Raw genomic sequence first — 57,671 nt, 5'->3', positions numbered from 1 at the left:
AACTCGCTCAAGCAGTTGATGGCTCAGAACTCATCTTTGCACAAGCGGCAGGACATACCGCAATGGAACCTGCCACGATGGAAGCATTAGTTGGTTTTAGTGAGAAATGCAAAATTTATTTTAAATAAAAAGAAAGGCTCGTAAAATGGATCTACGGGCCTATTTTTGTGTTTAGATTTTTTCAAGAAGCATTGTAGCAATTCGCTCTACGTCTCGGTTACTTCCGCGTAATTCAAATTCATCTAGCACTGGGAATCCAAAGCGTTCTGAATATTGACGGGCAGTGAGGCAGAATTGCTTGTTGAAGTTACGATTTCCGCTACCAATTACGCCAAAGCAATGTGCGTAATTATGTTCATAGGCTAAGAAATCACCGAGTGGATTCGTTAAGACTTCAACGTCTCCATTATTCACGCCATTTCCACCTTCTAAATAAGTCGGTAGAAAAGCAACGAAGGGTTTTCCTACTTTGAAGTAATCTTCTTGGCCTTTAACAAGGTCTTTGACATTGGTTAATGTCACGTTTAAAGATGGCTCCAAGAAGCGGAGTTGATCTTTTAGACGCGTTACAAAGTTATGTGTATTTCCGGTTAAACTAATATAAATAATCGGTAATTCTTTCGACATTGAGAAACCTCCTGAAAGATTTTTGCTGTCTTTAAGTATACCGCACTTTGCCTAATCCTTCTAGAGGGTGTTTTTAAACTTTTAAAAATTGTGAAAATCAGCTATAATACTTGAGAATAAACACGAAGGAGAGACTCATGTCACATTTAAAAGAAGAAGTACAATCTCGCAAGACTTTTGCGATTATTTCCCACCCAGATGCTGGGAAAACAACGATTACAGAACAATTACTCTTATACGGGGGTGCGATTCGTCAAGCTGGTACCGTAAAAGGGAAAAAGACAGGGAAGTTTGCTAAATCTGACTGGATGGAAATCGAAAAACAACGTGGGATTTCTGTTACAAGTTCAGTGATGCAAGTGGAATACGATGGCAACCATATTAATATCGTGGACACACCAGGGCACGAGGACTTCTCAGAAGATACGTATCGTACATTAATGGCCGTGGATAGTGCCGTGATGGTTATCGACAGCGCTAAAGGGATTGAGCCGCAAACGAAGAAATTATTCGAAGTTTGTAGTATGCGTGGAATTCCAATTTTCACATTCATCAACAAATTAGACCGTGATGGACGTGAACCACTTGAATTAATCGCGGAATTAGAAGAAGTATTAGGCATTGACGCGTATCCAATGAACTGGCCAATGGGGATGGGGAAAACATTCCTTGGCTTATATGACATTTACAATAAACGTGTAGAATTGATGCATCCAGAAGAAAACGAAGATAATGACTTCCTACCATTAAACGAAGATGGGGAAGTGGACGGCGATTATGCGTTCAAACAATCAACGCTATATAACCAAGCAATCGAAGACGCACAACTTTTACTAGAAGCAGGGAATGCGTTTGATGAAGAGAAGATTGCGGCTGGTAAATTAACGCCTGTATTCTTCGGTTCAGCCTTAACAGGATTTGGGGTTCAAACATTCTTAGATGCATTTGTTGACTTCGCACCAAGCCCATCTGCGAAGAAGACAGAATCAGGGGAATTGGTAGATCCGTTACAAGAACAATTCACAGGATTCATTTTCAAGATTCAAGCAAACATGAACCCAGCCCACCGCGACCGTATTGCGTTTGTGCGTATCTGTTCAGGAGAATTCACTCCAGGGATGGACATTACAGTGAACCGTTCGCAAAAGAAAATGAAATTATCTCATACAACGCAATTCATGGCCGATAGCCGTGAAACAGTTAAAGCAGCCGTTGCAGGGGATATTATCGGACTTTACGATACAGGGAACTTCCAAATCGGAGATACGATTTATTCAGGAAAAACGCCAGTTCAGTTTGAACCACTCCCACAATTCACGCCAGAGCTCTTTAATAAAGTTTCTGCCAAAAACGTGATGAAGCAAAAATCATTCCATAAAGGAATCGAGCAGTTAGTACAAGAAGGGGCCATCCAATTGTACAAGACATACCATACAGGAGAATATATCCTTGGTGCCGTTGGTCAACTACAATTCGAAGTGTTCCAATACCGCTTATTAAATGAATACAATGCCGAAGTAGTCATGACACCAATCGGAAGTAAGATTGCTCGTTGGATTGATGAAGAACAACTGGATCCAAATATGTCATCAAGCCGTAACTTATTATGTCGCGACCGATTTGACCAACCAGTCTTCTTATTCGAAAACCAATTCGCCCTAAATTGGTTTAAAGATAAACATCCTGATGTAGAATTAAAAGCATTATTCTAATAAAAATAAGAGACTCGCTAATCACTTGATTAGAGAGTCTTTTCGCGTTTTTGATTAAGCCTCGTATCCCATTAGGATTCCGCCTTGTTCTGCATAATAGCTGCAGACCCCGCTTGTGTGGATACTAGAAACATCCGCATCTGGGAACTCGCTATGAACGGCTGCTTGAATTAAGCCACAGATTTCCGGGTTACTACAGTGGCTGATAACCACACGACCACCCTTGTAGCCATTTTTTTTCATTTCAGACCAAACTGCTTGAACAGCTTTCTTTTGACCTTTTGCTTTGTGAAGTAAGTTTAGTGTTCCTTCTGGTGAAGCGTCACCGACTAAGCGGATATTGAGCATTCCGATAACGGCGCCGACTAATTTATTTAATCGACCGTTTTTTACTAGGTTATCGACACGAGCAAGAGCAAATAATAGTTTAGTGCTCGCTAAATATTCTTTTAATGCTGCAACCACTTCTTCAAAAGAAAGTCCTTGAGCAATCAGTTCATTTGCCTTTTGGACAAATAGAACCATTTCACCACTTGCTGAAAGGCTATCGAAGACTTCAATATTTGTTTCAGGGGCTTCTTCTAATAACATTTTTTTGGCTAATTGAGCACTATTTTGGCTTCCTGATAGACCACCAGTAATTGTAATGGCAATAACATTTTCAGCACCTCTATAGGCCTCTAAAAAAGCATCTGGACTTGGACAAGCAGAAGCAGTTTTTTCCTTGGATTCATACATTTCAATCATCATAGCATCAATATCTAATGTTGCATCGTCTTTATAATGTTTCTCGCCCACTTGGACAGTTAATGGTACATTAATATATTCAGTATTTGGTGCTAGATTCTCGATTTCGCGTAAATCGCAACCAGAATCCGCAATTATTTTCCATTTCATAAGAGAATTCTCCTTTGGTAGTATAGTTCATACAAGAGTAATATACTTTGAACTTCAAAACAAGTCAACTAATCTAATTAAAACTTAACATTTTAGTGGAATTTTAGCGCTTTCTGTACTATTGTTAAGGAGTAGAAATAAATCTGAAGGAGGTGTATTATGACTCAAACAATTTCTTTTGGGTATGGATCAAAGCCAGCTCAATTATTATCGAATAAATTAAATCGACATGGAGTAATTGCTGGAGCCACAGGTACAGGGAAAACTGTTACTCTAAAAGTTCTTGCTGAACAATTAAGTGAAGCTGGTGTACCTGTATTACTTTCTGATATTAAAGGAGATTTAGCTAGCCTTGCCGAAAAAGGTGAAGTAACTGAAAAGATTGCTGAACGATTAAAAAAAGTACACGTAGAAGATTTTGAACCAAGTTCTTATCCTGTAGCGTTTTGGGATATTTTTGGAGAAAACGGAATTAATATTCGTACAACCATTTCAGAAATGGGACCTATTTTATTATCTCAGCTGTTAGGATTAAATGAAACGCAAGAAGGCATTTTAAACATTGCGTTTAAAGTTGCTGATGAACAAGGTTTATTATTAATTGATATTAAAGATTTACGTGCAATGTTAAATTATGTTGGAGCTCATGCTTCTGAATTACGTAATTTATATGGAAATATTGCGCAACAATCTATTGGTACTATTTTACGCAGCTTATTAGTTCTAGAACAACAAGGTGGAAATCAGTTCTTTGGAGAACCAGCTTTTGAAATTGGAGATTTATTTAAAACAGATGCAAGTGGACGTGGAACCATAAATGTATTATCTTCTGAAAAGTTGTTCCAAACACCTAAATTATATGCAACTTTCTTATTATGGTTCTTATCAGAGTTATATGAAAACTTACCTGAAGTAGGAGATTTAGATAAACCAAAACTAGTATTCTTCTTTGACGAAGCACATGTATTATTCAATCAAAGCAACCCAGCTGTACAAGCAAAAATTGAATTAATTGTTCGTTTAATTCGTTCGAAAGGAATTAGTATTTTCTTCGTAACACAAAATCCAACGGATATTCCTAATGCGGTAGCCAGTCAGTTAGGAAATCGAATCCAACATGGCTAACGTGCGTTTACCCCAGCTGAGCAAAAAAATGTCAAATCAGTAGCTGAAACTTTCCGTCAAGAAGAAGGAAAAGATTTAGTTTCAGTGATTACGAATCTAAAAGTAGGGGATGCGGTAGTTTCTACTTTACAGGAAGATGGATCTCCAAGTTTTGCAGAAGTGGTTTCTATTTACCCACCAAAGAGTAAATTAGATGCGGTTGATGCTTTTGTTCGTCAACAGCTAGTAAATCAATCTCCATTCTATGATAAATATGCTGAAATGTTTGACCGTGAGTCTGCTCATGAGCAATTATTAGCATTAGAACAACAATTTCAACAAGAACAAGAAGAAGCTTTAGCTCAAAGAGAAGCTGAAAAACAAGCAGAAGCAGAACGTAAAGAAGCTGAAAAACAAGAAGCTCTTGCACAAAAAGAGGCTGAAAAACAGGCTAAATTAGAAGAAAAAGAACGTGAACGTCAAGAAAGAGAACTAGAACGTCAAGCACGACAAGCAGCAACTAAGAAAGGTGATTCTGCGATGGATCGCTTTACCAAAAATATTATGTCTAGCGTTGGACGTGAAGTAGGCCGAGTGATTACTCGCGGAGTAATGGGCTTGTTCAAAAAATAAGAGGAGGCTGTCCTATGGCAAATGTCGTTGTATTCTTAGCGGAAGGATTTGAAGAGATTGAAGGCCTTGCTACAGTTGATATTTTGAGAAGAGCAGGTCATATTGTTCATACAGTTGGCATTGGTGGACAAGTTATTACGGGTTCTCATAAAATTTCAGTGAAGACAGATGATGAATTAGAAACCTTTTATTGGGCTCAAATTGATGCATTAGTGCTTCCAGGTGGAATTCCAGGAGCTCATCATTTAAGAGAGAATGATTTCCTAATTCAAAAACTGAAAGAATATTCGAAAAAAGGGAAAATTATTGCAGCAATTTGTGCGGCACCAATTATTCTACATAGGGCAGGATTGCTGAAAAAGAAAAAGTTTACTTGTTATCCCGGTTTTGAAGATGAAATTAATGACGGAATTTATACAGGAACGTTAGTTGAGAAAGATGGAAAAATCATCACGGGTTGTGGTGCAGCTGCAAGTTTCGAATTTGCTTATACAATAGCAGAAGCATTAGGAACAGATACCTCCGCACTTCGAGAAGGGATGCAGTACAATAAGCTTTTTAAAAAATAATAGTAGAAAGATTTGCCCTATTATTGGGGCAAATCTTTTTTGTTACAAAAACATTACAATGTTACAAAAATATTAAATGAATAACTTGATTTTTCCTTGGAAATTTGAGAGAATAAAGTATCAAAATCGACGTAATCTGTATTAGAAATTAGGGAAATATATGAGAAAAGAAGAAATTAATCAAGTAGTGAAGAAATTACGTAGTAAAGGAGTTCGTATTACCCCTCAAAGAGTGGCAATGCTAGAATTTTTAGCTAGCGTGGATACTCATCCAACTGCGGAAGAGATTTATACTGAATTAACAAGAGAATATCCTCAAGTCAGTGTGGCGACAGTATATAACAATTTAAACCTGTTTATTAAAGAGGGTGTTGTTAAGGAATTAATGTATGGAGATAGTGCCAGTCGATACGATTTTGATTTAGGACAGCACTATCATGCTGTTTGCGATGTTTGTGGGAAAGTAGTGGATTTATATTATCCAGTTTTAGATGATGTTGAAAAAGCAGCAGAACAATTAACAGGGTTTAAAGTTAGAGGACATCGAATGGAAGTTTATGGGGTTTGTCCGGACTGTCAGAAAAAAGAAAAATAGTATTTAATAAGGGGTCGTGGAGAATGGAGAAGGTCATTCAACGAAGAGCCAATAATGGCAAAGAAAAACATTCAAAAAAAGAAAATAAATATACAAAAAATCCTGAAGAAATGCTAGAGACTGATTTGAAGGAAGAGGCAGTTCAAGAGGAGAATCAAGAGAACCAACGATTCGGTGGGAAGGATTCTAAAAAGAAAAGACCGAAAAAGAAAATTCCTAAAACTATTTTTTGGGTAATTGGAGTTTTAACTCTAGCTATTTTAGTATTTGAATTATTAACGATTCATCGTATTATGGCAGATCAATTTAATGAAGAAGAATTAAAACGTATTATTCAAGTTGAACAAGACGACACAAAAAAATATAACGAAAATTTTACGGTTAAAGATGAAACGAATGGCAACATTGAAATTCAGGAATTAATCCCTACAGATAGTTCTGGAAATGAAGTTGCTTCTATTGCTGAGCAGATTTCGACTTTAAAACAAACGGTAATAGAAAAATACGCGGGAGCCTCTAAGAAAACTTTGATTTTCTTGAAAGCTTATCAAACAAAGGTTGTTTCAAACGTGAATGATATTCATTACTATGTATCTGTATATCAACAAAAGGATCGTGGTTTTGAACAGCTAGAATTTTCGGAGTTAACACATCAACTTGTTTTCGCAGATACTTTACAACCATTTGAAATTTCAAAACTCTTTAATAATGATTTAGCAGTATCTAACTTCTTTGTAAAGAAAGCATTAGATGAATCTAAAGTAGATGGATTATCTGATAATCTAACAGAAAAAATTACTTCTCAATTTAAAGATAATAATTGGAAGAAACTAGATACATCAATCATTCAAAATGGAATTCGCATAAAATACAAAGATGCAAACGATTCAGATGCAGAATGGACAATTCCTTTTACCGAGCTTTTTGCATATATGAATGAAAATATGATTCCGGAAACAGAGAAAGAGAACTATACAAAATATCTTGCAACTGTTAAAGAAAAACTAGGTAAGAAGAGAATTGCTTTGTCGTTTGATGACGGCCCCCGACCTGAAACAACGCCAAGAGTACTAGAAATTCTAAAAAAATATAACGCGCATGCAACATTTTATATCGTAGGAAGTCATGTAGAAGGTAATGAGTCTATTATTAAGCAAATTGTGGCTGAAGGGCACGAACTTGGAAACCATAGTTATAGTCATCCTTTATTACCAAAGAAATCAGCAGACGAAGTGTATAAAGAGGTTCATAACACTTCAGACCTCATTGCCAAAGCTTCAGGTGGTTTAAGACCAATGAGTTTGCGTCCGCCATATGGTGGTTTTGATAAAATGGTAGCGGAGCAAGCAGGCATTGCTATAGTGAACTGGTCAATTGACTCGCTAGACTGGAAATATAGAGATGCAGCCAAGACAATTGAGCATATTAAGGAAAATGCTCATAATGGCGGAATCTTATTGATGCATGATATTCATGAAGAATCAGTAGAGGCATTACCAACAATTATTGAATATTTACAAGCAGAAGGTTACGAATTGGTGACTGTAGATGAATTGATGGCAGGACAACCATTAAAACCAAATCATGCATATTTTAACCGTGTTGATATTCAAAAAATAGATTAAGAAGCTTGCAATTTTACTGAAAATAAGGTACATTGAATAAGTGCTTAATGCACAGACCTTTTACAGAGTTTTGCGAATCACCAACGTTTTACTCAGTACAAGGCATAAATTAAAAGAAAGAGGTGTTTAGAAATGGCAATTTCTAAAGAAAAGAAAAACGAAATCATCAAAGAGTATGCATTACACGAAGGAGACACTGGTTCACCAGAAGTACAAATCGCTGTATTAACTTACGAAATCAACCACTTAAATGACCACATCCGTGTTCATAAAAAAGACTTCCACTCAAACCGTGGATTAATGAAAAAAGTTGGTCACCGTCGTAACTTATTAGCATACTTACGTAACAAAGATGTTCAACGTTACCGTGAATTAATCAACCGTTTAGGCTTACGTCGTTAATCTTAAACAAATGGAAGAACTCCCATGCATTCGTGCTTGGGAGTTTTTTTGATGGATATTTATTATAGAATAAAAAAGAAAGATCAATCGCACTTATAATGTATAAGTTATATTGCAAAATACAAATGATTAGAAAAAGGCACAAGTCCCAATTATTTGGAACTTGTGCCTTACTATTTTACATTTCTTTTATAGAGTGATCAATGATTTGTCTGTAACACATCATATTTTTATTATTGTAGGATTTAATCACATTTCGTAATAATTTAAACGAAGAACGTCCTAACTCTAATGTATGAATATCAACATAAGCATCAATTCGAACAGAAGGTTGTACCGAGTCAAAAGTGATAATAGGCAAATGAATTTGTTTTTCATTTAAATATCGAACAGCTCCTTCTGTAAAGAGAGAGTCTGCTGTTACTAGACCATCAATATTTCCTTCTTTAAGAAGTTCTTTTAAAGTATGGTATCCTTGTTCTCTCGTAAATTCAGATACTTGAGCAATAAGGCTATCATTTATTGGGATATCATATTTTTTTAGAGCTTTTTCATATCCTTTTAATCGGTCTCGGGATACAAATAATTGGTCGCGACCACCGATGAATGCAATAGATTTTGCTCCTTTTTGAATAATATATTCTGTTGCATCAAATCCTGCTTTTTCATTATTATTATCAACAAATGAAATAAGAGGGGATAATGTTTTTCCGATTACAACAGCCGGAAATTCTTGATCAATCGCAAATTCAACAAGGGGGTCCTCAATTTCTCCGTACAGGAAGATGAGTCCATCTACACGTTTTCCAAGAATCGTATCTTTTAGAATGGCTAAACGTTGATTCGTATCTTTTCCAGTACATAATTGTATCGAATATTGATGGTCCGCTGCTGTTTGCGAAATTCCTCGAATTACCGCAGGGAAAAATGAATTTTGATAAAAGATATCTGAGTCTTTGGGAAGAACAACGCCGATGACATTTGTTTTATTACTTGCTAAGCTTCTTGCATTAACATTGGGATGATAATTCAGTGAAGTCATGGCCTCACGTACTTTTTTCTTCGTCGCTTCACTTATACTAGATTTGTCTTGAAGTACTCTTGTAACAGTAGAAGGGGAGACTCCAGAAAGCTTTGCAACATCCTTAATAGTGGATGCCATCTTATATTCCTCCTTTCCTAGTAGAGTGATTATTGAAATAAAAAATCTGGGCATGAAAACTGTTATTTTCACGCCCAGAGCATTTAAGGAACTATGATTTAATTGCTCCGTCAACCATACCTTTCATGATATGTTTTTGAGCGAATAGGAATAAGATGATTACTGGTAACATAATCAGTAATGTAGATGTTAGAATCATATCCCATTGTTTTGTAAATGATCCGGCAAAGTTTGATACCGCGATTGGTAATGTTTGAATCGCATTTCCTTTACCAAGTAATAGAAGTGGTAATAGGAAGTCGTTCCAAATCCAGATACCGTTCAAGATTAAGATTGTAACGTAGATGGGTTTTAAGATTGGAAGTACTACGTAGAAGAATGTTTGCATTTTGTTACATCCATCTAATTCCGCAGCTTCTTCGATTTCTAAAGGCACCCCTTTAATGAATCCGTGGAACATGAATACTGATAGTGACATACCGAAACCAGTATACGCTAAGATAATCCCTGGATAAGAACGTAATAAGCTAAATCCAAATAATGGGGTAGTAATCGCATCACTTAAAACTTTAAACCAAGTAACAAGTGGATACATTACGACTTGGAAAGGAATAACCATTGAAGCTACGAAAATGAAGAAAATCACTGTCGAAGCTTTTGAACGGAAACGAACAAGTCCCCATGCAGCAAGAGCCGAAAATAGAGTGATCGTGAAAAGAGAAATCACAGTAATAATCGTTGATGATAAAAATGATGATGGGTAATTGATGGAAGGGTTATTCCAAATTGTAACGATATTAGTCCATAGTTGACCAAAACTTGCAGGTAAAGCTAACGGATCTGAAAGAATGTCAGCAGAGCTTTTAGCTGAGTTAATCACTAAAAGAACGATTGGACTCAAGAATAGTAAGAAAAGGATGACTCCTAAAATTTCTAGAAGTAAGATTCCCAATTTTTGTTTTTTCATTATAAGTCAATCTCCTTCCGTTTAGTGATTGAAGTTTGAATCAAGCTGATAACTACCAAGATAAAGAATAAGATAACTGCACGAGCTTGACCTAAAGCCATTAAGTTATCACCTGAAGCAGTATTATAAATGTTCATTGTAATAAACTCAGTACTTTGAATGGCTTTGTCATGCCATAGTAGTGAAGGACCACCACCTGTTAATGAGAAGTTCACATCGAAGATCTTGAATGAGTTAGTAATAGTCAAGAAGAGCGATACAGTGAACGCTGGCATTACCATTGGAATGATAATGTGACGTAGACGTTGCCATGCATTTGCACCGTCAAGTGAAGCAGATTCTACTAAACTTGAAGGTACATTTTGTAAAGCTGCAAAGTAAATCATCATAATATAACCAGCATATTGCCATGTGTTTGTAATGATTAATGCAGTCACAGCTAATTTCACATCTCCAAGGAACAAGTTATCGATTAAGAATTGGCTACCGATTAATTGTCCTAAAGCAGGGAATACTGAGTTATAGATGAATTGCCAAATATAACCAAGAACAAGTCCCCCGATTAAGTTTGGAATAAAGAATCCTGCGCGGAATATATCTTTTAATTTAATCTTGCTGGATACAAGTAAGGCAAGACTAAATGACACAATGTTTACCACGACAACGTTGAATAACGCAAAAATCACAGTAATCATTAAAGAATATTGGAAGCGAGTGTCAGCCAAACTTTCTGTAAAGTTTTTTAGACCTACAAATTGTAGGTTGGTTTGTGTAACGCTCTTCCAGTCGGTTAATGAATAGTAGAACCCTAAGAAGAAAGGCACAATAATAACGAGTGCAAAAATGATAAATGCTGGTAAAACTAATCTATAAAAATTGCGTTTTGCACGATCATCTCTGCTTAAGGCTTTCTTGTTTTTAGACATGAGAGAGTTCCTCCTTTATGAGAATTTCCAGGTGGGGTAGCACCTGTATGTATACCTATTGTAGCACATAACCCACAGCCACTAAAAGGCAGCTGTGGGTTTGTTTACTACAATATTGTTAATTATTTTTTAATCAAGCTTGGTACTTCTTTAATTTGGTTGATAATTAATTCTTGGAATTTAGCTTTATCAATTGAACCTTGAGCATATTGACCGTAAATTGGTCCTAATTTGTTCATTAAGAAGTTGTCAGGCATGAAGTATGGGTTGTCAAATGAGTAAACAGGTTTTTTAGCGCTAACCCATTCTGCTAAGAAACGAGATAATGGAGCAGATGGTTTCTCAGTAGTGTTAGCAAATGGAGAAATCATGTTCGCTTTGTTTACGATGTAGTCTTGACCTTCTTTAGTATCAGCTAAATCGTTGAAGAATTTATTGATAGATTCTAAAGCTTTAGTGTCTTTGTTAACTACGTAGTAAGATGGAGCACCGATGAATAATCCGTCAGCGTTTTTATCTTTACCTAATGTTTGATAAGGAATGAATCCCATTTCGAAGTTAGCATTTAATTGTTTTAAGTTAGGATCTTTCCAGTTACCTTGGTGAAGGAATGCAGCTTTACCAGAAGCAAATGCTGAGTCCATATCTTCTTGAGTACCAACTGTTAAGAGTTTCTTATCAGTATGTTTGAATAGTAATTCAACCCAGTTAGTGTAGTTTTCTAAACGAGTTTTGTCCATTTCACCTTTTAGTACTTGGTTTGTTACTGAACGGTCACCGTTTGGAAGACCACTACTTAAGTAAGCACCAAAGTCATGGATACCCATGATCCAAGTTTCACCTTCTTTAGTTGCTGTAGCAACAACAGTAGATAATCCTAATTCATCTTTTTTACTTTCTAAAGTAGCCATTGCTTTCTCAACTGCTTCAAAAGAAGTTAGAGTAGCAGGATCAATTCCAGCTTTAGTTAAGATTTCTTTGTTGTAAGCTAATCCGTATCCTTCTACAGATACCGGGAATCCGTATACGTCGTTACCTTGTTTAAATTCAAACTCAGTTTTATCAATCCAGTCACCTTTTAATGGTTGTAGGTTGTCTTTCCACAAATCATATCCAGCTTGACCTTCAATTACGAATACGTCTGGTGCAGTACCTGCAGTAAATTCAGTTTTTAGTTGGTCAGAAATCTTACATGAACCAGAACAAGTTTTAATATTAACTTTAACTCCGTTTTTGTCTCCCCATTCTTTAGCATATGCTGTTAGGGCTTCTTGGATTTCGCTCTTATTACTATATAAAGTAAATTCTTTTTTGCTTTCAGAGCCTCCATTAGAAGAGTTTGATTGGTTACCTCCGCTTGCACAGCCTGCTAAAGCTAAACCAGCTAAGCCAACCATTAAAGATTTTTTAAACCATTTGTTTGCCATAATATTTTTCCTCCTTAAAATTCGTTGTAGATTACGCAAACGATTTCTTAACTGGTTTTAGTATACCGCTTCCATAAACCGTTTGCAAGTATTTTGTTAAAAAAAATTAAAGGAATAAAAAATACTGAATATAAGTGGTTTTTGGTTGAATTAAATAGAAATTAAGTTTATTTTATCCTTGTATATTCAAGATGTATTAAAAACTTATAAAATAATACTTGTTTTATTAAAAAAAATACTCTAATATTAAAGCAAACGGTTGCGCGAATTATTGCGCTTACATGGATAAATATACTGATTAAGGAGAGAGGTATCAAATATATGAGCAATAGAGAATCAGGTGTGTTAATGCATATTTCATCATTACCTGGTCAATATGGAATCGGAACTTTCGGTAAATCTGCATTTGATTTTGTAGATTTTCTAGTTCGTACGAAACAGACTTATTGGCAAATTTTACCATTAGGAACAACTAGCTATGGAGATTCTCCATATCAATCTTTTTCGGCTTTTGCTGGAAATACAAACTTTATCGATTTCGATCTTTTAATAGAAGAAGGACTTCTAAGTAAAGAAGATGTTGAGATGAATTGGGGCGCTGAAGAAACAACGGTTGACTACGCATTATTATATGAAAAACGTCGACCTGTTTTAGAAAAAGCAGTGGCTGCTTTTCTATCTAAAGGAAAAACTCCTGCATACGAAAAATTTGTTGCAGAAAAAGCAGAATGGTTAGAGCCATTTGCTGAGTACATGGCGATTAAAGAATTCTTTGATATGAAACCGTGGACAGCTTGGAGCGACGAAGCGATTAAACGTCGTCAAAAAGATGCATTAGCAGAATATCGCTTACGTCTTGCAGAAAAATTAGAGTATCACCGTGTGACACAATTCTTATTTGATGAACAGTGGCATGCTTTGAAAAAATACGCGAATGACAACTTTATTCAAATTATTGGCGATATGCCAATTTATGTAGCTGCGGACAGTGTGGAAATGTGGGCAACACCACATTACTTCAAAACTGATGCAGAAGGAAATCCACTTTGTGTTGCTGGATGTCCTGCAGATGATTTTTCTCCGCTAGGTCAATTATGGGGGAATCCAATTTATAATTGGGAAGCAATGAAAGAAGATGGGTTCACTTGGTGGAGCAAACGACTAAAAGCGAGCTTTGAATTGTTTGATGTGGTTCGTATTGACCACTTTAGAGGTTTCTCAGCTTATTGGGAAATTCCAGCAGAGGCTGAAAATGCAACAATTGGGAAATGGGTGAAGGGCCCAGGATATGATTTGTTTAAAGCAGTAAAGGAACAAATTGGAGATCTGCCGATTATTGCTGAAGATTTAGGATTTATGGATGAAGATGTCATCAATCTTCGTGAAGCTACTGGTTTCCCAGGAATGAAAATTCTGGAATTTGGATTTATGGGTGAAAATCCTAAGAGTGGAGATTTACCTCATCATTATCCAGTCAATGCGGTTGCCTATACAGGAACACATGATAATGATACAGTATTAGGATGGTATAAGTCGGTTCCAACAGAAACAAGAGAATTTTGTAATCGTTACTTAAATCGACGTGATGAGGAACCAATTAGCTATGCTTTACTACGTGGGTTATATGGTTCGGTTAGTCGAATGACAGTTGCAACAATGCAAGATCTACTACAATTAGATGAGACGGCTCGTATGAACATTCCAAGTACGCTCGGAGGAAACTGGGTATGGAGAATGACCACAGAGCAGTTAACAGAGGCTGTAGAAGAATTCTTACTTGGGATTACTGAATTGTATGATCGTGCGAACCCACATCATGATGAAGTGGAAATTGAAGAGGAGTTAGTAGAGGAAGAAAAGTAACCTCACGCAAACCAAAAAGGAGAGAACAATGAAAAATTTTAAACAATATGTAGAAGGAAACTTAGAAAAGTCTTTAAAAGACTGCACAAAAGAAGAAGTTTACTTAGCATTATTACAATTTACGAAAGAAAAAAGTGCAGCCTTACCACAAAACAATGGTAAGAAAAAAGTGTATTACATTTCTGCTGAGTTCTTAATCGGTAAATTATTATCAAACAATCTAATTAACTTAGGGCTTTACGATGAAGTGAAAGAAGTGCTATCAGAAGCTGGACATTCATTAGCTGAAATCGAAGAAATCGAATTAGAACCATCTTTAGGGAATGGTGGTCTAGGACGTCTAGCTGCGTGTTTCCTTGATTCCATCGCAACGCTTGGATTAACGGGAGACGGTGTTGGATTAAACTACCACTATGGCTTATTCGAACAAAAATTCAAAGATAACCAACAAGATGCAGTTCCGAACGTTTGGTTAACACCTGAAAGCTGGTTAGTTCCAACAGAAACTTCTTATAAAGTACCGTTTGCTGACTTTACATTGACTTCAAAAATGTTTGATATCGATGTTTTAGGATATGAACAATCAACTAAAAATAAATTACACTTATTCGATGTGGATTCAATTGACGAGTCTTTAGTTTCAAGTGATTCAATTGAGTTTGATAAAACTCAAATCGCTAAAAACTTAACATTATTCTTATATCCAGATGATAGTGATGAAGCAGGACACTTACTACGTATTTATCAACAATACTTCATGGTAAGTAATGGGGCTCAATTATTAATCGACGAAGCACTTGCTAAGGGAAGTAACTTACACGACTTAGCGGAATACGCAACAGTTCAAATTAACGATACGCACCCATCAATGGTGATTCCTGAATTAATTCGTTTACTTGGGGAACGTGGAATTGAATTTGATGAAGCAGTGGAAATCGTATCCGCAATGACAGCTTATACAAACCACACAATCTTATCAGAAGCGTTAGAAAAATGGCCTTTAGCATACTTAGAAAAAGTAGTGCCACATTTAGTGCCAATTATTAAAGAATTAGACGCTCGCGTAAAAGCAAAATATGAAGATCCATCAGTAGCCATCATCGACGAACAGGACCGTGTTCACATGGCGCATATGGATATTCACTACGGATATAGCGTAAACGGTGTTGCGGCACTGCATACAGATATCTTAAAAGAAAGTGAATTAAAGAATTTCTACGAAATCTATCCTGAGAAATTTAACAATAAAACAAATGGGATTACATTCCGTCGTTGGTTAATGCATGCCAACCCAGAACTAGCTAAATTATTAGATGAAACAATTGGAACAGAGTGGCGTAAGGATGCTTCTAAATTAGAAGCGTTGAAAGCTTTCCGTCATGATGCGATTGTTCGCGAAAAATTAGACAAGATTAAACGTGATAACAAGAAACGTTTAAGTGTTTACTTGCAAGAAAAGCAAGGCATCACAGTGAATGAAAATTCTATTTTTGATATCCAAATCAAACGTATGCACGAATATAAACGTCAACAAATGAACGCTTTATATGTGATTCATAAATATTTAGATATCAAGAGCGGAAACATTCCAGCTAGACCAATCACAATTATCTTTGGTGGTAAAGCTGCACCTGCTTACGTGATTGCGCAAGACGTCATTCATTTAATTCTTTCATTATCTGAATTAATCGCAAATGACCCAGAAGTAAGCCCACACTTACAAGTCGTAATGGTTGAAAACTACAACGTAACAGCAGCAACACACTTAATTCCAGCATGTAATATTTCTGAACAAATTTCACTTGCTTCAAAAGAAGCTAGTGGAACAGGGAATATGAAATTCATGCTAAACGGGGCATTAACTCTTGGTACTGAAGACGGTGCGAATGTGGAAATCCACGAACTTGTTGGTGACGACAATATCTATATCTTCGGTGAAAAGAGTAATGAAGTCATTGCGCACTATGAAAAAGGCGATTACAACGCTGGCGAGTTTGCTAAGAGAGATGCAATCCGTCCATTAGTAGAATTCGTGAAGAGTGACGCTTTACTTGAAGTAGGAAATAAAGAACGTCTAGAACGTCTATACAACGAGTTAACTACAAAAGACTGGTTCATGACCTTATTAGACTTAGAAGATTACATTGAAACAAAAGAACGTATGTATCGCGATTTCGAAAACAGAGACGAATGGAATGCTAAAGTGGTGACAAACATCGCAATGGCCGGCTTCTTCTCAAGTGACCGTACAATCGAAGACTACAACCGTGACATTTGGAAATTAAACTAAATCGATTGAATGAAGGGACACGGTGAATTCCATGCAAATTAAAAACGAAGCAATGCTGATCACTTACTCAGACAGCATGGGAAGCAATATGAAGGACTTAAAAGGCGTTTTGGATAAATATTTCCAAGGCGCCATTGGTGGGGTCCATTTATTACCATTTTTCCCATCAACAGGGGATAGAGGATTCGCTCCAAGCGACTACACTCGTGTAGATCCAACACTTGGAACATGGGAAGATGTGGATGCTCTAGGGGAACAATATTATTTAATGTTTGACTTCATGATTAACCATATTTCTCGTGAGTCTAAGTTTTTCCAAGATTTTGTAAAAAATCACGAAAATTCACCTTACAAAGATATGTTTATTCGTATCCATGAGTTCTTCCCAGAAGGACGTCCAAACCAAGCGGATATCGACTTGATTTATAAACGTAAAGATAAAGCGCCATTCCAAACTGTTCATTTTGCGGATGGAACGACTGAAGAAGTATGGAACACATTCGGGGAAGAGCAAATCGACCTTGATGTTCGTAAAGAAATCGTGAAAGAGTTTATTCGTGAAACGATTAAAGATATGGCAAGTCACGGATGCTCATTAATTCGTTTAGACGCATTTGCTTATGCAGTAAAGAAACTCGATACAAACGACTTCTTCGTAGAACCAGATATTTGGGATTTATTAAATGAAGTTCGTGATGAAGCAGCGAAATACCAAGTAGAATTGCTTCCTGAAATTCATGAGCATTATTCAATTCAAATGAAGATTGCAGACCATGATTACTTCGTTTATGACTTTGCATTACCAATGGTAGTGTTATATTCACTATATTCAGGGAAATCAAATCGATTAGCCAACTGGTTACAAATGAGTCCGATGAAGCAATTTACAACATTGGATACGCATGACGGAATCGGTGTCGTGGATGCTAGAGACTTATTAACAGATGAAGAGTTAGATTACACTTCAAACAAATTATACGATGTAGGCGCCAACGTAAAACGAATCTACTCAAGTGAAAAGTACAATAACTTAGATATCTATCAAATTAACAGCACATACTACAGTGCTTTAGGAAATGATGATGCAAGTTACTTATTATCACGTGTGTTGCAATGTTTTGCGCCTGGTATTCCACAAATTTACTACGTGGGATTACTTGCTGGAGAAAATGACATCGAGTTATTAGAATCTTCAAAAGAAGGTCGTAACATCAACCGTCATTATTACACTTTAGAAGAAATCGACCGTGAAGTAGAACGTCCAGTCGTGAAAAAACTAATCAACTTATTACGCTTTAGAAATACATCAAAAGCGTTTGATTTAGAAGGTTCTTTTGAAGTAGAAACTCCAACTGAGAACACAATAGTGATTTCACGTAAAGATGCTTCTGGTGCTGCCGAAGCACGTCTTGAAGCAAACCTAGAAACAAAAGAGTTCACTATTTTCGAACAAGGAAATGTAGTCACTCTTTAATTTCTTCATTCGTAAATAACGATAGTAAGATGAGTGAGTTTATTCTCTAGAAAAGAGAATAACTCACTCGTTTTTTTTACAAAAAAATAGTACTTAATGGGCAGTTATGGTAAAATGACTCTGTATGACAAACTTTGTATCTTCTGGAGTCACCTTACTTTAGAAATAAAAGCGCTCGAACGCGTCGAACGTTTTCATTTCTAAAAGTAGGTCTGGAGGATACGTAAATAAGAGAAAAGGAGATTAGTTATGTCAGAAAAGAAAGTTTTTAGCTATAACTGGGGCGGACGTCAATTACAAGTTGAAATCGGTCAATTAGCAAAGCAAGCCAATGGTGCAGTGTTAGTACGTTACGGTGATACTGTTGTTTTAACAGCGGCTGTTGGTACAAAACAAGCAAAAGATACAGATTTCTTCCCGTTAACAGTAAACTATGAAGAAAAAATGTATGCTGCTGGTAAAATTCCTGGAGGTTTTATCAAACGTGAAGGTCGCCCAAGCGAACATGCTACTCTTACAGCGCGTCTTATTGACCGTCCAATTCGTCCAATGTTTGCGGAAGGTTTCCGTAACGAAGTACAAATCACAAATACGGTAATGTCAGTAGATCCTAACTGCCCACCAGAAATGGCTGCAATGTTTGGTTCTTCATTAGCATTATGTATTTCAGATATTCCATTTGATGGACCAATTGCTGGGGTAGACGTAGGTCGTGTAAACGGTGAATACGTGATTAACCCAACTACTGAACAAAAAGAAAACTCAGATATCGAATTATCTGTAGCCGGTACTGCAACTGCTATCAACATGGTAGAAAGTTCAGCTAAAGAAGTGAACGAAGAAGATATGCTTGGAGCATTATTATTTGGTCACGAAGAAATCAAAAAATTAGTGGCTTTCCAAGAAGAAATCGTTCGCGAAGTTGGTAAAGAAAAAATGGAAGTGACTTTACTTTCATTCGATCCAGCTATCGAAGCACAAGTAAAAGATTTATTCAGCCAAGCCATGGTTCACGCGATTCAAACAGAAGAAAAATTAGCGCGCGAAGCAAACATTGAAAAAGTAAAAGAAACAGCTATCGAGCACTTCGAAGCCGTATTAGAAGAAAATGAAGAAAAAGTTGGACTTCTAAAACAAGTTTCTCAATTAGTCGATAATTTAGAAAAAGACGAAGTACGTCGTTTAATCACTGAAGAAAAAGTACGTCCTGATGGTCGTAAGATTGACGAAATTCGTCCGTTATCTTCAGAAATCGACTTATTACCTCGTGTTCACGGTTCAGGTTTATTCACTCGTGGACAAACGCAAGCATTAACTTCAGCAACACTTGCACCTCTTGGAGAATACCAAGTGATTGATGGATTAGGAATCGAAGAAGGTAAACGATTCATTCACCACTACAACTTCCCACAATTCTCTGTAGGTTCAGTTGGTCGTGCTGGTAGCCCAGGTCGTCGTGAAATTGGTCACGGTGCGCTAGGGGAACGTGCATTGAAACAAGTGATTCCAAGTCCAGAAGACTTCCCTTACACAATCCGTCTTGTATCAGAAGTTTTAGAATCAAACGGTTCTTCTTCTCAAGCAAGTATTTGTGCGGGAACATTAGCATTGATGGCAGCCGGTGTGCCAATTAAAGCGCCAGTAGCAGGTATCGCGATGGGTCTTATTTCTGACGGTACAAACTATACAGTCTTAACAGATATCCAAGGGTTAGAAGACCACTTAGGAGACATGGACTTTAAAGTGGCCGGAACTAAAGACGGTATTACAGCTCTTCAAATGGATATTAAGATTCAAGGGATTACAGAACAAATCTTACGTGAAGCCCTAACACAAGCGAAGAAAGCACGCTTTGAAATCCTTGAAGAATTAACATCAACAATTGCTGAACCTCGTAAAGAGTTAAGCCCATATGCACCTAAGATTGAAATGATTTCTATCCACCCTGATAAGATTAAAGTCGTTATCGGACGTGGCGGTGAAACAATTAACTCTATCATCGACGAAACAGGTGTTAAAATTGATATCGACCAAGAAGGTCACGTATCAATCGCTTCTACAGATGCTGCTATGATTCAACGTGCTAAAGAAATCATCGAAGATTTAACACGTGAAATCGAAGTTGGACAAGTATACGAAGGAACAGTGCGCCGTATCGAAAAATTCGGTGCATTCGTTGAAATTGCTAAAGGAAAAGATGGATTAGTTCATATTTCTGAATTAGCGCACGAACGCGTTGGTAAAGTAGAAGATGTACTAGCTCTAGGCGATAAAGTAACGGTTAAAGTTATCGAAATCGACGGGCAAGGACGTATTAACTTATCACGTAAAGTATTACTACCAAAAGAAGATAAAGAGTAAGTATTACGGATTCTTTAATAAATGAAATTTTAAAACACTTCCTACACCAGTGTGATTGTCATACTAGTGCAGGAAGTGTTTTTTCTAAAAAAAACGATCTTATTCCAAGTGCTTTGGAGTAAGATCGTTACTATTTGGTATTTAATTTTAGTGAAGGACTTTATTTAAGAAGTTTTGAGTACGTTCGTTTTGTGGGTTACCAAATACTTCCGCAGGAGTTCCTTCTTCGATGATATAACCGCCATCCATAAAGATAACGCGATCGCTAACCTCACGCGCAAATCCCATCTCGTGTGTTACCACGACCATTGTCATTCCTTCTTTAGCTAGGTTTTGCATTACTTCTAATACATCCCCAACCATCTCAGGGTCGAGTGCTGAAGTTGGTTCATCGAATAATAACATTTTTGGTTTCATTGCAAGCGCACGGGCAATAGCCACACGTTGTTTTTGACCACCTGAAAGAGATTTAGGAGAGACATCTGCTTTGTCTGCAAGGCCAACCATGCCGAGGAGTTCCATGGCATGTTCTGTTGCAGCTTCTTTTGTCTCACGACCTAATTCCACTGGGGCAAGAATGATATTTTCTAGAACGCTTAGGTGAGGGAAGAGGTTAAAGTGTTGGAACACCATTCCGATTTCCTCACGAACTTTATTTAAGTTAGTTTTCTTATCTGTTAAATCATGACCGTCAATGATGATATGACCGCTATTAATTTTTTCAAGACGGTTTAAACAACGAAGAAAAGTTGATTTACCAGAACCAGAAGGTCCGATAATACAAACGACTTCACCTTCCTCAATAGAAAGGTCGATGGATTTTAATACTTCTAAGTTGCCATATTTCTTTTGTAGTTTTTGAACTTCGATAATAGCCATTATTTTAAATTCCTTTCTAAGTGAGCTGAAAGTTTCGTTAATAGAACAATTACGATTAAGTACATCACGCCGACGATTAACCACATTTGACTTGATTGTAAGTTACGAGCGATGATGACTTTACCTGTTTGTGTTAATTCGGCGATACCGATAATTGAAAGGATAGAAGTGTCCTTCAATGTGATAACGAATTGGTTGATGAATGAAGGAACCATAATTCGAATCGCTTGCGGCAAGATAACTTTTTGCATGCTTTTTGAATATGGTAGACCTAAACTCATGCAAGCTTCGTATTGGCCTTTATCAACTGCTTGGATACCCCCACGGATAATTTCTGCGATATAAGCGGAAGCATTCAAACTTAAGGTGATAACACCTGCTACGAATGGTTGCATCGTAATATCGAAGGCTTGTGGAATTCCAAAGTAAATGAAGAACGTTAATACAATTAATGGAACGCCGCGGATGATATCAATGTAAAATCCTGCGATTGCTTGAACGATATTGTTTTGGCTTGTTTTCATTAAACCGAAGATAATACCGATTAAACTTGCAAAGATTAAAGCAACAACCGTTAATACAATCGTATTCCATAAACCAGTTGCAAGAGTTTTCCAGTTTGTTTTAATTAAACCTAGAATGCTTGTTGCTTCTGTGTTTTCATTAGCATTCGTAGTGTATTTGTTGATGATTTCATCATACTTACCACTTTCTTTTAGTTTTTTCAAACCATTGTTGAAAGCAGTGATCAATTCAGCATTTTCACCTTTATTCACAGCAACACCATATTCTGTTTTGTTTTCGTTATGGTCTGTCATTTTTAAAGGTAAGTTGTTTGATGTGATTGAGTAGGCAAGTACTGGATAGTCTTCAAATAAAGCGTCGCTGTTTCCTACTATTACATCTTGGTACATACTTGATGAATCTTCAAAAGTTGTGATTGTAAAGCCATATTTACTCTTGATAGATTCAGCATAAGTGGCACCTTGTGTTCCTAATTTAACAGCAACTTTTTTTCCTTTTAAATCAGAAAGGCTTGTGATGTCAGAGTTTTTTGAAACTCCCATTCCGATTCCGCTGTCATAGTAACTATCTGTGAAGTTGAATTTTTGTTTACGTTCATCAGTTATTCCCATTCCAGCCATAACAGCGTCTACTTGTCCAGCTTCTAGGGCTTGGACAGCTGCATTAAAGCCAAGAGCCTTAAATTCTACTGCGAAGCCTTCAGCCTCTGCGATACTCTTCATTAATTCAATATCAATTCCGACGTATTCACCATTTGTATCTTGGTATTCAAATGGTGCGAATGTAATATCTGTTGCGATTACATATTTTTTAGTTTCTGCTTTTACAGAATTTGTCGGAGAAACGAGGGATAGAAGAGTCATCAATAGAGTGACTAGAACAGCTCCCAAGCTAAATTTCTTTATGTTCATACATATTCCTCCAAATCTACCTTATTTAAAAGGTTTTTCCATTATATGGAAGATTTTCTGAAAATGCAAAAATCAACTCTCATCTCATGTTACATTATATAACATAGCAGTCGTTGAATAAAAAATCTCTTCTCTAATAAAAGAGAAGAGAATCATCATTATTTTTCTTCTTCAAGGACACGCCAAATCGCTTTTGCCACACCGCCGTTAACATTGGTGTCTGTCACAAAATCAGCAACAGCTTTAACTGCCTCTGGAGCATTTCCCATTGCAACACCGATTCCAGCATCATGAATCATCGAAACATCATTAAAATTATCGCCGATAGCAAAAGTTTGCTTCATGGATAATCCAAGTGTTTCGGCGTAGTGGGCAACGGCAATGCCTTTTTGAGCATCTTTGTGGTTGATTTCCAAATCGGTATAAAATGCGGAAGTGACCACGAGGTTTGGATGCACTTGATCAATATGGTCACGAATAGGTTTGAAATAAGTAGGTCCATCATCGTGTGATACGATAATCTTGAACACTTTAATATTTGGAATCGATAGCACTTCTTCAGCAGTAGTAACATCGGTTGCTTCTAAAAGAATTTTTAGCTGCTTAATTTCTTCCTTTAGTTGCTCAGGTGTTAAATTGTTTCTTTCCACCTTTTTTCGTTCAATTACCTTGTTGATAAAGAGAGCGTAGTTCTTTCTAAAGTTTCCTTCAGAAGTTACAAGTTGCCAATCCAAGTCAATCGAATCGAAGTAGTCCAATAGGGTATAGACGGTGTCATGGGGAATGGTTACTTCCCAAATAATGTCATGTTTTTTATCGAAAATCTGAGCGCCATTCATCGCAATTACAGGAAGATGTAGATTTGCCTGCTCGAGTGCAAAATTGGCTTGAAGATAATCACGTCCGGTACAAACGATGAAGTGTTTTCCTAATTTTTGCAATTTGCGAATAGCTTTGACGTTGTTTTTATGAATCTCTACATGATTTGTGAGGAGAGTACCGTCCATATCCGATGCAAATAATTTTATCATAAGAGTAGACCTTCTATTTCATTTCGTTTAGATGTGTTTGTAACGTTTGAATTTTATCTTGAATACGTCTGAAGCGCGGTTTATTTTCCAATTGGAATTTGGTTACTTCTTCTTGAATAGAGTTCACAACTGCCATTGTTTGTGGAACAATCACTTCTTGGATTTCTTTAATGCCTCTTTCAAGGGTTGCTTTTCCGTTATGAATAACGGAGACTTCTTGACTAACTTCCTGAATCTGTTTGGATAAGATTTCGCGGTTCTCTTTTCCACTTCTTGGGTTGTTTAATAAGGCAACGACACCACCGATGACACTACCAAAAATAAAACCTTTTAGAAATTTACTCATTGATTATGCCTCCATTTGTTCGCGGATTGATTGCGCAATTTTTGCTAATACTTCTGAATTTGGATTTGTTGGGTGCCATTTTAATCCAAAACCATCTTCTTTTGTATAGCGTGGGATTAAGTGGATATGAGAGTGGAAGACGCTTTGGTATGCCAATTCACCATTATTACTTAAAATATTTAATCCTTTAATATCTGGGTTTGATGCTTGAACGGCACGTGCAATTTTAGGAATACGTGCAAAAACTGCGCTTGCTAAGTCTTCATCATATTCGAAGATATTGGCAACATGTTTTTTAGGAACAACCAGTGTGTGTCCTGGTGTCACTTGAGAAATGTCAAGGAACGCGAGTACTACGTCATCTTCATACACGATATGTGCTGGAATTTCTTTATTAATAATTTTATCAAAAATACAATCTGTCATGGTATTTCCTCCTTGAGTTTGTACCTCTATCGTATCAAAAAAAGCCTTGAAATGAAAGGATTGCAGAACGGAGATTTGTTATTTTGTCCCTAGAACGAATTCACTCGATTATAGTTTACTGAATTTGAGAAAGTGCATTTATATAGCGTTCTTTCACACTTTTTTGGCTTTATGGTATAATGAAGAGAATAGTTAGATAGGAGAAATTATATGTCACTACAATTAAACAATGTAACTGCAGGATATACAAAAGTTCCTGTCATTACAGACATCACTTTTGATGTAAATCCTGGTGAAATTTGTGGGCTTATCGGGCTCAATGGTGCCGGGAAGAGTACGACGATTAAAACGATTATTGGGCAACTTACCCCTTTTAGCGGAAGAGTGGAAGTGGAGAAGCTTAGTATCCTCGAAAACCAACGAGGCTACCGTCAGTCGATTGCGGTCATTCCAGAAAGTCCAGTTCTTTATGAAGAATTGACGTTTAGAGAGCATATTGAATTTGTGGCTCGTTCATATAACCAAATGAACGAAGAAACAATGGCCCATGCAATGGAACTCGTGGAAGCATTTCGTTTAACGAAGCAATTGGATTGGTTCCCAGCGTATTTTTCAAAAGGGATGAAGCAAAAAGTACTCATCGTCTGTGCATTAATGCTAGACGTGCCTGTTTATGTGGTTGATGAGCCATTTTTAGGACTTGATCCACTTGGGATTCGTACCTTACTTCAAGTCTTAAAAGAGAAAAAGGAAAAAGGCGCAGCGATTTTAATGTCGACGCACGTATTAGATACGGCAGAGAAGTATTGTGATCGTTTCATCGTATTACATGAAGGGAAAGTAATTGCGCAAGGCGATATCGAAGGCTTACGCGCAACTTCGAATATTGAAGAAAATTCTCTAGAGGAAATTTACTTTGCATTAACGACAGGGGATGATGCCCATGAATAGTGCAACAATTTTTGAGGCCAGGGTAAGAAAATATCAAAAGAAAAGCATGAAGTATATTCGCTATATGCTTAATGATCATTTCTTGATTGTTTTATTTTTCTTATTTGGCTTTATCATGGTGCAATACTCGAATTGGATTCAAACGATTCGTGTATTGGAATGGCCTTTACTAGGGTTACTTGCAGTTCTACTAGCGAGTGTTCCATTCTTTGGCGGTGTAGCAACGTTGCTCGAACCAGCCGATGGAATCTTTTTATCGGTAGTGGGGCAAGACTTTAAGGCGTACTTACAAAAAGCGATTCGTCGTAGTTGGGCGCTTCCGCTACTTGTGATGCTGGCTTCCTCTGGAATTGTCTTTCCAATCGTAGCACAAGCCTTTGGAACGAATATGAGTATGTTCACAAAGATATTCCTCTTACAAGTGCTCTTTAAAGATTTATTATTCCGTTGTACGAAATACGCTTATCGTGGAGTGCTTCATTTTACATGGATAGAAAAACTCGGTATTTACTTAATTGCAGTAGCGAACTTCTTCGGAATGTTTTTATGGATTTCTGAAGCGTGGTCATTTGTATTTTTAGTGATTCCAATCCTTCTAAGTATTTTTATCGAGTACTATTATGGGAAAGCGGCTTTTGTATACCGCTTCGATTCTATGATTGAATTGGAATTAGAAAGACAGCAACGAATTTATCGTTTATATGCGTTGTTTGTAGATGTGCCAATGGTTCATAAACCTCAAGCCCAACGTCGTTCTTATTTAGATGCTGTTTTGAAGATACTTGTTGGAAAGAATCCAAGTGGTCACCGCTATTTAGTGAGTCGTACGGTCGTTCGTACGAGTCAATATATGAGTTTATTATTACAACTGTCGGTTGTTAGTTTTGTAGTCGCATTATTTTCTCAAGAGTATTATTGGAATTTTATCATCAATGCGTTACTTGTGATGCTATTAGGATTCCAACTCGTTGGTGTTATCCAAAGTGCCAACACGCAAAATAGTCATTTTTCTTCTCTTGCAGATAACAACGTACGTCTTCAGGATAATTTATCAGTCCTAATGTGGACGATGGTCGCATCTGGTATTGTACTTGGAATTTCTTCAGTAATGGGAATGCGTGAAGTAATTGGTTTAGTAGGGATTATTTTTTATCCGGTTTTCGGAATTTTATTCACTCAATTTTATTTACGTTATCGATTATTAAAGAAAAGAAGAAAAATATAGAATATATATATCAAAGTAGGTCAAGAGCTTGACTGTATGGGGATAAAACCATAAAATAAAAGAATAGATTTATTATAGAAATCAATAGAATTTGTCGTTAGGGATGGAATAAATGGAATATAACATGGACTCAGGATGGGATCTTCATCCAATTGGTGGAGACACCGGTCAAGCATATATGGGAGTAAAAGACCATGAACGCGTGTTTCTAAAAAGGAACGCCTCACCATTTTTAGCGGTGTTATCGGGTGAAGGTATCACTCCTAAGTTAATATGGACCAAACGTGCGGGTAATGGGGATGTCATTACGGCTCAAGAATGGTTAACTGGTAGATCCCTTACTAAGGAAGAAATGGGGTCCATCGAAGTCATCGAGCTGTTACAACAAATCCATCAGTCCCCAAATCTTTTACAAATGTTACAGCAAATTCAAGGTGAAGAATATAGCACACAGAAATTTATTGATGAATATTTGAATAATTTACAATCGGGATTACAAACACATCGTTTTTTAAACGAAGTATTGAATTATTTGATTGAAACTATTCCACTGGTAAGTGAAGTTGGGAAGACAGTTTGCCATGGAGATCTTGATCGTCGTAATTTCATGTTATCTGAAGACGAGAAGCTCTATCTTGTAGACTGGGAAATGGTGCGGCTTGCTGATCCAGTTTCTGATTTGACAATGATACTAACGCAATATATCCCTGTGCATCAATGGGGAGAATGGCTCGATATGTATGGATTACAGCTTTCTACAAATATTTATCAGCGAATTGAATGGTATGCTTTAATGAATTGCTTGAATTATATTAAGAAAACACACTTTGAGGGACGATACCTTGAAATGAATGAGAAAATTCTTTTGGTGAAGTCGATTTACAATAATCGTATCGGAAAACCAAGAGAATCTTAGACAGGAGTTAGACTGTGAGATTAAGAAATAAACCTTGGGCAAAAGATGCTTTAGCGGCTCACCCAGAAATGGTCATCCAAGATCCAGCGCAATGGAAGGGAAGATGGCATGAGCGTTTTGGCAATAACAACCCAATCCATATTGAGATTGGTTCTGGGAAAGGCCAATTCGTGAGCGGAATGGCTCGTCAAAACCCAAACATTAACTATATTGGAATCGAAATTCAAGAAAGCGTCCTAGTAGTCGCACTTGAAAAAGCTCTTGCAGCAGATGTTCCAAACTTACAATTATTACATGTGAACGGTGGACAAGTAACAGACTACTTCGAAGACGGAGAAGTAGACCAAATTTACTTGAACTTTTCAGATCCTTGGCCAAAGAAGCGACATGCGAAACGTCGCTTGACTCATGAAAGTTTCTTAGGCGGATATGAAAAAGTATTACCACCATTTGGAGAATTACACTTTAAGACAGATAACCGCGGATTGTTTGAATACAGCTTAGCGTCATTCTCACAATTTGGACTTGTGTTAAAACAAGTATGGTTAGACCTACATCAAGTGGAATTTCCAGGAAATGTGATGACAGAATACGAAGAGAAATTTTCAGCAAAAGGTCATCCAATTTATCGTGTGGAAGTGATTTTCCCACAAGAGAGAATAGTTTTTAAACAACCTAAATAACATATAAAGGAGCCTGATTCGTATGGGGTCAAAAAATAGTTTCAAAGGTGCAAGTTTTTTACTAGCAGCGGGGGCCGTTATCGGTGCATGGGCCACTTCCAAATGGTTTGAACGTAGAAATGTCAATGGAGATGTTATTGTTCAAAATGTACGCAAATTATTTCAAGTAGTAGGTACTATCGAAGGCTCTTGGATTGAGATGGAACCTGTATTCGTGGATAGTCCAGAATTTTATGGGGAAGTTTATTATGGCGGAGTTACTCGTAAGGAAGATGATGAACTTGTCCAATACGAATTTTATGCAGATGCAAAAACAGGAGCCGTTATTGATTTATACAAAATTGGATAATCAAAGAAAGCTGGAGGACCTCCAGCTTTTGGCGCGTTTATAAGATATTTTATAGAGGTAGGAAAGAAGAGGATACAATGGAAGCCAAAACAGAACAATTAATCAAAACGTTAACACAAATGAAAGGAACTAGTGGACACGAAGGCCGTATTCGCGAATTCATGAGAAATGAATTAACACCTTTAGTAGACCGCATTGAACAAGATGGTCTAGGCGGTATTTTTGGGGTTCGTGATAGCAAGGAAGAAGATGCACCACGCATTATGATTGCTGCACACATGGACGAAGTTGGTTTCATGGTAACAAATATCACTCCAAACGGAATGTTCAAAGTAAGTCCTTTAGGGGGATGGAATCCATATGTAGTTTCAGCGCAACGTTTTACTTTATTAACTCGTAAAGGTGACTACCCAATTATTTCTTCTTCAATCCCACCACATCTATTACGCGCAGCTGGTGGTCAACAAGCAGCTGTGAAAGTAACTGATATTTTATTTGACGCTGGATTCACTTCACGCGAAGAAGCCCTTGAATATGGCTGCCGTCCTGGAGATACAATTGTTCCAGATGTAGAAACCATTTGGACTGCGAATAAGAAACGCATGATTTCTAAATCGTGGGATAATCGATATGGATGTACAGTAGTTCTTGAAGCGTTGAAAGCTGTTAAAGATGAAACTTTACCAAACACATTAATCGCTGGAGCAAACGTGCAAGAAGAAGTCGGATTACGTGGAACTGGTCCAAGTGTGACAAAGTTCAATCCTGATTTATTCTTTGCGGTAGACTGCTCAGCAGCAGATGATATTAATGGTTCAAAAGAAACTTTTGGACATTTAGACCAAGGATTCTTATTACGTATTTTAGACCCAGGGATGGTGACTCTTCCCCGTATGAAAGAATTTTTAGAAGACACAGCATTAACACATAACATTCCGTTCCAATACTTTGTTTCACAAGGTGGAACAGATGCTGGTAAAGCACATTTAATGAATCAAGGGGTTCCAAGTGCGGTTATCGGTGTATGTGCTCGTTATATTCATACACACCAAACAATGTTCTCAATTAAAGACTACGAAGCAGCACGTGAAATGGTCATCCAAACAATCCGTGCATTAGACCGTAGCACAGTAAACACCATTTTAGACGGAAGAACAAATTAAGATTAAAGAGGTACAATATATGTGGTTAAGTTTTTATAATAAAAAGGGAATCGGCGATACGTTATTATTAACAAGCGGAACAGCAAGCCGTTACGACGTCGAATATGAGAAAAAAGGAAATGTGACTCAAGTCTTTGTTCGTGAGTCAAAAGAAGTTCTAGGCTATAATATTGAAAAGATTTCTGAAGTGATTTCATTTGAAGAAGATGGACAACAAATCTTAACTCCTGAGCAACAAGAAGTTGTAAAAGGATTGATTGAAAAAGCTGGGTTTGATGTTTCAACTTTAGTTTTAACGCCGGAAGATGCACTTGTAGTTGGATACGTTGAAAGTTGCGTAGATCATGAAGATTCAGACCACCTACATGTAACAATGACACGAGTAAGTGACTCTGAAGTGTTACAAATCGTCTGCGGAGCACCTAACGTAAAAGCAGGTCAAAAAGTAGTCGTTGCAAAACCTGGTACAGTAATGCCAAGCGGTGCCATCATTTGGGCTGGAGAATTACGCGGAGTGGCTAGTCACGGAATGCTTTGCTCAGCACGTGAATTAGGATTAGAAAATGCACCAGCGAAAAAAGGAATCTTAGTTTTAGATGATGCGACTCCAGTAGGAACGCCATTTAAATCATTAAACTTACAATAAAGGAGGATACGGAGTCATGAATGAACCATTTAACGAGAAAAACGATTCATTCGCTTCTTTGCAATCAAGACGTGAAAAGTCTACTTTTCCAAACTACTTGAAGCAAGGTCAAACTTTTGAAGATCAAGTCGTCGAAGAAATGACGCGAGTTGATGCAACTAGAAAAGATGAGACTCCACATGAATCCTTACCATTTGATAAGAGACCTGATGCAGCACTTTTTCAATCGAATGAAAAAGAGGAGCATCAATTACCAGCGCAATTTCGTTCATTTAAGGAAAAAGCGACGGAAGGTCATCAAAAATATAAACCGCGTGTGGATTGGACTTCTTATTTGAATACGAATCAACGCAAACCTTTTAAACCAAGTACGGTACCTTCAAGTACAAGAGGTTTAGAACAAGGAGAGACACCAAAAGTTTCTTATCGTGAATTAGAAAGAGAGTTATTACCAAATAGCACGGACTTGATTTTATTCGAAAAGGAAGAATCCTTATTGGTGTCTGTTGAGGAACAAGAAGATACCATTGAGAAACGCTTGAAGGAGTACAATGGTACCTCTCATGAGAAGCCGGTACAAAGCCAAGTTTTCGCAACAAAGGGCTATGTTCCAGCCTTTAAACGCAAACAAGAATCTGATGTTGAAGTTGTGCAAGAGTCCTTATTAGAAGGGTTACCGGAGACAAAAGTTGAAAGACGAAAAGCGCCGGAAAAACCACTAACGGGAAAACAAAGACGAGCGATGAAAAAATCATTATCGATGATTATGGAACAAGAACAGCAGGGACGCCATTTACCTTATGGTCATCCCAAAAAATAGTAGTAGAAAAGTGAGGAGATAGAATGGATAAAAGCAAGATTTATCATTTTACAGGAATTAAAGGCTCCGGAATGAGCGCACTAGCGTTAGTTCTGCATGGTGAAGGATATAAAGTGCAAGGCTCTGATTTAGAAGAGTATTTCTTCACACAAAGAGGACTTGAAGAAGCGGGGATTCCTTTACTACCTTTTAGTGCCTCTAATATTAAAGAAGGACAAATTGTGATTGCAGGTAATGCATTTCCAGATAGCCACGAAGAATTAGTTGCCGCTCGCGAAAAAGGAATAGAAGTCATTCGATACCATAAATTTTTAGGCGAATTGTTGAAAAATTATAAGAGTGTTGCGATTACAGGTTCTCACGGAAAAACGAGCACAACAGGTTTGTTAGCCCACGTATTAAGTGGAATGGAACCAACAAGTTATCTTATTGGAGATGGAACTGGTAAAGGAGTTGAAAGTTCAGAACACTTTGTATTAGAAGCTTGTGAATATAAACGTCATTTTATGGCTTATCGACCAGATTACGCTATTATGACGAATATCGATTTTGACCACCCAGATTATTATACGGATATCGATGATGTACAAAGTGCCTTTGAAGCCTTTGGTAAACAAGTGAAAAAAGGAATTATTGCTTGTGGTGATGATGAAAGACTTCGTACACTAGAGGCTATTGTTCCTGTAACCTATTATGGTGTTGGTGAACATAATGATGTAATTGCTAAAAACATCCGCAAAGAGAAAGCAGGAAGTTATTTTGATGCTTATATTCACGGTGAATTATATGGTCATTTTTACATCCCTACATACGGAGACCATAACATCTTAAATGCACTTGCAATTATCGCTTTCTACTATTTAAATCAATTAGATCCAAATGAACTAGCTCAGCAGTTTCGAACATTTAGTGGCGTAAAACGTCGCTTTTCTGAAAAAGTTATTAATGGTGTAACTATTATTGATGACTATGCACACCATCCATCTGAGATTCGTGCTACATTAGATGCGGCTCGACAAAAGTATCCTGATAAAGAAGTAGTAGCTGTCTTCCAACCTCATACTTTTACGAGAACAATCGCGCTTTTAGAGGAGTTTGCTTCAGTATTATCTCTAGCAGACCACGTTTACCTATGTGAAATATTTGCATCTGTTCGTGAAGAAGCCGGTGATGTTTCTATTGAAGATTTAGCAAAATTAGTAAAAGGTGGAGCGAAAGTATTACCACTTGAAAATGTATCTCCACTTCTATCCTATAAAGATGCTGTGATTGTCTTTATGGGAGCAGGAGATGTACAAAAATATGAATTTGCATATGAGAAACTATTATCGAATACTTCTCCAACACAAAACTAAATGAACCAAAAAGCTTGGCGAAAGTCAGGCTTTTTTTATAAACAATCAGTAGAAAAGTATGAATGTCTATTTTTATTAAAGAGATTTGATATTTATAAAAAGAATAAAATTTAAATAGAAGAGGATTTCAGGAGGTATTAAGATGGATTTAAGTAAATTATCTACAGTTTACAACATTAGAAGGATGGGGAGGAATGATGTACCTCTTATTTTGGATTTAGAAAATGGCAATCAATTGTATTTTAATTATTGTCCGCCAAAACCTAGTAAACAATCTTTATTAAATGATTTAAAAGCTCTTCCAGAAGGTAAAAACATAGATGATAAAATTTACATAGGCTTTTTTAAGGAAAATAGATTAGTTGCTATTATGGATTTCATTGTATCTTTTCCGATAAAAGAAACTATCTATATTGGACTTTTTATGATGGATTGTAAAGAGTCGGGACAATGAAAAGGAAGCCTTATTATTAATGAGGTTTTAACAGCCTTTAGAGAAGAAGGATTTACTAAAGTAAGGCTTGCTTATATGAAAGGAAATCCTCAAAGTAAAAGATTTTGGGAAAAATGTGGTTTTACAGAAACTGGAATTGAAAGAGAGAACGAACATGGAAAAGCTGTCGTTTTAGAAAAAACATTATAAACAGTTTCAGATGAAATATATTCTTACCAAAAACAGTAGATCATATGATTTACTGTTTTTTTGTTTATCACGGTGAATATTTAAAACTAAAGGGTTCATAACGGGATTCACCTTTCAACTCTATTTACGGTTATCATCAAAAAGCTCTTTTTAGTGTTCACAAGTTTGTTTATTTGTTACACTGGTAATGACTTATTAGGAGGCATATTATGGCAAAACAAAAATTATTACTTGTAGACGGAAGTAGCTTAGCATTCCGCGCATTTTTCTCAATTTTAGATTTAAATCGTTTTAAAAATTCCAACGGCTTACATACAAACGCACTCTATTCATTTCACCGTATGTTTAAGTCCATTTTAGACTCTGAAAAACCTACACATGTACTTGTAGCATGGGATGCTGGAAAGACAACTTTCCGTACAGAAATGTATGCAGATTATAAAGGAGGACGTTCGAAAACTCCAGGGGAATTTATTGAACAGATGCCTTATTTTAATGTGCTTTTAGATGCATGGGGAATTCCTCATTATCGATTAAATCAATATGAAGCGGATGATATAATCGGCACTCTTGCAAGAAAAGGGGAAGAAGCAGGATATGAAGTCGTGGTTCTTTCAGGAGATAAAGACTTAATTCAGCTTGCAGACAATAATATCACTGTGAAAATAACGACAAAGGGAGTAACTGAACTGGTCGAATATACTCCTGAAGTGATTTTCGAAAAATATGGATTAAAACCTGAACAAATTATCGACATGAAGGGATTAATGGGAGACTCTTCCGACAACTATCCTGGAGTTACAAAAGTCGGTGAAAAGACAGCCGTGAAGCTTCTTCAAGAATTTGGAAGTGTAGAAGGCATTTATGAACATGTCGATGAAATGAAAAAGAGTAAGTTGAAAGAAAACTTAATCAATGATAAAGAGTTGGCTTTTTTAAGTAAGAAACTAGCGCGCATTAATGTAGATTCGCCAATCGAAATTACATTGGAAGATACACTTCGCAAGGAACAAGATGTGGATGCATTGATGTCGTTCTATAAGGAAATGAACTTCAATTCTTTCCAATCAGACCTATTAAATTCAGGCGGTGCGACTGTAGAAGAAGCACCTAAAGCAGAGCGTCCAACCGTCAAACGTGTGGCGCAAATTTCTGATGACATGCTTAAAGGTACAACAAGTGTGCATTTTGAGACTCTTGAAGCGAATTATCATGTGGCAGAAGTGATTGCTGTTGCCTTCGGAAATGAAAAGAATGTCTTTGTGACCGATTTAGATACGGCAGTTGCTTCAGAAGTCTTTAAGAAATGGCTTTCGGATGCGTCTGTTGAGAAACGTTTATTTGATACAAAAGCTGCAAAAGTACTTGCTCACCGCTTCGGCCTCGACTTAAAAGGTGCCAAATATGATGTGTCCCTTCTAGCATATCTAGTGGATACAAATGATATCGTGAAAGAAATTAGTGATGTGGCCCGTCGTGTCGATGTGACGATTCTTTCCAGTGAAGAAGCAGTCTACGGAAAAGGCGTTAAAATCCAAATTCCTGAAGATAAAGAGGTTTGGAATCAGCATTTAGCAGCAAAAGTCTACACGATTGCTAAGGCCCCTGAAAAACTATTGAAACGACTCGAAGAAAATGAACAAACACATCTCTATTGGGAAATGGAATTACCGTTGAGTGATATTTTAGCACGCATGGAAATTCAAGGAATTCGTGTCGATAGAAAGCGTTTGGTTGAGATGGGCGTTGAATTTGAAGAGCGTCTTAAAGAGATTGAGCAAGAAATTTACGAGCTAGCTGGTGAAGAGTTTAATATCAATTCGACCAAACAACTAGGCGTTATCTTATTTGAAAAGATGGGCTTACCAGTCATCAAGAAGACGAAGACGGGCTATTCAACAGCGGTAGATGTTTTGGAAAAATTGGCACACCAAGCTCCAATCGTAGAATTAATTTTAGAATATCGTCAATTAGCCAAATTAAATTCAACATATGTAGAAGGTCTACAAGCGTATATTCAAGAAGATGGTAAAATTCATACACGATTCATCCAAAACTTAACACAAACAGGTCGTCTTAGCTCAGTGGATCCAAACTTACAAAATATTCCGATTCGTACAAAAGAAGGTCGTCGTATCCGCTACGCGTTCTTACCAGAACATGACGATTGGAAGATTCTCTCAAGTGACTATTCGCAAATTGAATTACGTGTTTTGGCGCATATTGCTGGCGATAAACATATGATAGAAGCCTTCAAGAATAATGTAGACATCCATACTAATACGGCAATGCGTGTATTTGGCATTTCAAATCCAGACGATGTGACCAGTGAAATGCGTCGCCAAGCCAAAGCCGTAAACTTTGGAATCGTGTATGGAATTAGTGATTATGGATTGTCGCAAAACTTGAATATTTCCCGTAAGAGAGCCAAAGAATTTATCGACCGTTACTTGGAAGAGTTCCAAGGGGTAAAAGACTTCATGGAATCTATTGTGAAAGAAGCGCGTGAGAAAGATTATGTGGAAACCTTATTCCACCGTCGTCGCTACCTGCCAGATATTCATTCAAGTAACTTTAATTTACGTTCATTCGCAGAACGTACAGCGATGAACTCACCAATTCAAGGAAGTGCTGCAGATATCTTGAAAATGGCGATGATTGAATTGGACCGCGAAATGAGAGAACGAAAATTTAAAGCGAATTTATTATTACAAGTGCACGATGAGTTGATTTTCGAAGTGCCACAAGATGAATTAGAAAGTCTTCAAAGTTTAGTAGAAGAAGTCATGGAAAATGCCGTGAGCTTAAAAGTTCCACTACGAGCAGATAGCAATGTAGGGGACAACTGGTTTGAAGCAAAATAACTAAAAATATTATGGGCATCTCATCTTAACAAATGTAAGTTAGGGATGTCCATTGTGTTTTATCTTTTGAGTTTATAGCGTTTTTGTAGTATACTTTTTAAGTTAAGAGAAGAAGTTAAGGTGATGGAAGGGCTCTTTTAGCGTTCAGATTCCATCACTTTCATTTTGTCAATCAATGGAGGAAATACATGAAATTAAGAAATGATATTCGCAATATTGCTATTATCGCCCACGTTGACCACGGGAAAACAACACTTGTGGATGAATTATTAAAACAATCAGATACATTAGATGCACGTACAGAATTATCAGAACGTGCGATGGACTCAAACGATATCGAACGCGAACGTGGTATTACTATTTTAGCGAAAAATACAGCCGTTCAATATAAAGGAACTCGTATCAATATTATGGATACACCAGGGCACGCAGACTTCGGTGGCGAAGTAGAACGTATCATGAAAATGGTAGACGGTGTAGTTCTTGTAGTGGATGCGTATGAAGGTACAATGCCTCAAACACGTTTCGTATTGAAAAAAGCATTAGAACAACATTTAACACCAATCGTTGTTGTAAACAAGATCGACCGTGACGCTGCTCGTCCAGAAGAAGTAGTTGATGAAGTATTAGAATTATTCATCGAATTAGGAGCAGATGATGATCAATTAGAATTCCCAGTGGTTTATGCTTCAGCATTAAACGGAACTTCAAGTTTATCTGACAACCCAGCTGACCAAGAAAAAACAATGGATTACTTATTCGATACGATTATCGAACATATTCCAGCTCCAGTGGACAACTCAGATGAACCATTACAATTCCAAGTATCCTTATTAGACTATAATGACTACGTTGGACGTATCGGTATCGGTCGTGTATTCCGTGGAACAATTAAAGTTGGGGACCAAGTAACGTTATTAAAATTAGACGGAACAAAGAAAAACTTCCGTGTTACTAAATTATTTGGGTTCTTCGGGTTAAATCGTTTAGAAATCAATGAAGCAAAAGCAGGGGACTTAATCGCTGTATCTGGTATGGAAGATATTTTCGTCGGAGAAACAGTAACTCCAGTAGATTCACATGAAAGCTTACCAGTATTACACATTGACGAACCAACATTACAAATGACATTCTTGACAAACAACTCACCATTTGCGGGTCGAGAAGGGAAATTTGTAACCGCACGTAAGATTGAAGAACGTTTAATGCGTGAATTACACACAGACGTATCACTAAAGGTAGAACCAACTGATTCACCAGATGCATGGATTGTATCAGGTCGTGGAGAATTACACTTATCAATCTTAATCGAAAACATGCGCCGTGAGGGATATGAATTACAAGTATCTCGTCCGGAAGTAATTATTAAAGAAATCGATGGTGTGAAATGTGAACCATTTGAACGCGTACAAATCGATACTCCTGAAGAATACATGGGTTCAATCATCGAATCATTAAGTAACCGTAAAGGTGAAATGCAAGATATGCAACATAATGATAACGGACAAGTTCGTATCGTCTTCTTAGTTCCAGCACGTGGATTATTAGGATATACAACTGAATTCTTATCAATGACACGTGGTTACGGAATTATGAACCACACATTCGATCAATACTTACCGTACATTCCAACAAGTATCGGCGGACGTCGTAATGGAGCACTTGTTTCAACAGATACAGGTAAAGCAACAACTTACGGAATTATGGGTGTTGAAGAACGTGGTGTGATTTTCACTGAACCAGGTACTGAAATTTACGAAGGAATGATTGTTGGGGAACACTCTCGTGAAAACGACTTAGCGGTTAACATTACGAAAGCAAAACAACAAACAAATATTCGTTCAGCTACGAAAGACCAAACTTCAGTCATCAAGACTCCTAAGAAATTATCTCTTGAAGAGTCATTAGAATTCTTGTCAGACGATGAGTATTGCGAAATTACTCCAGAAACCATTCGTTTAAGAAAACAAATTCTAAATAAAGGTGAACGTGAAAAAGCCAATAAACGTAAAAAACAAGCTGAATCAGAAAACTAATTTGAATAGAAAAAGGTGGATGCATTGCATCCACCTTTTTGTATATCTTTAGTTATTTAATGTAACGCGAACTGTAATACCGTTGTTGTCGGTAATATCGACTTCTTTTTCAGCACGCTTTTCAACAGTAGTAGCAAGAACCGTTGCTTTTTGAAGAATATCTTTAAACACTGAAGCGTCGTTTGTTTCAACCGTATAATATGCAAGCCCTGGAATATTTTTGACGCGAACATCTAGATGAGGGCCTCCCCATTGGTTCACGGCAAGATGATGATGATAATCGCCAGAAGCAATCCAGCTTCCTGAAGGAACTGAGAATTTATCGGCTACTGGAAGAAGAGTCGTTAAGTATTCCATCGTCTCTTTTGAATTCCGTGCTGATAGGTGAACGTGCCCCATACGTGTTCCTTCGGGCATTTGATAAGGTATAGTGTCATGACCGAGTTCATAGATTTCTTGACCAGCCATTTCCTCAGTGACACCAATAATTCTTCCATCTTCACGAATATCCCAGACGCTTACTGGTTTATCATGGTATACTTCAATTCCATTTCCCTCGAAATCTTCAAGATAAATCGCTTCGCTATAACCGTGGTCCGCGGCCCCGACGAGTGGAAGAGACGTATGAACAGCATGTCTTAAGAAGTCGCCAAGCGCTTCTCTGGTTGGAAGGTGAATGGCTAAGTGGTATAGACCATAACTTTCCTTAACGCTCTTATCGATATTGGTCTGAATCAGACGAACGAGTGGGGTTTTTCCAACGCCTAACAATACTTCTGTGTCTGACTGAGTTAAGATTTGGAGGCCAAGCCCTTTTGTATAAAATTCAGTTTCTTGTAATAGATGATTCACATTTAGCGCTACTTCGTTAAGTTGAATTTGGCTATTATATAATGGGTACATTTTCATTCCTTCTTTCTTTTTTGTATGAGTTTAGTATACACTTTAATACTAAAATGACAAATAACTTGCTCATGAAGATTTCGATTTTAAAAGTTAAGTGATACCGTATACGGTATCACTCGAAGTGTATTGTGTTTTTACATACTGTTGTAGTATCCTTATAGTAGTAGGTTTATAGAGAGAAGAGATGACAAATGACTAAACAAAGAAAAATCATGTACGGAATTTTTGGAGTCCTGTTTGCATTTATTTTATTAGCACTTGGGTTGATTCAAATGTTTACGTATCGGGCGACTCCTGAGGCACAAGAAACGTGGAATATTGCTGCATTTGAACAAAAAAATAACTGGACTCATTTCGAAGTAACAGGAGAGAAAAAAGGGACGCTTTTATTTTATACGGGTGCGTTAGTTGAACCTCAGGCTTACGCGAAATTAGCAGATGGGCTTGCTAAAGAAGGAATCGAAGTATACATTATCTCCTCTAAATTGAATTTACCAGTATTAGATAATGGAACAATGGCAACCATTGTAAAAGAAGAGCATTTGGATAAAGTGTTTATTGGGGGACATTCTCTGGGGGGCGTTGTGTCGACAGTTGAAGCAAAACAGCTAGAAGAGATGAATAAAGTTGCTGGATTAATTTTACTGGCAAGCTATCCAGATCAAAGTACGGATATTAGCGACACTCAAATTCCTGTATTATCGATTACGGCTTCGAATGATAAAATATTGAAACAAGAAAAATATGAAGATGCGAAGTCACGTTTGCCAGAGTCTACACTCTATACAACGATTGAGGGTGGGAATCATAGTGGTTTTGGACTATATGGTCAGCAAAACGGCGATGGTACAGCTACGATGAGTGCCGAAGAACAACAAAAACAATTAGTTCAACTGATTAAGCAATTTATTGTATCTCATTAAGCTAGGCTTCGGTCTAGCTTTTTTTACAATAGAGTTGAGTTTTCACACTTTGGCAGTTATCATTAATGTAATGAATTTTGGAGGTAGAGTGTATGCAACAAAAAGTAACAAAGAACTGGGTCACTATCGGAACTGGTGTGATTGCTAATGAATTAGCAGTAGCACTAGAATCATTGAACGGAAAACTATACGGGGTTGCTAACCGCACCTATACAAATGCTGTGAAATTTGCAGAAAAATATGGCATTGAAAAGGTATATAACGAGATTGATGAGGTATTTACAGATCCGACAGTGGATATTATTTATATTTCTACTCCGCATAACACACATATTCGCTATCTAAAAAAGGCATTGGCTGCTGGAAAGCATGTACTATGTGAAAAGGCCATTACGTTAAACAGTGAAGAATTAGAAGAAGCATTGCAACTCGCTAAAAAAAATAATGTTGTTTTGGCTGAAGCGATGACGCTTTACCATATGCCAGTCTATAAACAATTAAGTAAAGCAGCTGAGAATCTTGGGGAACTTCGTATGATTCAAATGAACTTCGGAAGCTATAAAGATTATGATATGACGAATCGATTTTTTAATCGCAATCTTGCAGGAGGCGCATTACTGGATATTGGAGTATACGCCTTGTCTTGCATTCGCTACTTCATGAGCGAGGCGCCAAGTTCAATGGTTTCTCAAGTTAAATTAGCGCCAACAGGTGTGGATGAACAAGCAGGTATCGTGTTGACAAATGATGCAGGAGAAATGGCGACTGTTACGATGACGCTCCACGCTAAACAGCCAAAACGTGGAGTCATTGCCTATGACAAAGGGTATATTGAGATTGTTGATTACCCACGCGCGCATAAAGCGACGATTACTTATACAGATGATGGACGCGTTGAAACCTTTGAAGATGAATTGGGATTGGATGCCTTAGCTTATGAAGTGCTAGATATGGAGTCAACCATTAATACAGGAGTAGACCACATGCATCTTGAATATACGGTCGATGTGATGAAAATCATGACCGATTTGCGCCGTGAATGGGGGATCAAGTATCCAGAGGAAGAGGAAGCATGAAGCAACAAGAACAATTAAAACGAATGGAACAGTATGCAAAAAGAGTGCTTAGTGCAGATACAACAGGGCACGATTGGTCGCATATTAAACGCGTCGTCAATACGGCAAAGACGATTGCGAAAGCTGAAGGAGCAGACTTATTTATTTGTGAAGCTGCAGCGCTACTCCATGATGTTATCGATGATAAGATTGTCAAAGATCCTATAGTTGCGTTGAAGGGATTGAAAGAATTTCTAATTTCTATTGAAGTGACTCCTGAACAAGTTGAAGTCATTGAGTCCATCATTACGAGAATGTCGTTTAAGAATCATAAGGAACAACAAGAACTTTCTCTTGAAGAAAAAGTGGTGCAAGACGCTGACCGATTAGATGCCATTGGTGCCATCGGAATTGCCAGAGTGATGTGTTACTCTGGAAGTACAGGAAGACCAATCCACAATCCGGAAATGAAGCCGCGAGAGGAGTTGACGCCTGAAGAGTACAGAAACGGTGAATCTACAGCTATCATGCACTTCTATGAAAAACTATTGAAGTTAAAAGATTTGATGAATACCAAATATGGTAATGAATTGGCAAAAGGGCGGCATGAATTTTTAGAAACGTACTTAGAGCAATTTTATGCTGAATGGGATGGAAAACGATAAAAGATGTAAGCGACAAATTTTTGTCGCTTATTTGTTTTGAAGGAAAAATAGGTGTAAAATAGTAACTACATTTTAAAGTGAGAGGATTGGTTGCGTGGAAGTAGAGCAACAACTAACCAATAAAGAACTTAGAAAAAATATATTTGTCATTGTATGGCCAGTATTTGTGGAAGTACTTCTTGGAGCGCTTTTTGGAATGGTCGACATGATGATGGTTGGGAAGGTGCCTGGAGACACTGCTGCAGCCGTTTCTGCAGTTGGGATGACAAACCAGCCGATGTTTCTTGGTTTAAGTTTGATTCAAGCGTTGAACGTCGGAGGAACTGCAATTATTGCTAGGTATTTTGGGGCGAAGAAATATAACCGAATGGGAAGTATCTTGAAGCATGTAATGATACTTGCAATGGTGTTTTGTGTGACGCCCGCAGCGATCTTAATGTTGATTTTCGCGCCAGAGATTTTAGGACTGATGGGTGCAGACGAGAACGTTATTAATGTCGGATTGAACTACTTTAGGATTGTTACGATTGGGTTTATTTTTCAATCACTATCGTTCACTGTAACCGCGGCGCTACGAGGAATTGGTGAAACAAAAATTCCAATGAAGAATAATATTATTGCGAATAGTTGTAATGTGTTAGGGAATGCCATTTTGATTTATGGAATGTTTGGATTCCCGGCCTTAGGTGTTACTGGGGCTGCAATCTCTACAGCATTATCTAATCTTATTGCGATGGGATTAAACATCCGTTATATCTTGTCAGGAAAGAGTGTCTTGAAACTGGATTTTAAAGAAAAATTTAAGTTTAACATCAATGTGATGCGCGATTTAGTGCGTATCGGAATCCCGACAGCATTAGAACAAATGGCGCTTCGTTTTGGGGTTATCATGTTCTTGAAGATTGTTTCTGGGTTAGGAAACAATGTTTATGCGGCGCACCAAATTGCCCTTAATGTACTTTCTCTATCCTACTCTCCGGCGCAAGCTTTCGGAATTACAGCATCGTCATTAATGGGACAATCGCTTGGGGCTAAAAATGAAAAATTGGCAGAGCGCTACACAAAAATGTGTCAGCGAATTGGTCTGGCTTTAGCGATTATGATGTCTGCTTCGATTTATTTTGGTGCAACCTTGTTAGCGGGAATGTATACGGATAATATAGAAATTATTCAAAATACAGTGATTGCTTTATCTATTGTTGCATTTGTTCAACCATTCCAAAGTCATCAACTAATTACTTCGGGAGCTCTACGTGGGGCAGGAGATACCGTTTGGCCACTGATTGCGATTTTCATCGGATCATGTGTGATTCGATTAAGTTTAGGATATGTATTTGTAAATTTCTTTGAATGGGGACTTGCTGGTGCATGGTATGCAGTATTTATAGATCAATTTATTCGAGATATGATTATTCTACTTCGATTTAGAAGTGGGAGATGGAAAAACATTCGAATTGCATAATTAAAAGACAAAAGACTATGTAATTTACATAGTCTTTTTCTTTGACAAAAATTCGACCGATTCACAATCGCTATTCATAAATAAACGGTAAAATACAAGAATAAAGTCTATTTTGCAACATGTTGTTGTAAAAGTACGAAAACTTGTTGCAACAATATGTAATATTCAAGAATAATGTCGAGATTTATAATTAAAGTGCAAATAAATGATAGCGCTTTAATAGAAAGGAGTTTTTATGCTAAGCAAAAGACAATCCCGAATATTATCATTATTAGAAGAAAGCAAGCGTTACTTAACAGCAGAGGAAATAGCCCAAAGCACTGGCGTTTCAAAGAGAACTGTACATTCAGAATTGAAGTCGATGGAAGAAGACTTAAATTCGATAGAAAAGATATTAATACGTAAACGAGGAATTGGCATTGCCATAGAGAATAAGAAGAATCTTGAGTCAAAAACATTCGAACTTAATTCGGATAAATCAAGATTGCAAGTAATAATGGAAAATTTATTATTTGGTGAAAAAATCATCAGTTACAACCGATTGTCTGAACTCTTATTTGTAAGTAAAAGTTCAATTTCTAAAGAACTTGAGAAGGTTCAGAAAATTTTAGGAGGAATAGATTTAAAAAGTTCTGCAAAAGGGAGTTATTTAAATGGAGATGAAAGCCAATTAAGAGAAGCATATATACGTTTTAATCATTGGTTGTTTACTCAGTGTACGTCTAACAATACTTATTCTGAATGGTTAGGAAAACTAGAAGAATATTATTCAGAAAACGTTGTAGCTGCGTGTAAAGATGTATTGATTAGTTATTTAAAAAATAATTGGGATTTTGTTTCTGAAGTATATGTACAAAGTCTCTTAAGTAGTTTAATTGTACAAACTTATCGAATGTATTGCGGGGAATTTGTAAAGTGTAAACCTTCAGGTATTGAGAGTGAAGAGGCGGTAAATCGCATATTAAATGAAGTATCAAATCGTTTGAACATAGATTTTAACGAAATTGAAAAAGAATATTTTGCAGGAAAGCTTATCAGTTTCCGCTTTGAACCTGCTGCGAGTAAAGCGACTGAACAGCAGTTAGTACACCAAATAGTACTAGACATGTGTTCAGTATTGAAGTTAACAATAAATAACGATTGTGGAATTAAGGCAATGCTAGAAAATCATATGTTTTCCATGCTTTATCGATTAAGAAATCATCAAAAAATTGAAAATCCTTTTGTGGATCAAATAAAAGAAGAGTATGGTGTGGTTTTCCAAACAATCTGGATAGTACTACAAAAATATGAATCTCTATTAGGTGTTCAGTTTAATGATGAAGAAATTGCTTATTTAACAATTTATTTTCAAACCTTTATAGAGGAAAACAGAACAATCAAAAAGTTGTTGGTAGTTTGTCAATTAGGAGTTGCAACTTCAGAATTGATTATTAGAAAATTGATAAATTATTTACCCGCAACAACCAAAGTTGAGAGAGTTTCAAAACAACAATTTGAAAGAATGAAAGATTTAGAGGAGTATTCGCTTATTCTGACAACCATTACTTTAGATAGAGCCAAACCTAATACGATTAAAGTATCACCATATTTAACGAAGAATGAATTGCAAATGATTAGAAAGGTATTGGATGAAAATGAATCGTCACATCAAAATGTTCAAAAAGGCATTTCAAATCGTTATGGAGGGATCTTTAATCAGGAGATAGATTGTGTGAAAAAAGAGTGGACAAGTAAAGTTGAAATTATAGAAGCAGCTTCGAATGTTCTTTTTAAGGAAGGTTTCGTAAGTGAAAAATTTAAAGATGGAATTTTAATTCGTGAAAATTTAGGTGGGACAGATTTGCCTATTGGGATAGCTATACCACATGGAAAACCGCAGGATGTTTATAAAACAACTATTCTTCCTGTCACTTTAAAAAGAAAGATTAAATGGGATGAGTTTTATGTTGATATTGTGTTCTTTATCTGTATCTGTGAGGAAGACAGAATGAAAACGAAAAAGATTATCCAAAATATTTATAGCATTATGGAAGATAAAGAGCTGTTAAGAAGGATAAGAAACTGCATATCAATGGAAGAATTTTTTATTACTTTTGAAAAAGAAGGAGATTTGTTATGAGTGAAGTAGTTCAACAGGGATTAATTATTATCAATCAAGAGTTTAAAGGAAAGGAGGATGCAATCCGAAGTTTAATTTCTCGTGCTTTAGTATGTGGAAAACTAAATGACGATAATAAATTTTATCAAGCGGTACTCCAGAGAGAAGAAGAAGTATCAACTGCTATTGGATATTCAATTGCAATTCCTCATGGAAAGTCTGAATCAGTTTTAGAACCATTTGTTGCTTTTGCTCGAAATGTTTGTGAGTTTCAGTGGGGAGAAGAGGATGATTCCAAAGTTCGATTAATATTTATGATTGGTGTACCAAATGAAAGCAGTCAGCTCCATCTTAAGTTTATTTCTCAATTAAGTAAAAAATTGCTGGATGAGGAATTTCGAGAAAAACTATTAATGCTAGATTCAATAGAGGAAATTTTATATCAATTAAAAACAATAAAACTATAGGAGGTAATCGAAATGAAAGTAGTTGGTGTGACAGCTTGCCCGACAGGCATTGCTCATACTTATATGGCGCAAGAAGCAATTGAAAAAGAGTGTCGGAAAAGAGGGTTTGAGGTTAAGGTTGAGACGCAAGGAGGTATGGGAATAGAACAAGAGTTAGAGCAAGAAGAAATTGATGCGGCGGATGTTGTTATTTTAGCGGTAGCAATTAGTATCGAAGGCGAAGAAAGATTTGAAGAAAAAGAAGAACTAGGAAGAGTGTTAACCGTAGAACCTGGAGAAATGATTAAGCATCCAGAGAAATATATTGATGAAGCCATTAAATTAGTAGAATGATTTTTTGAAAAGGGAGATGAAAAAAATGAGTAAAGAAAACAGTGTTTTTAAAGAACTTCAAAAAGCATTTAATTCAGGCGTTTCGTATATGTTACCTGCAGTAGTAGTTGGTGGTATTTTTCTTGCATTCTCTTTAGCAACTGGTGAAGCAACTGAAACGGGTATGTCAGTAACGAATCCTTTCATGAAGAATCTGTTGGATTTAGGATTAGCAGGATTTGGTATGATGATTCCTATTTTATCAGGTTATATTGCCTACTCAATCGCTGGGAAACCTGCTTTAGCACCAGGGATGATTCTCGGATATGTTGCTAACAATCCTATAGGAGAAGGACAAGTAAAAACAGGATTTTTAGGTGCTATGATTTTAGGGGTAGCAGTTGGTTATTTTGTACAATGGTTCAAAAAATTTAAAGTGCCTAATACAATCAGAACAATTATGCCAATCTTAATCATTCCAATTGTTACAGTATTTGTTTTAGGTATGATTTATATCTATGTGATTGCAGTGCCTATTGGAATTGCTATGACTTGGTTAGTTTCTACATTAAAGGATTTACAAGGAGGAAGTGCGATTCTTCTTGGCGTGATTATTGGAGCTATGACAGCTATTGATATGGGAGGACCAATTAATAAAACAGCAACAGCTTTTACTCTAGCGTTAATGGCTGAAGGCGTGTATGCACCAAATGGTGCTCACCGTATTGCTGTGGCGATTCCACCGCTAGCTATGGCACTATCTACTTTTATTGATCGTAAAAAATATACCGCAGAAGATAAGGACTTAGGAATGTCAGCATTCTTCATGGGGTTAATTGGGATTACTGAAGGTGCAATTCCTTTCGCGGTAAAAGATGTAAAACGTGTGTTACCAGCAATTATTGTTGGTAGTGCGGTAGGTGGAGCTTTAGGAATGATTAATAATGTAGAGGCTTTAGTTCCTCATGGTGGATTAATCATTTTACCAGTTGTTAATGGAAAATTATGGTATGTACTCGCGATGTTAATTGGTACGCTAGTATCTGTTGCGATGTTACACTTCACTAAACCAGATTTAGACGAATCGTTATTAAAATAGGGGGATTCTATTATGAATAAATTACCGATTAAAACAATTGTTGAAGGATTGCTTAAACTTCAGGAGACGGGTGACAGTGCCACAATTTTAGGAATTGGGCCAATGTCAAAAAACTGTGTTCAAGCCACATTAGAGTTGTCGAAAGATGAAGATTTTCCAGTAATGTTTATTGCAAGTCGAAATCAAGTTGATTCTGATGAATTTGGTGGTGGATACGTTAATGGTTGGGACCAAAAACGATTTGCAGCCGCAGTTGAGGAAGTAGCTGATGAGATCGGATATGACAATTTTTACTATCTCTGTCGGGATCATGGTGGACCATGGCAAAGAGATAAGGAAAGAAATGATCATCTTCCTGTTGATGTTGCAATGGAAATTGGAAAGAAATCATATTTGGCAGATATCGAAGCTGGATTTGATTTACTAATGATTGACCCTACAAAAGATCCATTTGAAATCGGAAAAGTAATTCCTTTGGAGACAGTATTAGAAAGAACTGTTGAGCTAATTGAATATTGTGAAAAAGAAAGAATTAAACGAAATATTCCAACTATTGGATACGAAGTGGGAACAGAGGAAACAAATGGTGGCTTAACTTCTACTGAAACATATGAGACATTTATTTTGAAATTGAAAGATGAACTAGAAAAGAGAGATTTACCGATGCCGACATTTATTGTTGGCCAAACTGGGACTTTAGTCCGTAAAACAGATCAAGTAGGTAATTTTAATTTCAAAAATGCATATGATTTAGCAGAAATGGCTAAAAAGTATCATGTAGGACTAAAAGAACACAATGGAGATTATCTAGATGATGTTACTTTGTTAGAACATATTCCATCTTCAATTACTGCAACTAATGTGGCTCCTCAATATGGAACTGAAGAAACTAGAGCATATCTAAATTTAGTTGCTGTGGAAGCTAAATTAGTAAAACATGGTCTAGTTACATCTCCTTCTAAGTTAAGAGAAACATTACTTCTTCATGCGATTAAATCAGAACGCTGGAGAAAGTGGATGATTGGAGATCAAACAAAATTAACTGTTGAAGATATTCTAAGAGATGGGCAAGAAGAATTACAAAATGAAATCCTAGATATTGCAGGTCATTATACATTTAATGATCCTGAAGTGAAGCTTGAAATAGAAAAATTATACGAAAACCTAGCTAAGCATAATATTGATGGACGTAGATATGTAATAGATCATATTAAGAGACCTATTAGAGATTATGTTGAATGTTATAAATTAAAAGGTGTAACAACAAGAATTAAAAACATTCAATAAAGATAAAAGGCTGGAATTTTCCAGCCTTTTTGTTTTGAGCATGAATCATGCGGATTAGTTTACTGAAATGTTAGAAAATCAAAAGAAAACTTATGGAGATTGATTTTTTATTGATTTTCTATCATTTTTGATTGGTGCAGCAACGGTGTTTGTGATACTATAGTAGAAAGATGTAAAGAGATTGGAGTTTTCAAACGATTATGGCAAGAAAAGGTTTATTAATCGTTTTATCTGGGCCTTCAGGTGTCGGAAAAGGAACAGTACGCGCAGCTATTTTTGCAAAAGGCAATCAAAAATTTGTGTACTCAGTATCTGCAACGACTCGTAAGCCAAGACCAGGTGAAGTGGATGGAAAAGATTATTTCTTCAAATCTAGAGAAGAATTTGAAGCGATGATTGAAAATAAAAAATTATTAGAATACGCGGAGTATGTAGGAAACTACTATGGAACACCTTTAGAATATGTGCAAGAAACATTAGATAAAGGAAAAGATGTATTCTTAGAAATCGAAGTTCAAGGAGCGCTTCAAGTTCGCGAAGCGATGCCAGACGGGGTGTTTATTTTCTTAACACCACCTGATTTACATGAACTAGAATCTCGCATCGTAAACCGTGGAACAGATTCAGACGAAGTGATTAAAAATCGTATGAAGGTTGCTAGAGAAGAACTTTGTTTGATGAAGTATTATGATTACTCTGTTGTTAATGATAAAGTAGAAAATGCGGTTCAACAAATTGAAGCTATTATTCAAACTGAACATTTACGAATTCAAAGAAATATAGAGAGTATTGAAGAGTTTGAAGATGAGTTAGAAGAAATTTTAGAGGAAGAGTAGAAAGAGGGAAAGTTGTTATGATGTTATACCCATCAATCGATAAGTTACTAAAAAAAATCGATTCAAAATATTCATTAGTAATTCTTTCAAGTAAACGTGCGCATGAATTACACCACCATGAACCACCATTGTTAGAAAGCTATGAATCACATAAAAATGTTGGTCGTGCGTTAGAAGAAATCGCAGCTGGAAAATTAACTATCCGTGAAGACAGCAAACCAGAACATGTATAAATTAAATATATAGTCAAGGGGGTTCCCCTTGGCTTTTTATTTTTGCAGTAGAGAAGTATAGCGTAGGCAACAACAAAATGAAGTTCAATATGGTATAATAAATAGTAAAACAATTTTGGAGGTGAAAAGATGTATGCAAAAGTAATCGTTGATGTACCAGTCATTCAAGTAAATCGTCCTTTTGATTATCATGTCCCTGAAATATTACAAGAGAGCATTGAAGTTGGAATGCGTGTTGCTGTTCCATTTGGGGGACGTAGTATTTCTGGATTTGTTTTGGCTCTTAGTGATGAAGTTGATTTCGACGGAGAAATAAAAGATATTTTGCATTTAATGGATTTAGATCCCGTCTTGTCACCAGAGATGATTGAGTTAGGCGCCTATTTATCGAAGAAAGTTCATGCATTCCTCATTCAATGCTATCAAACTATGCTTCCAGCGATGTTGAAGTCTAATTATGAAAAACGATTTGTATTAGTGAATCCAAAAGAGAATGAAGATGTATTTCGAGAAATTTTCCATTATGAGAACACATTACTTTATACAGATGACCTACCACAAGAACAACTAAAACGGTTGATGAAGTTAAAAAAAGAAGGCGTTGTAGTTATCGAGACGGTTGTGAAAGACCGTGCCAAGGTGAAAACGGAAGACTGGATTCGATTGAACTACGTGATGCAAGAGTATGAGGAGTTTATTCCTACGCTTTCTGCACGTGCTAAGAAGAAAATATCGCTCTTAAAGACTCTCGCTTCGATGGAAAGAATGGAAATCCAGAAGAAAAGTTTCTTAGAAGATACAGATTTTACAACGGCTGATTTAAAATTTGCAGTAGAGCATAATTGGATTACGATAGTTCAAAAAGAAGTAAGTCGCGATGCGTATAAGGGAAGATTCTTTAAGAAGAGTCTTCCGTTTCAATTGAATGAGGGACAGCAACTGGCATTTGATAGAGTAAAAGAAGAATCTATCGATCCACATAACTCAAAAGTATATTTATTAGAAGGCGTTACTGGTTCTGGGAAAACGGAGGTTTATTTGCAATGGATTAGTGAAGTTATTGCAAAAGGGCAAAGTGCGATGATGCTTGTTCCTGAAATTGCTTTAACACCTCAGATGGTCGAACGATTTAAGTCTCGTTTTGGAGATAGGGTTGCTGTTCTACATAGTGGACTGAGCACAGGCGAAAAATTTGATGAATGGAGAAAAATCAAGAATAAAGAAGCAGATATTGTTGTTGGAGCACGTTCTTCTATTTTTGCTCCATTAGAAAATATTGGCATTATTATTTTAGATGAGGAACATGAAACCTCTTATAAACAGGATGAATCTCCTAGATATCACGCAAGAGATATCGCAATTTGGAGGGGTGAATTCCATCACTGTCCTGTAGTGTTAGGGAGTGCAACTCCTAGTTTAGAATCAAGAGCTCGAGCGCAAAAAGGAGTCTATACTCTTCTGAAACTAACCAAAAGAGCTAAAGAACAAATTCTTCCAGAAGTGCATTTAATTGATATGAGAAATGAATTTATTCATCAGAAAGGATCGTTTTCTCAAACCTTATTAAAAGCAATCGAAAATCGATTGGAAAAGAAAGAGCAAACGGTTTTGCTATTAAATCGAAGAGGCTATTCCTCTTTTGTATTATGCAGGGATTGCGGTTATGTTTTAGAATGTCCAAACTGCGATATTTCGTTAACACTTCATATGGATACGAAAACAATGAAGTGTCATTATTGTGGACATGAAGAGAGAATCCCAACTTTTTGTCCTAAGTGTCAAAGTCGACAAATTCGTTACTTTGGAACTGGAACTCAGAAAGTTCAAGAGGAATTGCAAGAGGTATTCCCAGACGCTCGTATTGTAAGAATGGATGTGGATACGACAAGACGTAAAGGACAGCATGAAGCGATTCTGAAACAGTTTGAGAATCAAGAAGCAGATATTTTAATTGGAACCCAAATGATTGCGAAAGGCCTAGACTATCCAAACGTAACGCTCGTTGGAGTGATTAATGCAGATACGGCACTAAATATACCTGATTTTAGAAGTTCGGAAAAAACATTCCAACTGCTCACACAAGTTTCAGGTCGTGCAGGACGTGGGGAGAAACCGGGTGAAGTATTTATTCAAACCTATAATCCAACACATTACGCGATTCAATTAGCACAAGGACATCATTATGAACGATTCTTCGAAACAGAAATGCGAATGCGTCATATGGCTAACTATCCACCATATTTCTTTACGACGATGATTACGTTTTCTAGTGAAGAAGAAGGAGTGGCGTTGAAGAAAGCTATCGAAGTTCATAAGTCATTGATGGCAAATGTGTCACCAAAAGCAGTTGTGTTAGGTCCAACTGCTAAATCGATTGCGAGAATGAACAACCGTTATTATTTCCAAATCATTGTGAAATACAAAAATGAGCCGCAGCTGCAAGAGTTTTTGGAGCAATTGATGATGGAAACGCAAGAGATTGGTTCGAAGAAAATACTTATGACAATTGATATGGAACCACAACATTTCTTATAGAGGTGAACAATGAAGAAAGTTATTTTTATGGGAACGCCGGAATTTTCTACAGGCGTTTTGAAACGATTAATTGAAGAGAAAACAGTTGAAGTGATTGCTGTTGTGACACAACCAGACCGTGCAGTTGGACGTAAGAAAATCATTACTCCGACTCCTGTGAAGGTAGTTGCATTAGAGCATGATATTCCTGTCTACCAACCAGAAAAATTAAGTGGATCACAGGAATTGGAAGAGTTAATGCAACTAGATGCAGATTTAATTGTAACGGCTGCATATGGTCAATTCTTGCCAACGAAGTTTTTAAACTTCCCACGTTTTGGTGCGGTGAACGTTCATGAGTCACTCTTACCAAAATATCGTGGTGGAGCTCCGATTCATTATGCGATTATGAATGGTGACAAAGAAACTGGCGTAACGATTATGCGCATGGTTGCGAAGATGGATGCCGGTGCGATTATTTCGCAACGTGCGATTCCAATTACTGGTGAAGATGACGTTGCAAGTATGTTTGAAAAATTAAGCGTCGTTGGAGCAGACTTACTAATCGAAACATTACCAGAGATATTTGCCGGAACGATTACTGAAGTGGAGCAAGATGAAGCATTAGTATCATTCTCTCCAAATATATCAAGAGAGCAAGAGCAAATCGATTGGAATAAAACAGCGACTGAAGTAGATTGCTTTGTACGAGGCTTACGTCCATGGCCAACTTCATTTACGGTTTTAAATGGAAATCGTGTGAAGATGTGGGGAGTTTCTTTAACGGATAAACAAACCGCTAAAACTCCTGGAAGCTTGTTTGTAGATGGTGGACGTCTATATGTGGCTTGTGGTGGCGGAACAGTGCTTGAAATTACACGTCTTCAACCAGCAGGAAAAGCTCAAATGGACGCGAAGGCGTTTATCAATGGATTTTCTGAATGGTTGAAGAATGATGCGATTTTTGAGGGATTAAACCATGAGTAATGTACGTGATATTTGCGTAGAATTATTAACAAATGTAGAAAAAAATCAAGCGTACTCGACTGTCGCGTTTCAAAATGTGTTGCAAAAACATAAATTGGATGTAAGAGATAGAGGGTTATTAACTGAATTGTTTTACGGTACGATTCAACGTAAATTGACATTAGACTTCTATTTAAAACCATTTATCGAGAAACAAAAGAAAATGGAACTATGGGTGCTAAGTTTACTGCGAATGACTGTATATCAAATGGCGTATCTCGACCGAGTCCCTGATCATGCTGCTATTTTTGAAGCTGTACAAATTGCTAAAAAACGTGGTCATCAAGGGATTGCGAAATTCGTCAATGGTGTTCTTAGAAATGTTCAACGTTCTGGATTCGATGGAGTTTCTTCTATTAAAGATGAACGTGAACGTTTGAGTGTTGAATTTAGCATGCCACGCTGGATTGTAGAATTATTATATGAACAATACGGAGAAGTGGCAAGAGAGATTTTCCCAAGTTTAAATATTGCGCCGCATTTAAGTGCGCGTATTCAAAATCCAGAGATGTCAGTTGAAGAAGTGCAAACTCTTCTAAGAGAAGAAGGGGTAATGGTTCAAGAAAGTAAGTTATCTCCTCGAGCAGTGATTGTCGAAGAAGGAGATTTACTAGGGTCGAAAGCATTCAAAGATGGTATCGTTACGGTTCAAGACGAGTCATCCTCATTAGTGGCTCAAGTAGGAAAACTTCAACCTGGATATAAAGTGCTTGATACATGTGCTGCTCCTGGAGGGAAAACCACTCATTTTGCAAGTTATCTTGTGGCTGAAGAGGGTGGACTTGTTGAGGCGTTGGATTTGCATGAGAATAAATTACGCAAAATTCATCAAAACGCAAAACGCCTTGGGGTAGAAGACAGAATTCATACTCATGCACTCGATGCTAGAAAAGTAGGAGAACTTTTTGAAAAAGAAAGTTTTGATGCAGTATTTGTAGATGCCCCATGTTCTGGTTTAGGCCTCATGCGCCGGAAACCAGATATAAAATACACAAAAAATAGTGAAGATTTAACAAAATTACAAATAATACAGTTGGAAATTTTAGCGTCAGTTGCTACAATGGTAAAGAACAGTGGAAAATTGATTTATTCAACTTGCACGATTAATAAAAGTGAGAATGAGGAAGTCGTTCTTAAATTTTTAGCCAATCATCCGGATTTTGAATTACAACCAATAGAAGAGTTTGGGTGTACTAATGAAAATCCGATGCTTACCATATTGCCGCATGAATATCACACAGATGGTTTTTTCATTGCAAGAATGGTAAGAAAATAGATTCGCAACAGGAGGGAAAATATGGAGATAGCCATCAAGAGTGACGTTGGGCAAAGACGTACGTTAAACGAAGATGCTGCCGGATATTTTTTGAATACTCAAAATGTGCCACTTATCGTTGTTTGCGATGGGATTGGCGGGCATAATGCTGGGGATGTAGCTAGTGCTATGGCATTATCTCATTTGGGAAAACGTTGGGAAGAAGAAAGTATTACGGATACAGAAGCGGCCTACCAATGGCTGGTTAAAAATATTCAGGCTGAAAATGATCGTGTCTTTCAGAAAGCAAACCAATATCGTGAATTGGATGGGATGGGGACGACAATTGTTGCAGCAGTAATCATTGATTCTGAATTATTAGTAGCAAATGTTGGAGACAGTCGAGCTTATCTATATCGCAATTTTCAAATTAAGCAATTAACGGAAGATCATACACTCGTACAAGAATTAGTGAAATCTGGAGAGATTACTGAAGAGGAAGCAAAAAGACATCCTCAAAGAAATATTGTTACTCAGTCTTTGGGAATTACTTTGAATGTCCAAATAGATTTTGTACGTGTGACTTTAAAAAATGAGGATACGATTTTACTTTGTTCAGACGGATTGTCTAACATGTTAGAAGATCAATATATAAAAGAAATATTAGGTAATTATTCTGATGTAAATACACAAGCTCAAAAAGCGGTCTTAGCTGCTAACGAAGCAGGTGGACGGGATAATATTACCGTGGCGATTGCCAAATATTTGGTGAGAGAGGAGGTAGCATAATGTTTGAATCGGGGAAGACAATCGGAGGTCGTTATAAGATTCAGTCTCATGTGGGAACTGGTGGTATGGCCACAGTTTACTTGGCAAGAGATTTAATTTTAGAGCGACCTGTTGCTGTGAAAGTACTTAGATTTGATTTTCACTCAAATGAAGCAGCAATGAGACGTTTTCAAAGAGAGGCACAATCAGCAACTCAATTAGTTCATCCTAATATTGTAGGAGTCTATGATGTAGGAGAAGAAAATGGAACCCATTATATTGTGATGGAATACGTCGAAGGAACCGATTTGAAAGAATATATTCGAGAAAGAGGGCCTCTACCACCACGAGAAGCAGTACGTATTATGACACAAATTGTTTCTGCTATAGAGGTGGCTCATCAAAATAGAATTATTCATCGCGACATTAAACCTCAAAATATTTTGATTGATAAACATGGTGATGTTAAGATTACGGATTTTGGGATTGCGATTGCATTATCGGAGACTTCGCTTACTCAAACAAATACGTTATTAGGATCTGTTCATTATTTATCTCCGGAACAAGCTAGAGGCGGAATGGCTACAATTCGAAGTGATATATACGCTCTTGGAATTGTTCTGTATGAATTGTTAGTTGGTGAGGTTCCTTTTGAAGGGGAGTCTGCTGTATCAATTGCCCTAAAACATTTTCAAGAACCACTTCCGCGAATTTCATTAATGTTACCAACGGTTCCTCAAAGCTTAGAAAATGTCGTTCTTAAAGCAACTGCAAAAGAACCTTTGGATCGTTATAATAGTTGTGAAGAGATGCTGGAGGATTTACAAACGTGTTTAAACCCTGAAAGGCTTAATGAACAGATGTTTAAACCCACTACATTGAATCAGGAAACAAAAGTTTTACAACCGATTGCTACAGGAGCCATACCTCGAAAAATTCCAACTTCGAGTAAAGAAGTTCCTGAAATTCAATTTGATGAAGAAAAGAAGCCTATTACTCAAGAGCCAAAGAAAAAAAGAAAAAAATGGCCTTGGATTTTACTGCTTCTTATAACCCTTATTGGGGCAGCTGCCATTTTTGCATATATTCAATCCGCGCCAAAAGAGGTTACTATTCCAGATTTGAGTAAGTATACGGAAGCTGAAGCAAAAGTAAAATTAGCAGATTTGAATCTGGAAATTTCTGATGTTCAAAAAGTTAAATCAGACACCGTGGAAGAAGGAAAAGTGGTTGAAACTAATCCTAAAGCCGGAAGTAAAGTTAGAGAAAAATCAAAAGTAGTTTTAAAAGTTAGTGCAGGGAAAGATACGGTGACGATAGGAAACTACGTTGGTAATACATTCGATAAAGCAAAAGATGAACTTCAAAAATTAGGGATTGCTGTAGAAAAGAAAGAAATCTATTCTGATACAGTCGAAGCTGGTAAAGTTACAGAACAAAGTATCGCAAAGGATCAAAAGGTTGTTGCGAAGGAAACAAAGATGATTTTGACAGTTTCGAAAGGCAAAGAACCAGTGACCTTAGTCAACTTAAAAGGCTACACTCGTTCAGGAGTTCAAGAATACGCTAAACAGAATGGACTAAAACTTCAAATTACTGAAGAGAATAGTAATGAGACAGAAGATACAGTTATTAAACAGTCTCCAGCAGAAGGGGCCACTTTAAAACAAGGAGATACATTAACGGTTGTTATTTCAAAAGGAAAAGGGGAAAGAGTCGTTAGTCGTAAGTTTACGATTCCTTATGAAGAAAAGAAACAAGCGAATAATGGAAATGGAAACCATACTTCAACTCAAGAGAAACAACCGAATACGGTCGAAGTATTTATTCAGGATGCTAATAATAATATAAATACGGCTTATCGATCGTTCAAAATAACGGAAACAACAACAATTAGTATTGATTTCACCTTTAATAATCAAGTGAATAGTGGTAAATACATCATTAAAAAAGATGGAGTAACGATTGATACAGGTGTTGTTCAGTAAGAGGTTATCATAGAGACAGAGTCTACGTTTTTAATAGTTAGACTCTGTTTTCTTTTCTAATAAAAATATATTAAAAAAATCATGTCCATTTTAGTTGCAAACCAAATCTGAATATGATAAATTAATATCACTGTGAAGCGAACGTTCGCTTTTAAAACAGTTCCAAAAAACTTTGAAAAAGTTGAATAAAAACTGTTGACAGTAAAAATGTCCTATGATAGGATATAGAAGTTGTTGAAAAACAACGATTGACCTTTGAAAACTGAACAAAGAAGACGAACCAAATGTGTAGGGACTTCATTCGATTGAATGAAGAAACAACAATTTCTTATCTCTTAAAGAGATACAATAAGTCAGTAATTAAAATGAGC

Annotated in this window: 51 protein-coding genes and 1 pseudogene (1 of these 52 running past the window's edge); 40 read left to right on the top strand and 12 right to left on the bottom strand. The window is 36.8% G+C overall.

Annotation, left to right across the window (positions count from 1 at the left end):
• Positions 1 to 128, top strand: partial view of a prolyl aminopeptidase gene (gene pip / locus ADH99_RS04155; protein ID WP_005606683.1) — the end only. The gene continues 829 nt to the left of window position 1, outside the view; 128 of the gene's 957 nt are visible here — the last part of the coding sequence; its start codon lies beyond the left edge, outside the window; it ends in the stop codon at positions 126 to 128.
• A 43-nt stretch (positions 129 to 171) separates the two neighbouring features.
• Here the strand turns inward: pip and nrdI are convergent, their stop codons facing one another.
• Positions 172 to 627 carry a class Ib ribonucleoside-diphosphate reductase assembly flavoprotein NrdI gene (gene nrdI, locus ADH99_RS04150; protein WP_049555170.1) on the bottom strand — a complete coding sequence of 152 codons (456 nt, stop codon included), beginning with the start codon at positions 625 to 627 and terminating at the stop codon, positions 172 to 174.
• Positions 628 to 764: 137 nt separating this feature from the next.
• On the opposite strand from nrdI, the gene ADH99_RS04145 reads away from it, so the two are divergent.
• Complete coding sequence (locus ADH99_RS04145; RefSeq protein ID WP_049555169.1) at positions 765 to 2,339, top strand: peptide chain release factor 3; 1,575 nt, start codon at positions 765 to 767, stop codon at positions 2,337 to 2,339.
• A gap of 54 nt (positions 2,340 to 2,393) precedes the next feature.
• On the opposite strand, the gene ADH99_RS04140 is transcribed toward ADH99_RS04145, so the two are convergent.
• Positions 2,394 to 3,236, bottom strand: a complete 843-nt coding sequence (locus ADH99_RS04140; RefSeq protein ID WP_005606678.1) for a DegV family protein — start codon at positions 3,234 to 3,236, stop codon at positions 2,394 to 2,396.
• A gap of 159 nt (positions 3,237 to 3,395) precedes the next feature.
• On the opposite strand from ADH99_RS04140, the pseudogene ADH99_RS04135 reads away from it, so the two are divergent.
• From ADH99_RS04135 to rpsO, 5 genes and pseudogenes are all read left to right on the top strand, one after another.
• A pseudogene (locus ADH99_RS04135) lies at positions 3,396 to 4,973 on the top strand (helicase HerA-like domain-containing protein).
• A gap of 14 nt (positions 4,974 to 4,987) precedes the next feature.
• Entirely contained in the window at positions 4,988 to 5,542 is a 555-nt protein-coding gene (locus ADH99_RS04130) for a DJ-1 family glyoxalase III (protein WP_049555168.1), read from the top strand.
• Between the two features lie 160 nt (positions 5,543 to 5,702).
• A complete protein-coding gene (locus ADH99_RS04125) occupies positions 5,703 to 6,137 on the top strand; it encodes a Fur family transcriptional regulator (RefSeq protein ID WP_049555167.1) in 435 nt (144 codons plus the stop codon).
• A gap of 23 nt (positions 6,138 to 6,160) precedes the next feature.
• Positions 6,161 to 7,762: a polysaccharide deacetylase family protein gene (locus tag ADH99_RS04120; protein ID WP_049555166.1), complete on the top strand. Its 1,602-nt coding sequence runs from the start codon at positions 6,161 to 6,163 to the stop codon at positions 7,760 to 7,762.
• A 132-nt stretch (positions 7,763 to 7,894) separates the two neighbouring features.
• Positions 7,895 to 8,164: a 30S ribosomal protein S15 gene (gene rpsO / locus ADH99_RS04115; RefSeq protein WP_005606669.1), complete on the top strand. Its 270-nt coding sequence runs from the start codon at positions 7,895 to 7,897 to the stop codon at positions 8,162 to 8,164.
• Positions 8,165 to 8,342: 178 nt separating this feature from the next.
• Here the strand turns inward: rpsO and ADH99_RS04110 are convergent, their stop codons facing one another.
• The 4 genes from ADH99_RS04110 to ADH99_RS04095 form a co-directional block, all read right to left on the bottom strand.
• A complete protein-coding gene (locus ADH99_RS04110; RefSeq protein ID WP_049555165.1) occupies positions 8,343 to 9,326 on the bottom strand; it encodes a LacI family DNA-binding transcriptional regulator in 984 nt (327 codons plus the stop codon).
• 91 nt (positions 9,327 to 9,417) lie between these two features.
• Positions 9,418 to 10,293 carry a carbohydrate ABC transporter permease gene (locus tag ADH99_RS04105; protein WP_005606666.1) on the bottom strand — a complete coding sequence of 292 codons (876 nt, stop codon included), beginning with the start codon at positions 10,291 to 10,293 and terminating at the stop codon, positions 9,418 to 9,420.
• Positions 10,293 to 11,219, bottom strand: a complete 927-nt coding sequence (locus ADH99_RS04100; RefSeq protein ID WP_005606664.1) for a carbohydrate ABC transporter permease — start codon at positions 11,217 to 11,219, stop codon at positions 10,293 to 10,295. Before ADH99_RS04100 ends, ADH99_RS04105 begins: the two co-directional genes overlap by 1 nt.
• Before the next feature lie 122 nt (positions 11,220 to 11,341).
• Entirely contained in the window at positions 11,342 to 12,646 is a 1,305-nt protein-coding gene (locus ADH99_RS04095; RefSeq protein ID WP_005606663.1) for an ABC transporter substrate-binding protein, read from the bottom strand.
• Between the two features lie 321 nt (positions 12,647 to 12,967).
• Between ADH99_RS04095 and malQ the strand changes: the two genes are divergently transcribed.
• From malQ to pnp, 4 genes are all read left to right on the top strand, one after another.
• Positions 12,968 to 14,509: a 4-alpha-glucanotransferase gene (gene malQ / locus ADH99_RS04090; RefSeq protein ID WP_049555164.1), complete on the top strand. Its 1,542-nt coding sequence runs from the start codon at positions 12,968 to 12,970 to the stop codon at positions 14,507 to 14,509.
• Between the two features lie 28 nt (positions 14,510 to 14,537).
• Entirely contained in the window at positions 14,538 to 16,799 is a 2,262-nt protein-coding gene (gene glgP / locus ADH99_RS04085; RefSeq protein WP_049555163.1) for a glycogen/starch/alpha-glucan family phosphorylase, read from the top strand.
• A gap of 31 nt (positions 16,800 to 16,830) precedes the next feature.
• Complete coding sequence (gene gtfA / locus ADH99_RS04080) at positions 16,831 to 18,273, top strand: sucrose phosphorylase (protein ID WP_049555283.1); 1,443 nt, start codon at positions 16,831 to 16,833, stop codon at positions 18,271 to 18,273.
• A 249-nt stretch (positions 18,274 to 18,522) separates the two neighbouring features.
• Positions 18,523 to 20,634, top strand: coding sequence for a polyribonucleotide nucleotidyltransferase (gene pnp / locus ADH99_RS04075; protein ID WP_049555162.1), 2,112 nt, complete (start codon positions 18,523 to 18,525; stop codon positions 20,632 to 20,634).
• Positions 20,635 to 20,781: 147 nt separating this feature from the next.
• Here pnp and ADH99_RS04070 read toward each other — a convergent pair whose 3' ends face one another.
• The 5 genes from ADH99_RS04070 to ADH99_RS04050 form a co-directional block, all read right to left on the bottom strand.
• Complete coding sequence (locus ADH99_RS04070) at positions 20,782 to 21,513, bottom strand: amino acid ABC transporter ATP-binding protein (protein WP_049555161.1); 732 nt, start codon at positions 21,511 to 21,513, stop codon at positions 20,782 to 20,784.
• Positions 21,513 to 22,949 (bottom strand): amino acid ABC transporter substrate-binding protein/permease, encoded by a 1,437-nt coding sequence (locus ADH99_RS04065; RefSeq protein WP_049555160.1) that lies wholly within the window; start codon positions 22,947 to 22,949, stop codon positions 21,513 to 21,515. Before ADH99_RS04065 ends, ADH99_RS04070 begins: the two co-directional genes overlap by 1 nt.
• 158 nt (positions 22,950 to 23,107) lie before the next feature.
• Entirely contained in the window at positions 23,108 to 23,980 is an 873-nt protein-coding gene (locus tag ADH99_RS04060) for a Cof-type HAD-IIB family hydrolase (protein WP_049555159.1), read from the bottom strand.
• A gap of 13 nt (positions 23,981 to 23,993) precedes the next feature.
• Positions 23,994 to 24,326: a YtxH domain-containing protein gene (locus ADH99_RS04055; protein ID WP_049555158.1), complete on the bottom strand. Its 333-nt coding sequence runs from the start codon at positions 24,324 to 24,326 to the stop codon at positions 23,994 to 23,996.
• 3 nt (positions 24,327 to 24,329) lie between these two features.
• Positions 24,330 to 24,752: an HIT family protein gene (locus tag ADH99_RS04050; protein WP_049555157.1), complete on the bottom strand. Its 423-nt coding sequence runs from the start codon at positions 24,750 to 24,752 to the stop codon at positions 24,330 to 24,332.
• A gap of 210 nt (positions 24,753 to 24,962) precedes the next feature.
• Between ADH99_RS04050 and ADH99_RS04045 the strand changes: the two genes are divergently transcribed.
• The 13 genes from ADH99_RS04045 to typA all read left to right on the top strand — a co-directional run bounded on the left by ADH99_RS04045 (position 24,963) and on the right by typA (position 38,403).
• Entirely contained in the window at positions 24,963 to 25,703 is a 741-nt protein-coding gene (locus tag ADH99_RS04045) for an ABC transporter ATP-binding protein (RefSeq protein ID WP_005606646.1), read from the top strand.
• Positions 25,696 to 26,928, top strand: coding sequence for an ABC transporter permease (locus ADH99_RS04040; protein ID WP_049555156.1), 1,233 nt, complete (start codon positions 25,696 to 25,698; stop codon positions 26,926 to 26,928). The genes ADH99_RS04045 and ADH99_RS04040 overlap by 8 nt, the downstream gene beginning before the upstream one ends.
• 112 nt (positions 26,929 to 27,040) lie before the next feature.
• Entirely contained in the window at positions 27,041 to 27,844 is an 804-nt protein-coding gene (locus ADH99_RS04035) for a phosphotransferase family protein (protein WP_005606642.1), read from the top strand.
• Between the two features lie 14 nt (positions 27,845 to 27,858).
• Entirely contained in the window at positions 27,859 to 28,527 is a 669-nt protein-coding gene (gene trmB, locus ADH99_RS04030) for a tRNA (guanosine(46)-N7)-methyltransferase TrmB (protein WP_049555155.1), read from the top strand.
• Positions 28,528 to 28,549: 22 nt separating this feature from the next.
• On the top strand, positions 28,550 to 28,876 hold the full coding sequence (locus ADH99_RS04025) for a PepSY domain-containing protein (RefSeq protein WP_005606638.1): 327 nt from the start codon (positions 28,550 to 28,552) through the stop codon (positions 28,874 to 28,876).
• Between the two features lie 77 nt (positions 28,877 to 28,953).
• On the top strand, positions 28,954 to 30,039 hold the full coding sequence (gene pepA, locus ADH99_RS04020) for a glutamyl aminopeptidase (RefSeq protein WP_049555154.1): 1,086 nt from the start codon (positions 28,954 to 28,956) through the stop codon (positions 30,037 to 30,039).
• A 19-nt stretch (positions 30,040 to 30,058) separates the two neighbouring features.
• Positions 30,059 to 30,685: a YtpR family tRNA-binding protein gene (gene ytpR, locus ADH99_RS04015; RefSeq protein ID WP_049555153.1), complete on the top strand. Its 627-nt coding sequence runs from the start codon at positions 30,059 to 30,061 to the stop codon at positions 30,683 to 30,685.
• A gap of 16 nt (positions 30,686 to 30,701) precedes the next feature.
• Positions 30,702 to 31,505: a hypothetical protein gene (locus ADH99_RS04010; RefSeq protein WP_049555152.1), complete on the top strand. Its 804-nt coding sequence runs from the start codon at positions 30,702 to 30,704 to the stop codon at positions 31,503 to 31,505.
• 23 nt (positions 31,506 to 31,528) lie between these two features.
• Positions 31,529 to 32,860 (top strand): UDP-N-acetylmuramate--L-alanine ligase, encoded by a 1,332-nt coding sequence (gene murC / locus ADH99_RS04005; protein ID WP_049555151.1) that lies wholly within the window; start codon positions 31,529 to 31,531, stop codon positions 32,858 to 32,860.
• A 142-nt stretch (positions 32,861 to 33,002) separates the two neighbouring features.
• Positions 33,003 to 33,314 carry a hypothetical protein gene (locus tag ADH99_RS10560; RefSeq protein ID WP_198408235.1) on the top strand — a complete coding sequence of 104 codons (312 nt, stop codon included), beginning with the start codon at positions 33,003 to 33,005 and terminating at the stop codon, positions 33,312 to 33,314.
• 12 nt (positions 33,315 to 33,326) lie between these two features.
• Positions 33,327 to 33,503: a GNAT family N-acetyltransferase gene (locus tag ADH99_RS10715; protein WP_414651664.1), complete on the top strand. Its 177-nt coding sequence runs from the start codon at positions 33,327 to 33,329 to the stop codon at positions 33,501 to 33,503.
• A 209-nt stretch (positions 33,504 to 33,712) separates the two neighbouring features.
• Entirely contained in the window at positions 33,713 to 36,367 is a 2,655-nt protein-coding gene (gene polA, locus ADH99_RS03995; RefSeq protein WP_049555150.1) for a DNA polymerase I, read from the top strand.
• A 188-nt stretch (positions 36,368 to 36,555) separates the two neighbouring features.
• Positions 36,556 to 38,403 (top strand): translational GTPase TypA, encoded by a 1,848-nt coding sequence (gene typA, locus ADH99_RS03990; protein ID WP_005606625.1) that lies wholly within the window; start codon positions 36,556 to 36,558, stop codon positions 38,401 to 38,403.
• A gap of 48 nt (positions 38,404 to 38,451) precedes the next feature.
• On the opposite strand, the gene ADH99_RS03985 is transcribed toward typA, so the two are convergent.
• Positions 38,452 to 39,306, bottom strand: coding sequence for a VOC family protein (locus ADH99_RS03985; protein ID WP_049555149.1), 855 nt, complete (start codon positions 39,304 to 39,306; stop codon positions 38,452 to 38,454).
• A 194-nt stretch (positions 39,307 to 39,500) separates the two neighbouring features.
• On the opposite strand from ADH99_RS03985, the gene ADH99_RS03980 reads away from it, so the two are divergent.
• The 16 genes from ADH99_RS03980 to pknB all read left to right on the top strand — a co-directional run bounded on the left by ADH99_RS03980 (position 39,501) and on the right by pknB (position 57,300).
• On the top strand, positions 39,501 to 40,232 hold the full coding sequence (locus tag ADH99_RS03980; protein WP_049555148.1) for an alpha/beta hydrolase: 732 nt from the start codon (positions 39,501 to 39,503) through the stop codon (positions 40,230 to 40,232).
• A 92-nt stretch (positions 40,233 to 40,324) separates the two neighbouring features.
• Positions 40,325 to 41,308: a Gfo/Idh/MocA family protein gene (locus tag ADH99_RS03975; RefSeq protein WP_049555147.1), complete on the top strand. Its 984-nt coding sequence runs from the start codon at positions 40,325 to 40,327 to the stop codon at positions 41,306 to 41,308.
• A complete protein-coding gene (locus ADH99_RS03970) occupies positions 41,305 to 41,952 on the top strand; it encodes an HD domain-containing protein (RefSeq protein WP_049555146.1) in 648 nt (215 codons plus the stop codon). Before ADH99_RS03975 ends, ADH99_RS03970 begins: the two co-directional genes overlap by 4 nt.
• Positions 41,953 to 42,046: 94 nt before the next feature.
• Positions 42,047 to 43,414 (top strand): MATE family efflux transporter, encoded by a 1,368-nt coding sequence (locus tag ADH99_RS03965; protein WP_049555145.1) that lies wholly within the window; start codon positions 42,047 to 42,049, stop codon positions 43,412 to 43,414.
• Positions 43,415 to 43,649: 235 nt separating this feature from the next.
• Positions 43,650 to 45,536 carry a BglG family transcription antiterminator gene (locus ADH99_RS03960; protein ID WP_049555144.1) on the top strand — a complete coding sequence of 629 codons (1,887 nt, stop codon included), beginning with the start codon at positions 43,650 to 43,652 and terminating at the stop codon, positions 45,534 to 45,536.
• A complete protein-coding gene (locus tag ADH99_RS03955) occupies positions 45,533 to 45,982 on the top strand; it encodes a fructose PTS transporter subunit IIA (protein WP_005606613.1) in 450 nt (149 codons plus the stop codon). The genes ADH99_RS03960 and ADH99_RS03955 overlap by 4 nt, the downstream gene beginning before the upstream one ends.
• Before the next feature lie 12 nt (positions 45,983 to 45,994).
• Positions 45,995 to 46,315: a PTS fructose transporter subunit IIB gene (locus tag ADH99_RS03950; protein WP_005606610.1), complete on the top strand. Its 321-nt coding sequence runs from the start codon at positions 45,995 to 45,997 to the stop codon at positions 46,313 to 46,315.
• Positions 46,316 to 46,340: 25 nt separating this feature from the next.
• Positions 46,341 to 47,393, top strand: coding sequence for a PTS fructose transporter subunit IIC (locus ADH99_RS03945; RefSeq protein WP_039849077.1), 1,053 nt, complete (start codon positions 46,341 to 46,343; stop codon positions 47,391 to 47,393).
• 12 nt (positions 47,394 to 47,405) lie between these two features.
• Positions 47,406 to 48,680: a class II D-tagatose-bisphosphate aldolase non-catalytic subunit gene (locus tag ADH99_RS03940; RefSeq protein WP_005606607.1), complete on the top strand. Its 1,275-nt coding sequence runs from the start codon at positions 47,406 to 47,408 to the stop codon at positions 48,678 to 48,680.
• A 200-nt stretch (positions 48,681 to 48,880) separates the two neighbouring features.
• Positions 48,881 to 49,516 (top strand): guanylate kinase, encoded by a 636-nt coding sequence (gene gmk / locus ADH99_RS03935; RefSeq protein WP_005606605.1) that lies wholly within the window; start codon positions 48,881 to 48,883, stop codon positions 49,514 to 49,516.
• A gap of 17 nt (positions 49,517 to 49,533) precedes the next feature.
• On the top strand, positions 49,534 to 49,749 hold the full coding sequence (gene rpoZ, locus ADH99_RS03930; RefSeq protein WP_005606604.1) for a DNA-directed RNA polymerase subunit omega: 216 nt from the start codon (positions 49,534 to 49,536) through the stop codon (positions 49,747 to 49,749).
• Positions 49,750 to 49,878: 129 nt separating this feature from the next.
• Complete coding sequence (priA, locus tag ADH99_RS03925; RefSeq protein ID WP_049555143.1) at positions 49,879 to 52,284, top strand: primosomal protein N'; 2,406 nt, start codon at positions 49,879 to 49,881, stop codon at positions 52,282 to 52,284.
• A 9-nt stretch (positions 52,285 to 52,293) separates the two neighbouring features.
• On the top strand, positions 52,294 to 53,250 hold the full coding sequence (gene fmt, locus ADH99_RS03920) for a methionyl-tRNA formyltransferase (protein ID WP_049555142.1): 957 nt from the start codon (positions 52,294 to 52,296) through the stop codon (positions 53,248 to 53,250).
• Positions 53,243 to 54,565, top strand: coding sequence for a 16S rRNA (cytosine(967)-C(5))-methyltransferase RsmB (gene rsmB / locus ADH99_RS03915; RefSeq protein WP_049555141.1), 1,323 nt, complete (start codon positions 53,243 to 53,245; stop codon positions 54,563 to 54,565). Before fmt ends, rsmB begins: the two co-directional genes overlap by 8 nt.
• A 21-nt stretch (positions 54,566 to 54,586) precedes the next feature.
• Positions 54,587 to 55,333, top strand: coding sequence for a Stp1/IreP family PP2C-type Ser/Thr phosphatase (locus tag ADH99_RS03910; RefSeq protein WP_049555140.1), 747 nt, complete (start codon positions 54,587 to 54,589; stop codon positions 55,331 to 55,333).
• Complete coding sequence (pknB, locus tag ADH99_RS03905; RefSeq protein WP_049555139.1) at positions 55,333 to 57,300, top strand: Stk1 family PASTA domain-containing Ser/Thr kinase; 1,968 nt, start codon at positions 55,333 to 55,335, stop codon at positions 57,298 to 57,300. Before ADH99_RS03910 ends, pknB begins: the two co-directional genes overlap by 1 nt.
• The last annotated feature ends 371 nt before the right edge of the window (positions 57,301 to 57,671 follow it).

The sequence above is a fragment of the Granulicatella sp. 572.rep1_STHE genome (assembly GCF_001073445.1).
GTDB lineage: Bacteria > Bacillota > Bacilli > Lactobacillales > Aerococcaceae > Granulicatella > Granulicatella adiacens.
Note: the sequence above shows the minus strand (reverse complement) of the source record. Positions and strands in the feature narration are given on the sequence as shown.

What these genes read in the sequence shown, in the direction of transcription:
- ADH99_RS04060 (WP_049555159.1), bottom strand. Translation starts at nt 23,980, where the DNA reads ATGATAAAATTATTTGCATCGGATATGGACGGTACTCTCCTCACAAAT.
- ADH99_RS03960 (WP_049555144.1), top strand. Translation starts at nt 43,650, where the DNA reads ATGCTAAGCAAAAGACAATCCCGAATATTATCATTATTAGAAGAAAGC.
- ADH99_RS03955 (WP_005606613.1), top strand. Translation starts at nt 45,533, where the DNA reads ATGAGTGAAGTAGTTCAACAGGGATTAATTATTATCAATCAAGAGTTT.
- ADH99_RS04055 (WP_049555158.1), bottom strand. Translation starts at nt 24,326, where the DNA reads ATGAGTAAATTTCTAAAAGGTTTTATTTTTGGTAGTGTCATCGGTGGT.
- ADH99_RS03970 (WP_049555146.1), top strand. Translation starts at nt 41,305, where the DNA reads ATGAAGCAACAAGAACAATTAAAACGAATGGAACAGTATGCAAAAAGA.
- glgP (WP_049555163.1), top strand. Translation starts at nt 14,538, where the DNA reads ATGAAAAATTTTAAACAATATGTAGAAGGAAACTTAGAAAAGTCTTTA.
- ytpR (WP_049555153.1), top strand. Translation starts at nt 30,059, where the DNA reads ATGTGGTTAAGTTTTTATAATAAAAAGGGAATCGGCGATACGTTATTA.
- ADH99_RS04035 (WP_005606642.1), top strand. Translation starts at nt 27,041, where the DNA reads ATGGAATATAACATGGACTCAGGATGGGATCTTCATCCAATTGGTGGA.
- rpsO (WP_005606669.1), top strand. Translation starts at nt 7,895, where the DNA reads ATGGCAATTTCTAAAGAAAAGAAAAACGAAATCATCAAAGAGTATGCA.
- ADH99_RS04120 (WP_049555166.1), top strand. Translation starts at nt 6,161, where the DNA reads ATGGAGAAGGTCATTCAACGAAGAGCCAATAATGGCAAAGAAAAACAT.
- ADH99_RS10560 (WP_198408235.1), top strand. Translation starts at nt 33,003, where the DNA reads ATGGATTTAAGTAAATTATCTACAGTTTACAACATTAGAAGGATGGGG.
- gtfA (WP_049555283.1), top strand. Translation starts at nt 16,831, where the DNA reads ATGCAAATTAAAAACGAAGCAATGCTGATCACTTACTCAGACAGCATG.
- ADH99_RS04040 (WP_049555156.1), top strand. Translation starts at nt 25,696, where the DNA reads ATGAATAGTGCAACAATTTTTGAGGCCAGGGTAAGAAAATATCAAAAG.
- rpoZ (WP_005606604.1), top strand. Translation starts at nt 49,534, where the DNA reads ATGATGTTATACCCATCAATCGATAAGTTACTAAAAAAAATCGATTCA.
- ADH99_RS04065 (WP_049555160.1), bottom strand. Translation starts at nt 22,949, where the DNA reads ATGAACATAAAGAAATTTAGCTTGGGAGCTGTTCTAGTCACTCTATTG.
- typA (WP_005606625.1), top strand. Translation starts at nt 36,556, where the DNA reads ATGAAATTAAGAAATGATATTCGCAATATTGCTATTATCGCCCACGTT.
- priA (WP_049555143.1), top strand. Translation starts at nt 49,879, where the DNA reads ATGTATGCAAAAGTAATCGTTGATGTACCAGTCATTCAAGTAAATCGT.
- polA (WP_049555150.1), top strand. Translation starts at nt 33,713, where the DNA reads ATGGCAAAACAAAAATTATTACTTGTAGACGGAAGTAGCTTAGCATTC.
- rsmB (WP_049555141.1), top strand. Translation starts at nt 53,243, where the DNA reads ATGAGTAATGTACGTGATATTTGCGTAGAATTATTAACAAATGTAGAA.
- ADH99_RS03980 (WP_049555148.1), top strand. Translation starts at nt 39,501, where the DNA reads ATGACTAAACAAAGAAAAATCATGTACGGAATTTTTGGAGTCCTGTTT.
- ADH99_RS04145 (WP_049555169.1), top strand. Translation starts at nt 765, where the DNA reads ATGTCACATTTAAAAGAAGAAGTACAATCTCGCAAGACTTTTGCGATT.
- ADH99_RS04045 (WP_005606646.1), top strand. Translation starts at nt 24,963, where the DNA reads ATGTCACTACAATTAAACAATGTAACTGCAGGATATACAAAAGTTCCT.
- ADH99_RS03985 (WP_049555149.1), bottom strand. Translation starts at nt 39,306, where the DNA reads ATGTACCCATTATATAATAGCCAAATTCAACTTAACGAAGTAGCGCTA.
- ADH99_RS04095 (WP_005606663.1), bottom strand. Translation starts at nt 12,646, where the DNA reads ATGGCAAACAAATGGTTTAAAAAATCTTTAATGGTTGGCTTAGCTGGT.
- ADH99_RS04110 (WP_049555165.1), bottom strand. Translation starts at nt 9,326, where the DNA reads ATGGCATCCACTATTAAGGATGTTGCAAAGCTTTCTGGAGTCTCCCCT.
- ADH99_RS03975 (WP_049555147.1), top strand. Translation starts at nt 40,325, where the DNA reads ATGCAACAAAAAGTAACAAAGAACTGGGTCACTATCGGAACTGGTGTG.
- ADH99_RS03910 (WP_049555140.1), top strand. Translation starts at nt 54,587, where the DNA reads ATGGAGATAGCCATCAAGAGTGACGTTGGGCAAAGACGTACGTTAAAC.
- ADH99_RS04050 (WP_049555157.1), bottom strand. Translation starts at nt 24,752, where the DNA reads ATGACAGATTGTATTTTTGATAAAATTATTAATAAAGAAATTCCAGCA.
- ADH99_RS04010 (WP_049555152.1), top strand. Translation starts at nt 30,702, where the DNA reads ATGAATGAACCATTTAACGAGAAAAACGATTCATTCGCTTCTTTGCAA.
- nrdI (WP_049555170.1), bottom strand. Translation starts at nt 627, where the DNA reads ATGTCGAAAGAATTACCGATTATTTATATTAGTTTAACCGGAAATACA.
- ADH99_RS04070 (WP_049555161.1), bottom strand. Translation starts at nt 21,513, where the DNA reads ATGGCTATTATCGAAGTTCAAAAACTACAAAAGAAATATGGCAACTTA.
- fmt (WP_049555142.1), top strand. Translation starts at nt 52,294, where the DNA reads ATGAAGAAAGTTATTTTTATGGGAACGCCGGAATTTTCTACAGGCGTT.
- ADH99_RS03950 (WP_005606610.1), top strand. Translation starts at nt 45,995, where the DNA reads ATGAAAGTAGTTGGTGTGACAGCTTGCCCGACAGGCATTGCTCATACT.
- ADH99_RS04105 (WP_005606666.1), bottom strand. Translation starts at nt 10,293, where the DNA reads ATGAAAAAACAAAAATTGGGAATCTTACTTCTAGAAATTTTAGGAGTC.
- ADH99_RS04100 (WP_005606664.1), bottom strand. Translation starts at nt 11,219, where the DNA reads ATGTCTAAAAACAAGAAAGCCTTAAGCAGAGATGATCGTGCAAAACGC.
- malQ (WP_049555164.1), top strand. Translation starts at nt 12,968, where the DNA reads ATGAGCAATAGAGAATCAGGTGTGTTAATGCATATTTCATCATTACCT.
- pknB (WP_049555139.1), top strand. Translation starts at nt 55,333, where the DNA reads ATGTTTGAATCGGGGAAGACAATCGGAGGTCGTTATAAGATTCAGTCT.
- ADH99_RS03940 (WP_005606607.1), top strand. Translation starts at nt 47,406, where the DNA reads ATGAATAAATTACCGATTAAAACAATTGTTGAAGGATTGCTTAAACTT.
- ADH99_RS04025 (WP_005606638.1), top strand. Translation starts at nt 28,550, where the DNA reads ATGGGGTCAAAAAATAGTTTCAAAGGTGCAAGTTTTTTACTAGCAGCG.
- pepA (WP_049555154.1), top strand. Translation starts at nt 28,954, where the DNA reads ATGGAAGCCAAAACAGAACAATTAATCAAAACGTTAACACAAATGAAA.
- ADH99_RS03945 (WP_039849077.1), top strand. Translation starts at nt 46,341, where the DNA reads ATGAGTAAAGAAAACAGTGTTTTTAAAGAACTTCAAAAAGCATTTAAT.
- ADH99_RS04125 (WP_049555167.1), top strand. Translation starts at nt 5,703, where the DNA reads ATGAGAAAAGAAGAAATTAATCAAGTAGTGAAGAAATTACGTAGTAAA.
- ADH99_RS04140 (WP_005606678.1), bottom strand. Translation starts at nt 3,236, where the DNA reads ATGAAATGGAAAATAATTGCGGATTCTGGTTGCGATTTACGCGAAATC.
- murC (WP_049555151.1), top strand. Translation starts at nt 31,529, where the DNA reads ATGGATAAAAGCAAGATTTATCATTTTACAGGAATTAAAGGCTCCGGA.
- ADH99_RS04130 (WP_049555168.1), top strand. Translation starts at nt 4,988, where the DNA reads ATGGCAAATGTCGTTGTATTCTTAGCGGAAGGATTTGAAGAGATTGAA.
- pnp (WP_049555162.1), top strand. Translation starts at nt 18,523, where the DNA reads ATGTCAGAAAAGAAAGTTTTTAGCTATAACTGGGGCGGACGTCAATTA.
- gmk (WP_005606605.1), top strand. Translation starts at nt 48,881, where the DNA reads ATGGCAAGAAAAGGTTTATTAATCGTTTTATCTGGGCCTTCAGGTGTC.